We start from the raw sequence: 57671 nt of genomic DNA on the forward strand, positions 1-57671 counted from the left end.
TTGTCACCGGCATTCCATGATTTTGTTCTGTAAAAATTGATATTTGAACCAATTGTCAACCAATCATTGACTTTGCTATCAACATTTAACCTGACAGAATAACGGTCAAATTTAGCCGGTGTGACCATCCCTTTATCAAGAAGATATCCTAAAGACAAATAATATCTGGACTTCTCAGTTCCACCGGAAAAAGCCAATTGGAAATTCTGATTAACACCTGTTCCAAAGGTTTTATCCTGCCAATCAGTATTCGCATTTTCTTCACTGATGGCTTCGCCACGATCCTGCATATATTGAATATATTGAGCGCCATTTAACACATCGATTTTATTCGCAAGTTGCGAGAATCCCATGTATGTATTAAACGAAGTGGAAGTTTTACCTGCCTTTCCTTTTTTAGTTGTGATCAATACCACACCATTTGACGCTCTTGCACCATAGATAGAAGCTGATGCAGCATCTTTGAGGATCTGCATACTTTCGATATCATTTGGATTGAGTCCTTTTGTGTCTGTGGTTGGAATACCATCGATGACATAAAGCGGATCATTGTTGGCATTGATAGAGTTCGTACCTCTTATACGAATAGAAAATTCTGTACCCGGTTTACCTGAAGGTTGGGTCACCTGAACACCGGCAGCCTTTCCCTGGAGTGCCTGAGCTGTAGAGAAAACAGGGCGATTCTCAAAATCTTTACCTTCCACAGTTGATATGGCTCCTGTAATATTCTTCTTGCTTTGACTACCATAACCGACTACGATGACATCATCAAGCAACTTTGGATCGGGATCAAGATTGATCTCAAGGAACTTGCCATCTATAATTATTTCTTTCGTAAGAAATCCTACGTATGAGATGACTAGAACGCTATTCTCAGGAGCATTTATAGAGAATTTGCCATCGACATCTGTTATTGTTCCGACATCACTACCTTTCAATAGTATTGTGGCACCAATTAAAGGCTGGCCGTCATTATCTTTTATCACACCTATTGTGTTCACATTTTGCTGATCCCAACTTACTTTTTCTGCAGCAAATGCAAAACTTTGATTGTAAGGATTCATATAAAGAAGCCCAATAGCCAAAAGCCATTTACCCCCACCAAATAACTTTGTAAATTTTACTTTCATAATATTTTTAAATTAATAAAATTAATACGCACACCAGTAATAATAATAATGTTACCAACTGTGTCATTCAATAAATAGAAATATAAAAATCAGTTAATTATGTATTTAACTAAAAAAATTTGTTTTAGCTCTTTTGAAATACTCTGATATAATCCACAATAAATAGTTGAGGAAAGACTGTGGTCGCATCGGGATATCCCGGCCAATTTCCACCAACTGCAAGATTCATAAGAAAAAACTGCGGTTTGTTGAATGGGTATGGTTGACCTTCCATCTCTGCCGCGGTTATCTCATAAAATTTCTTATCGTCTACTCTCCATTCTATCTTGTCTTTCTCCCACAGAATACTAAAAACATGAAAGTTCTCATTAAAATCTCCTGCATTAGTTGCTAATGTACTTGATCCTTTATACTTATGAGTAGAGGTATTTGTTCCCCAATGTGCTGTACCATGCACTCTATCCGGCTCGTGGCCAAGATATTCCATTATGTCAATCTCCCCACATGCAGGCCAGCTATTAGTTCCTATATCTGCACCCAAAGTCCATAATGCAGGCCATATTCCTTGTCCTATCGGCATAACAGCTCGAATATCAACCCTTCCAAAAGTGAATTCTTTTTTTCCTTTACTTATCAATCTACTTGATGTATATTGAAATTCTCCTGTTTGCTCTGGCTTGGCTGTTATAATAAGATATTCATTCTCATGAATTGTAGAATTTTCTTTTTTGTAGTATTCCAATTCATTATTTCCCCAACCATTATTATTTCCGATTTCAAAAGACCAGTTGTTCTCATTCACAGCGGTTCCTGTAAATTCATCCGCCCATACCAAATTATAGCCGACATATTCAGATGGTGAAGTGGCTCCGGCTGAAGGTATTATTATGCTCGATCCACCTCCCGTGTCATCATTCTTAATAGTTATAAGTGCTTTGGCTTTGATCAGATCCGAGTTTAAGGCAGAAGTAATAACCAATTCAAAAGTTTCGTCAGGTTCCGTAAATTTATCTCCCATAATGATAATTGGTACATCAATAGATGTTAGACCTGCAGTAATAATTACCGAAGCATTAGCTATACCAACATAATCGGAACCGGCTATTGCTGAGCCATTTTTAGTGCTATAACTGATCACCACATTACTAGCCGCAGGGGCAGAAAGTTGAAGTTTTATATTGATTGTTTGTTCCCCATTACTCTCGGTAATCGATTGATCCAATGCGCTTAATTCGGGTTTACTGCTGCCGCCTGGACCTTTCTCTTTGTCATCACAAGCAGACAAGCATATCAAGGCAGATGCCATTATTCCATAACCAAGTTTCTTTGCTAAATTCATTTAAATTATTTTTTATTGATAAACCCGGACGTAATCGATTTCCATCCTTTGTGGCCAAATATTCTCAACTTCTACTCCTCTTGCTCCCCCAAAATTGCCTCCTACGGAAATATTTAAAATTAAATAAAATGGTTGATCAAAAGGCCAACTTGATGATCCTTTTCCATCATTTGCAAAAGTATAATAAACTTTGTCATCAAGTAAAAAGTCTATTTTTTTTTCATTCCATATAATACTATAGGTGTGAAAGCGGAGACCCATTTCGTACTGAAAAAACTTTCTTCCTTTTTGTGTTCCATTCATGTGGTTATAAGCATCCGTATGCACCGTTCCATATAACGTGTCCTTGGTCCAGCCGACATGCTCCATGATGTCTATCTCTCCACTGAATGGCCAACCACCGTACTTCCAATCCGCAGGCAACATCCAGATAGCAGGACATGTTCCTAACCCTTGAGGTATTCTGGCCCTGACATCTATTCTTCCGAATTTCCAAGAACCGGATTTTTTACTATTCAGTTTAGCAGAGGTATATTGCATGCCACCCATTATTTCTTTGTGCGCTTCTATGACAAGCAACCCATTTTCCACATGAGCATTTTTCAAAGCATCTGTATAATACTGGATCTCATGGTTGCCCCAACCACAATTGTTGGGGCATCCATCACCGTACTCGTACGACCAAAGTTCAGGATTTGGAGCGCCACTTTCACCGTCAAACTCATCACTCCAAACTAATCTGCCTTGTTGGGCAAATGTCGGAAATGACAATACTATAAATATTAATAATCTCCAAAGCATATTATTCCGCTACGAATTTAAATTCGAACCAACCATCAGCCTTGTCGCCATTTGCCTTAGCAAAGGGAGCTCTAATTATTAATTCAGTTTCGGTTAGTTTCACGATATCAAGTTCAAAGTAAGAATCTCTCGTGCCCATGAACTGTCCTTTATTCAGAATGATCTGATCTGCTCCATTCTGACCTGTTCCTGCGCTGAAAGTATATGGTCCTGTCACAGGGGTAAATGGCTCATCTACATATCCGTTGAAAGGATTGACAGTCATACCCTGGTTTTTGTAATCAAAATTAGCTCCATCGAAGGTAAAACAGTATCTGTCATCATACTGAGATGGCACAAGTCCGCCTGCCGGAGACTTGAACCATTCGCCGGATCCATATGTCGGACCGACAGTAATCGCACCCCCTACTTGGGAGAACTTCCAACACTTACCTGACGGACCACATTCACCCGTAAGCAGACCTACTGCCCCTGTGCAAGGTGCCTGAGCGTCTTTAGTAATGATTACTTTTTTTGTATTGGATGCAGTTCCATTACCTCCAGTCTGTGAGATGTTCAGTGTAATGCTATATTCTCCTTTTTTAGGAAAGTAAATAGTATCTGACTGCAATTTTGAAGTAGTTGGATTACCGCCTGTGATCCAAAGTCTGCTGAAATTGTCACTTGAGACATCTGTCACTACCACTCTGTTTGAATCATTTGGCACGAATACTACTGTAAAATCAGGACTTCCAGGTAAAGGTCCAAGAGTTACATCTTTTTCGGACTGAGGATCACATGAAAGTATAGTGATCATCATTAAAAGAAAGACAATTATTTTATTCATCATTTCTGTTGATTTTTATTGAATTAAAGGTTGTTTTTAATAACCACTATTTTGTTTTAATACTCCGTTTGAAAGTGTGATCTGTGAATTTGGAATCGGGAATACATTATTTACTCCTTCTTTAAATCCAAGTGGTCCAAGTTCTGCAGCCGCTCTACCGGTTCTCACCAAATCAAAGAATCTATGTCCTTCCAGACCCAGTTCAACTCTTCTCTCATGGAAAATCGCATCATCTAATGCAGTTCCCGAAGCAGTTACTACCGGCATATTCACTCTTGCCCTCACTATGTTGAGAGATGCTTTTGCACCTGTTTCGTCGCCGGTTTTTGCCGCAGCTTCAGCATCCATAAGCAATACATCCGAATATCTAATAACTCTGTCATTGGATCCTCCATTCGGATTTGGATCGCCAATAGGTGCATCTTCGCTAAGGTTAGAGAAGTATTTTCTTGGATGGTATTTATATGGAGGATCTCCAGCAGCTTCCAAGGTAAAAATTCCTCGGTCACCCATGGCGTCACCAACTCTGAATACTGTATATTTTAACCTTGGGTCTTCTTTACCTTCTTTCATAAATTCATCTACAAAGTCTTGTGTTGGAATATTAAATCCATATCCTGCAAACGAACCCCTCGCTCTGGTAAATACATTGGTAAAGGTCCCTTCATTGGCATTATTCTTACCCCAGTTTCCTCCTGATGCATTCATATACTGAATTTCAAATACTGATTCAGCGTTATTTTCACCTGCGGTAGTGAAGATGGTGCCGTAATCAGCTACAAGGGTGTATTCTCCAGAGTTGATAATAGCCTGTGTCTGAGTCCGCGCATCTGCAAATTTTTGTTGATACAAATAGGTTTTAGCAAGCAAACCTTGAGCAGCACCTTTCGTGATTCTCCCTAAGTCGGCAGCTCCATACCCTGATCTTACAGGAAGATCTGCTATTGCTTCATTAAGATCTTTTTCTATAAATGCCCAAATAGTGGCAGCATCGGCTCTTTCCTTATTGTATTCTGAAGGTGCCAATACTTTATCAACTAAGGGCACACCTCCGAATAACGTATTTAAATTATAATAAAACCATGCTCTGATGAATTTTGCTTCAGCCAATATTCTGGCTTTCAGCGTAGCATCCATTTCTATTGCAGGAACTTTTTCCAGGACTACATTGGCACGGTAAATACCTTCATAGTCTGCATTCCATTCAGAATCCAAAAGATCTGTATTTGTAGGACCCTGGAAGGTTTCAAGTCTAAGCACTTCGATTGCATCATTGTCACCTGAGCCGCCTTTCTCACTGTCATCAGACATAATATCACCCCAGAACCATCTGAAATGTCCGGCGGGACTCATTTCAAACTGGAGTGGAGCATAAGCTGCATTAATAGCCGCAATAGCATCGGCTTCTGTTTTGTAAAAATTGTCAGCAGTGACTCCAACTATCGGTTTCTTGTCGAGGAAATCCTTACTGCAAGATGTGATCAGGACAAGACCCAGAGCCATCATTGATAAAAATATATTTTTTGCTTTCATGACGAAATTCATTTATTTATTTAAAATTTAAGACTAACACCACCAAGAAGAATTCTTGCTTGTGGATAAAAACCTTTGTCTATTCCCAATTCCAGCGCACCACCAATAGTACCGATCTCAGGATCTAATCCATTGTATTTAGTGAAGGTCAATAAGTTCTGAGCTGAAACATATACTCTAAATTCCTTTATCTTTGCTTTGTTCATCCAAAGCTTAGGGAATGTATATCCTAGTTGAAGATTTTTAAGTCTGATGTAGGAACCATCTTCCACAAAACGGTCAGAAACTCTTGCATTTTGATTCGGATCATTCAGATTGACTCTTGGTTCGAAATTAGAAGTACCAGGACCAGTCCATCTTTCTAAAGAAGAATTAGGTCTATTTACATAGGAGAAGTCATATCGGACACTACCATTATATATATCGTTGCCTTGAGAACCTTGCCAAAACATACTTAGGTCGAATCCCATAAAGCTGATATCACCAGTCAATCCATAAGTGGCCTTCGGAATTGGATTTCCGATGTAAGTCTGATCTTTGACATCAATCACATTGTCACCATTCAAATCCCTAAACCTGATGTCACCCGGAGCAGTATTTTCATTCTGAAATGCAGCGCTGGTTACCTCTTCCTGAGTTTGAAACAAACCATCTGTCACATATCCATAGAATGAGGCTAAAGGATGGCCAACATCAGTTCTCGCCACTGTAGAATTGGCAGATTGTATCCTTCCTGAATTGATAGGCTCTCCACCAGTACCAAGGTTGGTGATCTCATTGTTTATAAATGTGATATTTCCCCCAATATTGTAGCGAATAGCACTTCCTGCTCCACCGGCATAATTCACACCGAACTCAAAACCTTTGTTGACTGCTGTCGCAACATTCTGAGTTGGAGGTGCTGTTCCGGCAGTCGAAAGTACCGGGATTGCATAAAGCATATCTGAAGTCTTTTTAATATAATAATCCGTGATAACTTGCAGTCTGCTATTAAAGAATTCCATGTCCAAACCAATATTGGTCTGCGTACTTGTTTCCCATTTAAGATCCGGATTGGATGCACCGAGCGCTACACTTCCGTTAGTGATGATCTGACCAGGGCCAAAAGTATAATTCTGACCTGTACTTACTACAGAAGTATAACCATAATTTCCGATGTTATCATTACCGTTCTGTCCCCAGCTGGCACGAACTTTTCCGAAGTCCATTACATTTTCTAATATATTATCTTCTGTGAAAGTCCAACCTGCCGAAAATGAAGGAAAATAACCCCAGCGATTATTAGCACCAAACTTAGAACTACCGTCTGCCCTTAATGTAGCCGTAGCAAAATACTTACCTCGGAAATCATAATTTAATCTACCGAAATAAGAATTCAAAGTAGATTCAGAAGCTCCTTCATAAGCACTTTGTGAAGCGATAGGATCAATTGTATTGGCAAGGAAAGCGTCTTCAACTCTATTTGAAGGTAGGTTGGTATTGCCTCCTCCATTATAGTTTTGTCTATTGTACAATGCTGAAGTTCCGATGATGGCATTGATGCCATGATGCGCTCCAATGGTTGTCACATAATTCAATGTATTTTCCCACTGCCAGTTTCTCCATGTATTATTATTTATGGAAACGGAATTGATCAGATTCTTCTCAGGTGCGGGAGCATCACTTAGAATAGGATCAACACTAAGATCAAATCTCGGTCTGAAGACTTTTTGATTAGCATAGGTATTATCCATACTGTAAGCAGTTCGTGCTTTCAAACCTTTAAATATTTCTGCTTCTGCGAACACTGATGCCACAATTCTATTGCTAACCCAAGTATCGAAAGTCTGGTCGATAGCATTCAATGGATTTGCCAGGTCAGTGTCGGTATATGGTGAATAAGCATATGTGCCATCGGCCTTTCTAATAGGTGTTACCGGATCAATGTTGATCGCTCTCACCAATGGCGAATTGAACTCGCTATTTTCAGTAAGGGCATTTCTTTCGAGCCAGGTGTAACTCAATGTGTTTCCTACTGTCAACCAGGATTTCACTTCGTGGGTAGAATTTAATCTTGCAGTAAGTCTATCGAATGAAGCTTTATTGCCGCCAATGATACCTTCCTGGCTAAACAAATTGCCGGATAATGCATATGTTGACTTATCAGATCCACCGGTTACACTGAGTTGATGATCGAAGATAGGAGCACTTTGCAATAGCGCATCTACCCAATCAGTCCCTTCACCCAAGGCATCAGGATTAGAAAACTCTGGTCTAGGTGCTACTCCGGCTGCGATAGATGCCTCATTAGTGATGATGGCGTATTCCCTGGCGTTGAGTAAGTTTGGTCTTTTCCAGGCTTTTTGCATACCATAATATGTGCTGTAATTGACGATACCTTCCTGATTTTTTGAACCGGAAAAAGTCTTGATGAGCACCACACCATTCGATCCTCTTGCACCATAAATTGCTGCAGATGCTGCATCTTTAAGAATATTGATTGACTCAATATCAGCAGGATTAAGGAAGTCAAGGCCTCCTACAGGAATTCCATCCACTATATAAAGCGGATCACTATTGTTAATAGTACCTGTACCTCTTACCCGCACTGTGAGTGTGGATCCAGGAGATCCGGAGTTTTGAGCTACCTGAACACCTGCTGTCCTGCCCTGAAGCGATTGTTCTACTCTCAATACCGGAGTAGAATTGATCTCATCAGATTTTATCAGAGATACAGCGCCACTGATGGTGCTTCTTTTTTGAGTACCATAGCCAACAACAACCATTTCATCCAATAGATTGGCATCAGGAGCTAATGAAACATCGATAGTAGATTGTCCTGAGTAAGCAATTTCTTGTTCCTTTGTACCTATATATCTGAATATCAGTATAGTTCCTTTTTGAATATTGCTCAAAGAATAGGTCCCATCAACGGACGTAACTGTTCCGCTTGAAGTTCCTTTCAGGAGAACTGAGACACCGATAAGTGCCTCTTTGGTATCAGATGACGTCACAGTTCCACTCACATTTTGTGCGAATGATGTGATCTGAAGGCATAAGATGATAGATACGACGATTAACGCCGTTGCAACTTTTTTCAACCTGTACATACTATTTGTTTTGTTTTTTAATGCGGTATAGTACCGCTAATCCTTAGATTAGATCTTTATTCAGAGTGATTTTGCCAAGGTAAAATTAGAAATCAAATTTAAAAAATCCGGCACAATGGTTTGTGCCGGATTAAATTCAATTCCTTAATTTTTAATAAAAAGTTTTGTTCCAATTTTTCCATCTTTCGTATATGTAACAATATATACACCTGGAGCAAATGAATCAATATCTATATTAATCTGGTTGGTTCCTGCAGGATAAGCCTGAAGTAATACCTGATTACCTACAATGTTTGAGACAGTTATCGCACCTTTTTTCTGAAGGTAAGCATCAAAGTCTAGTGTAATTCTGCTATTTGCCGGATTCGGAGAAATACTGAATCCTGCATCTTTCAACGTTTTAGTTGCAAGGATACATGATTGGCCACTGCAATCACCAAAACAAACATTTACTACTGTATCCTGAGTAACCGGCTGCATTCTTCTATCGTTGAAGTTATTAGCATCACCACAAGACTGACCGGCAAGATCCTCTTTACAACTGTAATCGGGGCAAGGTCCATTGGCCATAGCAAAGTGCGAACTGAATCCAATTTCTCTGTTGATCGTGATAGAATAAATACCGTCGCCATCCGAATCGGTCATTTTGTATTTTCCACCCGGAGCTTCGAATCTTGAACCACCTGCGATATATACGCCATCAGGTGAAGGAGGGTTGGCAGCAGGAAAGCCCATGTTTATAGTAATATTTGCGTTTTCTCCACAATTGTAGCATTTGTTCCAGCAAGTAATTGGAAGCGTTGTTTCTCCACTGATACTTGCTTTACGATTGATGAATCCGCCATTATTAACGATACAGTCATCAGTAGCATTAAGGCCTTCTTCCCAATTGGAGCCATTCACAACGAATTTATATTCAATCACACCCGGTAAGATATCTACTGTAGTGGTATAAAGACCTGTTCCGGCAGATACTTCTGTCATTGGATTTGCATTTGCATCCCACCCGTTAAAAGTTCCAGCTACACTTGCTGAAGTCACTCCACTTCCAAATCCTGCTGAATTAAATACAAAAGTTACTGCTTGTGGGACAGCTGCAGAACCAACTCCTGTGCTGAAATCATCTAAATAAAGGTAAGTCCTTTCTGTGGTTGGTTGAAGGAAGTCAGCAAATATTACATAGTTTTTATATATCTTACCTGCAGCCGGAACTTTTAGTCCTGCATCTCCTGGTAGTGTTACATCAAATTCCAATTCTACCCATTGATTGATAACATTGATTGGTACGACTCTCTCCCAGTTGTCATCTCCTCCGGCAGGTCCCCCTTCCAATTTTAATTGAAGATTACCGGTTTTTTCTGCCCAAACCTTTACCTTCATTCTATTATCTGTTGTAAAATCAATCGGTCTAGAAGGGCCGGGATTGCCATATGCCCCTGCATATGTTTGCCCACCGATACCCCTTACAAAATACAATACGCTATCACTTGTATTAATTCCACTTTTGTCAGGATTCCCAACAATGGAAGTTTGAGGATCCGGCCAGTCTCCGTTTTCAAAGTAACTGAATGCAGCTTTAGTTTCTGGTGTTTCAAAGTCAAGGATGATGTTCTGGGCTTTTGAGATCAAAGCTCCCATCATCATAAAAATAGTTAAGAATAAAATTTTTTTCATAGTGAATGTCTATTTTAATTATTTCAAAAAGGTTTAAAATGTTAAAAAAGTATCTACGACATGGTATTATTATGACAAGATAGTAAAAAACAAACTTATACCAAAATATATATTGTATAAAGCGTTTTCTGTGGAACAAATCTAAACTAAAACATTCTAATTTCAATATATTTCACTACTTCAATACTACGACACGGATAATATATTTTTATTTATAAACTGCTCAAATGTCCTATATTGCTACTTTATTACTACGACATGATAATTTTGGAAATACAACAGAAAGTTTTTTTAAAAAATTTAATACTTTTTTGGGCACTTTGTTTTGCAGCTTTTGTGCAAGGCCAACAATCAAATTTGGGTAGTCCTCCGATCCGTAATTTTTCAAAAAAGACGTATTCGGCTTCCCCTCAAAATTGGAAAATCTCTCAAAGGAATGACGGTCTCATGCTTTTTGCCAATAACCTTGGATTATTGTCATTCGATGGAAAGACATGGCAGATCAGACCTATGGTCAACCATACAATCATGCGCTCACTCAAAGTAGATGAAGGCGGTAAGATCTTCGTCGGAGGTCAGGGTGAATTTGGCTATTTCGATCAAAGATCCGGCACCTCACTGGAATACCATGATCTGACATACCTTGTTCCTGAACCATTTAGAAAATTTGCAGATGTTTGGTCTATCCAGATCCATAGTGGTTTGATCTTCTTTCAAACATTCAGGCAAGTAATGATCTACGATGGTAAAAAGATCACTGCATTTCCATTCGATGAAAGCATTGAAAAGATGTTTATTTTCGAAAACAGAATATCTCTCCAATTCAAAAGTGCTCATTTCTCGGTATACACAGACAATACATTCACTCCACAAGTATTGCTGCAAGGTATGAAAGGTGATGTCGTGGATATTTGTAAGTTAAACGATGGCAGGACATTTATTGCCACCTACAAGGATGGCATATATCAATATGATGGGAACACTTGCAGACCTATAGACGTAACTGCATCACCAAATATGTCAAACATTTGGATATCCTCCATGAAGGTACTATCGGACGGCAATCTCATGATCGGCACTTCCAACAAAGGCGTATTACTCATCACTCCACAATTGAATTCTTTGCTTAATCTGAGAAAAGAAAATGGATTACAGAACAGCACTGTCCTTACCACAGTGCAGGATATGAATGGAGATCTTTGGGTAGCAACTGAATCCGGTCTTGATTTCATTGAATATAAATCACCTTATCGCATCGTGTATCCCGACGGCCCATTCAATGGAACTGGTTATTCTTCGGCGATTCACAAAGGATGGCTTTATTTAGGTACCAACAATGGCTTATTTTATATGCCACTATCCGTCAATTCCGGCTCCGCATATTTCAAGGCTGTCGATGGTAGTAGAGATGTATGTTGGAATCTGGATGTGATAAATGACCAACTTCTACTTGGGCAAAATGAAGGAGCATCTGTGATCGTGAAAGATAAAGCGTTTCCATTTTTCAGGGGACAAGGTGTTTGGAAATTTATTCCGCAAAGTGATAAGAGCATAGTTTTTGGAGCATATGAAGGCGTCGGTCAGATAATGGATTCAAAAAATTTAAAATCAACAAGGATGTTGAAAGGATTTGCTGAATCGAGCCGAATCATGGTGCGTGATGGAAATGATCTGCTTTGGATGTCCCACCCTTATCGCGGAATTTTCAAACTAAAAGTGGATAAAGAAGGAATTGCGGTCAACTCAAAATTGTATACAAAAGCTGAAGGACTTGAAACAGAACTTGAAAATTACATAATCCTGGTTGATCAAAAAGTCTATTCTTCCAATACAAATGGTATATTTAGTTACAACTTTGCAACCGATAAATTCCAACATGATACTACACTTGAAAAAATAATTGGTTTTGAGAAAGGAACGAAACTACTATTAGAAGATACCTACAAAAACATCTGGTTTAGAAAAGGTAACAAGATGGGATTTCTGGAGTTGAAAGATAGTAATTGGAAAAAGGTATATGAATGTAATTTACTACCATCATTACCTGAAAGCCTGGCAGGTGGATTTGAAAAGGTCTTCCCCTTATCGGCAAATGAATTCCTTTTCAACTGCGAGTCCGGCTTTTTACTATTCGATAAAAGGAAGTTGACCAAAGGAAATAAATTTCCTACCACAATCAATAAATTAACATTGATCGGGGAGGTTGATTCTGTTCTTATGAATGGAATAGAATCAGGTTTTCTGAAGTATTCTAAGAAAAAACCATTGGTCCTTGGTTATGACCAAAACAATCTGCGTTTCGAAGTAGCATCTAATCTGTTTAGCGATGAGCCTTTAGAATATCTTTACGTCCTGGATGGACTCAATGAGGGAAAGACTGGATGGACTTCTGAACCATTTGTAACCTACAACAACCTATCTTCCGGCAAGTACATCTTAAAAGTTAAGACTAAGATAGGAGGTATAGAACAAACCGATTCGACGTTGTTTTATTTTGAAATCGTTCCTGCATGGTACAATTCTAATTTGTTCAGGATGTCAATGCTTATGATCTTTGCCTTCGGAATCATTGCATTATTCCAGATGCAGAACAAAAAGTTTGAGACAGAAAAACGCGAATTACACAGCGACATCAGGAAGTCGTAGACGAGCAAGCAGTCCTGGTCGCTCAATCAGAAAAAGAAATCATAGAACTGAAAAACGACCAGCTACAGAAGGACATTAGTTTTAAAAACACAGAGCTTGCATCTATCGCCATGCACCTTGCACACAAGAAGGACTTTATCACAACACTCGAGCAGGAATTAAAAAATATACACAAGAACAAACTTGGTCCGACGGAAGTAGCCTCTAACTTAAAGAGTATCATTCACAGACTTCAGCAGGAAAGCGTTTTGGACGATGATTGGGAAAGGTTTACCTATTATTTTGATGAGCTACACATGTCGTTTATTAACAGATTAAAGGAAAAATATCCTGATCTCACTACTAATGATCATAGACTATGTGCATATCTACGAATGAATCTTTCCACTAAAGAGATTGCTGCACTTTCAAATATTTCTCCTCGTGGTGTCGAAGGAAGCAGGTATCGGCTCCGTAAGAAAATGGATCTGCCAAATGAGTTGAATTTGAATGAGTTTATGAATGAGATTTGAATATCAGATACTAGACGCTAGATACTAGACACTAGAAATGTAAATAAAGTTGGTCAGATTTCCTGCTTTTGAGAGGCCAAGGGGGAGTCTTGCGATTCCAAAGATCAAAATTGGAGGCTAAAAGGTTTTTAAACATCAAAGGCAATTGATTTCATTTCAGGCAGTCTCTATAGATGATAAAGCATTTGCTCACAGATTTTGGAATAGATTTGAGATATATGGAGTTAGATTTTCAAATGGATTTAAGTTAGACACAGTGCTGTGAGTATCTCAAGTATTTAAGAAAGTTCACAAAGGGATTTTAGTCGATGACTAAAATTTGTACACAGATCTAGCAGTAAAGCAAATTCGGAAGGACTATTCCATATGTGTATATCAAGCTTTTAATTTGAACCGGGAGGTCACTGGAAGAACGAATTTTCCCCTTTTGATTCGACCAAGGCCAGTCACTTCTATTTAATTGATTTGTATACTGCCTTGTATATCAAAACGTTCAATGAATGAAGAAATAATGTCGCAACTTCCCCTCTGGCAGAGGGGTGGCGGTAGCCGGGGTGTTGTTTGGCTCCATATCACAGTGATTCAAAAGAATTAAAAAAGGTTTTTTTTAACACAAAGGCACTTTAGTACTATTCAATCAGTAGATAGATTATTTAGCCGATCCTCACAGATTTTTGAATAGCTTTGAGATATATGGAGGTAGATTTTTAAATGGATTTTAGCTAGACACAGTGCTGTGAGTATCTCAAGTATTTAAGGAAGTTCACAAAGGGATTTTAGTCGATGACTAAAATTTGTGCACAGATCTGGCAGTAAAGCAAATGTGGAAGGACTATTCCATATGTGTATATCAAGCTTTTAATTTGAATCGGGAAGTCACAAGAAGAGCGAATTTCCCCCTTTTGATTCGACCAGGGGGGAGTATTATCATTCTAAAGAATTAATTTGAAGGCTTTTTTTAACACAAATACACTTTAGTACTATTCTATCAGTCGAAAGTTGATTTCATAGTTTTGAAATATTTGGATTGAGATTTCCTATTGTTTTTTTATTCCGTGATTCAAGCACATATTATCGAAATCAGCGTTCCTAATTATTTTGCTTTCATTTTTTAATTGAGTTTCTACTTATTTATTTTTAAAATGTGTGGCAACATCAAACTAACAATTACGGCGATCAATAAAAAATTATATTCCATTCCATTTCTGCCACCACCCACTACAAACCATCCTTCCGGGTAATGAACCATCACAATTCCTGCGATCAAAATAATAATTGTAATCGTACCTGCAGCGACAATATATTTATTTAATAAAAGCAATACTGCGCATACAACGTGTGAGATCTTTATCGCCCATGCAATCGCGACTCCAAATGGCGCAAAACCAACCTGATTTAAATATAAATTTCCAAAATCATTGATTCCATTGTCAAACATACCCGGGATGCCATGAGATAATAATATTATTGCGATTGCAATTCTGAGAACAATTAAGTTATTCATAAATTTGATTAATCTTAAATCTAAGTTAAATGTAAATTAAGTAATAATTATTTAATTATCAAACCGCTAAGATTCAATTCTATTGCACATGTAAGTCGATTTTAAAGGTCAGACCCATTTTCATTTTTTAAATTTTGTTTACTTGAAAAAAAATGCCCCAAAGAAATTCATCTTTGAAGCATTTACTTTTCTATGTATAGATCATCAGAAAGTCATACCAAGGGATAAGGTATATGTCGAACCATTAATATAATTAAACATTCTGCGATCTGTCTCTGCATTGAATTTCTTGTTGTCATCCACATCCTGATAGAAGACCTGATCTTGTCTAAGGAAATCTCCCAATGTGAATTTAAGATTCATCATGCCGAAAGTTTTGCTGATCTGAGCATCTACGATAGATCTTGGTGCTTCGTAGATATCCTGACGGGTAGCACCATAGAATGGGTCGACTCCTACAAAAGCAATTCTTCTTCCTACCTGGTTGAAGACAACACTTCCTGACCATCCATTATCTTCATTTTCATATTGAATACCTGAATTGATCACATAAGGCGACTGACCTTGAAGTGGCCGATTTAACTTTGCTTGTGAACCTTCATCGAAAGATAATTCAGATTTTACAACTGCAAGATTTGAAAAAACGACAATGTCTTTCCAAAAAGGCGCTGTACCGATGAAGTCTAGATTTTTTCTGAACTCAAATTCAAATCCATAGATCTTTGCATTTTTCTCGTTGTTGTATGTAAATGTCGTAGAAGCTTGTGTAATATCAATACTGAATTCAACTGGATTTGTAATCGTCTTGTAGAAACCACCCAACGAGATCACCTGATTCGCTGATGGATACCATTCATACCTAAGGTCGTAGTTGTTCAAGTGCGCTATTTTCAAACCGCTATTGCCTTTTATTTCGGCATTTTTATCAAATACGTAGAAAGCAAATGGTGCCAATTCTCTAAATTCAGGACGGTTGACTGATGCAAAATAAGAGGCTCTTAAATTCATCTTATCATTCAAACTATATGATAGGTTAGCACTTGGAAGGAAGATCTTCTCATTGATATCAGCTATTTCAAGATCCACTTTATCGTTCGTCACCTTGATGTTGGCATCTTCGTAACGAACTCCATAAACTGCTCTTAAACTACTAAAAAATTTCTGGTCAGCAATAGCATAAAACGCAGTTACGTTTTGTTTTCCATTGTAGTAAGCGATATCATCAGAAGTTTTTTCTGCAAGGAATAAACCTGTAGGAGATATATTTCCCACTCCAAGATCCTTACTCAGATCACCAGTATTGGATCTTGCTATTCCGCCATAGACAAAGCTTCTGCTTGAGAAATCTCTTTCTCTTTTTTGGTAAAATGCCCCTGCTTTTAATTCGGTCTTGATATTTTCACCACCTAGTTTCTTCGCAAATTCAAGATTTCCACCATATAGATTTTCTGTCAATGATGAGTTAAAACGTCCAGTACTTGAATTAAAGAAATCACCCAATTGTAGCTTGAAATCCTCATCATCAGGCGTCTTAGTATAAGAAACGATGCGGTAGTCAGGCAGCTGACGATTGATATTGGAATAATTTACATTCGCTGCGATGTTGAAAAGATTGTCACCGACGATCTGTTTTACACTAAGAATGCTATTGTATAACCTATTGTAGCTGTACATATTGGAAGTATTTCTTACTTCTACAGCATCAGTGATGTTACCTGTTCCAGTTCTTAGAATGGTATTATCATCAGTATTAATGTTTATAAGATTTTTAAGGCTGATTTGAGTTTTTTTACCTACATAATTGAGGTTAAACAAGCCTCCTGTATTGATGTTTTGTAAAAATCCTTCATCCTTGAATCTTGCTGTCTGGCCCTGACCATCGAAATTGGTGATGGCTGCCAGTGTATATTTTTGAGTAGATGCATAATTAAGTGCCAAAATAAGGCCGATTTTATTTCCATTATTCAATTTGATTGGCAATCCAAGGGAGTATGATGCTCTGGTATTCGGCATAGCGTTGGAGTTTTTTACATTCCAATCATGGTTAAATCCAAGTGATGTCTGTGCAAATTTGGCTTTTTCATCAGTTGTTGGAAATTGATTTGGAGATTTCAAAGCGCCATCTTCCATCTTGGGAAGGGCTCTTTTTGAACTTAGGAAGTTTAGAGATTCCCCCGGATATTTTTTAAAAGAAGTAAATGCATTAAAGGTGGTCAGACTTTGAGTTTGGCCCGCAATACTTATAGATTGTGTAAATTTTTCCGGAACAGATTTAGTATTTATCTTGATAACACCACCACCAAAATCGCCGACTAGGTCTGGTGTTCCTGCTTTGATGACTTGCAGATTGTCCACAAGATTGGCAGGAACAAGGTCAAAAGCAAAGGCTTTCCTATCGGTTTCAGTAGAAGGTAGCAATGATCCGTCAAGATAACCCGCATTATATCTATCATTCATACCTCGAATGACTGCAAACTTTCCTTCTTGAATACTTGCACCAGTAACTCTTTTGATGACATCGGAAGTCGTTCTGTCAGGTGTTCTTCTGATGAGGTCGGCAGAAATACCATCAGAAACTTGAGCTGCATTCTTTCTTTCGAGTAGCACTGCAGCATCATTTGATTTTTTCATCGTCGTAGTGATTATGACTGTCTCAAGTGTTTGTATACTTTCTTCCATTACAAGATTCAGGTATTCTATTTTGCCAGGCTTGACCTCGACAGTGATGATCTGGCTGGCATATGAGATATAGCTGATGTTCAGTTTATAATTGCCTGGGGTAAGATCTAGCACAAACTTTCCTTCAATATCGGTTACTGTGCCAGTTTGGCTCCCTTCCACCATTATTGATACGCCAATTAATTCTTCAGCATTTGTTTTGTCAAGGATCTTTCCGGAAATATGCCCTTTTTCCTGAGCTGAGACAAAATTGGTAAGAAATAAAGTGATTATTAAAAAAGTAAATATTCTCATAAGGCATCTTTTTTGCAATAAATAATAAATAGGATTAAAAAATAAAATGCTCTATAATTTCGATTCATTTCATGGTGCAAAAATACAAAGCATTATACCGCTGGCAGGTTAAGTTTGGGTTAAGTTTAAGTAAAGAAATGTTTACGTTGATGAAGAATTTGGGGTGAGAATACTACGGAGCGCCGTCTAATGTGTCTCAGTCATCTGACGTTTACGTTTATATGGATAGGGTAAAACGAAAACATCCGTCAACGCAATTATGAGCTTTAATTGGATTTTTGAAAAGGCAAATATGATGGAACTGATACGTCGGATGGCTTGACGATAGATATTTCTGAATTTAAATGAAGTGCTTGCTACGGAGTGTCGTCTGATGGCTTCAAGACATCTGATGGCTATGTTAATTTAGGTTGATAAAAATTAGGAAAATCGTTGTTCTTATTGGCTTCATCGTAATATTGCAATATTACTATATAGCCTTCTGAAGCTATTTGAGTTTTATATTAAAAAGTGTTACTAATGCCAGGCAAAACATCCTCCGACCCAAGAATTTACAGCAACTTAATTTTTGAGATCTGAAGCATGCATGAACTGATATGTCGGATGGCGTGACGATGGATATTTCTGAATTTAAATGAAGTGCTTGCTACGGTGTGTCGTCTGATGGCTTCAAGACATCTGACTACTTTGTTAAATTTGGTTGTTAAAAATTAGGAAATTCATTGGTGTCATTGGCTTCATCGTAATATTGCAATATTACATTTGTGCCGCCTGCTAGGTTGAGTTCATTTGTCCATCATATTATTTAAGATACAGATGCATGGGAAAACATCTGATGTCGATAAAATTGACTTTATTGCTATTTTTCGCATGAGAAATATTATGGTATTGATGCACCGGATGATTTAAACGACAGATGCTTAGGAGTGCCGTCTGATGGCTTCTAGTTATTGGACGATTTGGTGATTTCATTTGCCTAAAATTTGGTAACGCGTTGGTATCATTGGCTTCATCGTAATATTGCAATATTACATTTGAGCCGCCTACTTGGTTGAGTTCATTTGTCCATTATATTATTTGAGATACAGATGCATGGGAAAACATCTGATGTCGATAAAATTGACTTTATTGCTATTTTTCGCAGGAGAAATATTGCGGTATTGATACACCGGATGCTGTAAACGACAGATGCTTAGGAGCGCCGTCTGATGGCTTCTAGTTATTGGACGATTTGGTGATTTCATTTGCCTAAAATTTGGTAACGCGTTGGTATCATTGGCTTCATCGTAATATTGCAATATTACATTTGTGCCGCCTGGTTTCTTAATGTCATCTGACGTTATCGTTAATCACATCCCAAGGGCATGAAAGAATCTGACGACCAATAATTATTTTTAAGACTAATTCAGCCCCTTTCAATTATTATCCTCTACATGGAGGATGTGTAATAACCTGTGTACGATTGGAGCAAAGAAAACCGCAGTAATACTTAAAAATGCCACTCCACTGTATAGTGCAAATAAAGAAGAGAAAATCTTAGCTCCTCCAGTCTTCATTTCAGCAACAGGGCCCATACCTGTTAAGATCATACATGCCATATGAAAACTATCTACCCAATTCAGACTGTCTAATTGGTGATATCCAAATGTGCCGGCAGAGATAGAAATTGAAAGCAGTAAAATAGAAAATGCAACATACCTGCTCATTCTCAACATGAACCGCTGAAGTGGGAGCACCTGCTGATTTTTACTTTCCAGTTTCATATCTTTTATTCAAATTTAGCTAAAATTTAAAAAGAATGTATTTAAAAATAAAATCTGAAGCAGTAATATTAAATATATAAGAAATAATTATATGTTTATATTATTATATTAATTCGTAACTTTTAAACAGAAATTCGTTTTATATAAATAGATTTAATGAATAAAAATAAAATGATGTACATAAATACAAGTTCCAAACAAGATGTCTTTGATTCAGTTGAAGAATACCTCAAATCGATCGATTTCCCCATAAGAAGTATTGACAATACGAGGCCTTGGGGTGGATTCTTCACCTTCTATGAAGAAGCAGCGCCAAGATTTATATCTCAATTTTATGACAAGTCTCAAGTAAAACCTGAAGATTTTCCGGAAGGTGCTGCACTTAGTCCAAAATTGTTGATCGTGGCTCCTGATCAGCGCCTTAGTTGGCAATACCATTTCAGAAGAGCTGAAGTTTGGAAATGCATTTTTGGAAATGTAACTGTTAGAACGAGTGATACAGATGAAGAAAAAGACTCAAGAATATTGCAAACCGGTGATATGATAAAACTAGCTCAAGGCGAACGTCACAGAATCATTGGTAATGATAATTTTGGAATTATTGCAGAGATCTGGCAGCATACGGATCCTAATAATCCAAGCAATGAAGATGACATCGTTAGGTTGCAGGATGACTTTGGGAGAAAGTAGATGTAATGAATAATGAACAGTCTTGTCGACATGCAATTATCGGGTGATCGGGTGATAGGGTGATCAGGTGATCAGGTGATCAGGTGATTTAGTAGAGTCTAATATTGTAGAGAAAGTTCACTCAACTTATGGTATTCTGTAAAATATCCGTAATTCAATATCCAGGCCCTGAACGCTTGCCTGACTGAATAGGCTAGGGTTTATACACAAGTATTTTTCCAAAAAGGGCCATTTCTAAAAAAATAATATAAATATTTGATTGTTAGTAGATTAAGAGCAAAATGAATTTTGCACGCACCAGAACGTAGGTTAACCTACGCTCAGCACTTCATAGCGAATGATGTACAATATTTAAAGATAAAGCTTAGATCGTAAGGCTCGGCGTAGGTTAACCTACGTCGTTGTGTCACCAAAGTTTACTTTGAAATATAAAAAAAAGATGGGTATAAACCCTAGCTCTACAAGAGGGGAAGTAAAATTTTTAACGCTCACTAACTCCGAAAATGTTCAGAAAATTACGCAAAATCCTACAAGGTTTCGTTCCTTCGCTGTGTAGGACTTTGCTATTTTTGGCATTTTCTCCATTTTTTCATTAAATTTTATAAGGCCGGAGCTACACCGTTCAGTCATTATTATAATGCCAACTGTTTTCTTAATTGTAAATTCTCCAGTTTTAAAGCCTTTTGAAAAGATGTGTATAAACCCTAGCTGAATTGTGGTGGCGAAATATAACAGCGAATCGCAGAGGGATTCGTTGTTTATCAATTTTATCTAATTAACAACATTTATCAAAATTCTTCCCATTCAACAACTTTCAATCCAAATTTATCCAAAAAATCCTCCACTAAATAATCCCGAACCACAATGATATAAGTGGTTTGGTTAGGTTTTTCTAATAGATTGGATATTAAAGAATTGATAGCTGGGCCAAATCCTTCATCCATTAATTCTAATTTACCGAATTCATCTATGATGAAATACTCTAAATTCTGACCTATTGAATCAACAATGATTTGACAACCGCGCAGGAAGGTGGAATTAAGGAAAAAAAATCGACCAATTGAGGTTACATCTTCTGAAAACCCATTTGTTTCAAAGGGTAAAAAGGAAGTTTTGAGAATGTCATAGAACATTCGAAAATTGTTCAAATCAGGTGTCAAAAAGCCACCTACATTTTTGTCCTTTAACCAGTTAGCCAAAAGGGTCGTTTTCCCACTTCTTATTTTGTCAGAAACGATAATAAGCTGGCTATTAAGTACCTTCCCCTTCCTCACACGCCAATAATATTAGTATAATGATGAAATACCTGATCCTTTCTATTCCGTTATAATTAGCAGTGGTATAGCCCGCAACTTGTTGGGTTATCTTGCGGAGATGCGGTATTTGTTCTTTAATTGTATCTACAACTGTCAGGATACCGCTGCTCTGATTATTAATGAATCTTCGGATAATGAAAATGATAAGTGGATTAAATATAAAATACCATGCAGTGATAATAATAAAGGGTCTAACTATGGTCCAGAAAATATCATTTTTTGTACCGCCGAGTGCTGCCACATATATCGTGGTGACAAGCAATAACACAATGGTTAATATACCAAATATTCTACCTTTTTTTTCACCATAACTGATGTTAGAATTAGCATATAGGTCCACTGCATTTCTGTCAAGCTTTTTGATTCTATAAGGCAGCTTGTATGCCCAAGAGCCAACAATTCCTCCCCAAACCACATATATCAAGCTATAGACGATCAATAATAAAAGAGCATATTGAAATTCTTCTGTTCCACCAAGATTTTTTGCAAGTTGATTCGCTGTAGTATCAATAGAATTCCAAAGCGCATTGCCGAATATGATCGTTAATGTGAATACTTTTTGGATGGCGGATTCAAACAATGCAATGCTTCCAAATAGGATATAGTATAACTTATTATGTTTCTGAAATTTAAAAAACAATGCTCCAAGGACTCCTTGAAATCCAACTGCGATGTAAGCTGTGACCGGACTATGTGGACTCAGTGCAAGTTTGACCGCGATCGCCACCAAAGTTCCATACATGATGTCCTGAGATGGCTTGTCACTTGTATACCCAATCGTACAAATGATGGTCACCGCAAAACCAGCCAACAAAAGACCAGAAAAAGGAAACTGAAATGCATGCAAGATACCGCCCAGTGCACATTCTGAAAATGCCCACAATGCGATAAGTTTTGAAATGCTCAACTTTATTTTTCCTTCTTGCACAATACTTCATTATATATGTTTGAAAGATAGGATTTATTTTAAATTGGAGTAGAGTAATATTTTCGTATTTAATAGAGAGTTAGATTTTAATAATTTTCTTTCTTTATCTTTGCCAAATGAACAACAATGACGTTTTCAAGAAACTTAGAGTAGCACTAATGCTGCGAGATGACCAAATAGTAGATATTTTGAAACTGGTTGATTTCCGAATGTCAAAGGCTGAAGTTAATGCATTTTTTAGAGCAGAGGATAGCTCTGGTTATATGATGTGCAAAGATCAGGTGTTGCGAAATTTTCTCAATGGTCTGGTAATATATCTGCGTGGTACGAAGGAAAATCCAAAGGATCCTTATGATCAAATTGCCTTAAATAAAAAGCAAGCTCAGGAATTCAACGCTCAAAATGAATCAGTAAAGCCGAAAGTCGTTACTATCAAAAAACCTAGAATCAATGTGAAAAAGGATGAGTCAAAGTAGAAACTTGAGATACGGTGGTTAATTGAGGATGTTGATTTATAATCATTTTACCGCAACCACGTAAGTTGCTTCACAGGTATTGGGGCGAATTATATTAAATCTCTTATTCGAAAATATTATTTTGAAGTAGTTTTATCACGAAGTTTCACAGAGGTTTTAATATCTACCTCGATTCAACAGCAGCTCTGAATTTTGGGACTTCTTTGCTATTGTATAGTTTTTGAGATTCACAAAGTAATTTGACTAAAGTCAAATGATGCTCCGATCAGGCTGTATCTACTACTCTATCAGTTTATCTCTGTGAAACTCTGTTTCTGCTCTGTGCATCTCTGTGATACATTTCATTCGTCTTTGTGATATAGGCTCCACTTCCCGAAATGCAGAGATATCACCAAGTGGCTCAGAGGAAAAAAAGTTGCACAATAGAGTGTTGGTATCACAGAGTTCCGCAGAAAGTTATTGAATATTGATTTGTGGACATATTGTACTTGATTTCTGAATTTACGTTACCAATTAATGGGTCTGGAGGACGCGGAGGCATTTATCTTTCGATAAATTTTGCACCAATTGAGCATTTCTTATAAAAATTTAGCTTGGTTTCTTCTTTTCATATTGTTTACCATACTTCTTCTTCATCTCAGCTTCATGATTATATCTCACATTGACCTTAGAATTGAGAATTGATTTTTGATGAAAAGCCGGTCTTTCAGGATCGAGTTTCGGTGCCTGTGTGATGAATGGCATGATGATTTTTACTTCTTCTTCAGGCAATAACTTTTCGTCAGCCACAAAATCTTCAGGTAACTCTACTTCAGGAATCGTATAATTCATCAATTCCTGGATTTTTTCCAACTGCTCTTCTTCGCTTTCTACTACAAAAGCGATAGATGTTCCTTCTTTTTCATAACGTCCGGTGCGGCCTATTCTGTGAATATAATTCTCCACCACTTCAGGTAAATCGAAGTTGAAAACATGTGTTACTTCGCGAATATCAAGTCCTCTTGAAAGTAAATCAGTTGCAATTAATATTCTGGATCGCCCTTCTTCAAAGCCTTGAACAGTTTCGAATCTTGCATTTTGATTTTTATTCGAATGTATAAAATCGATGTCTCTGATGCCGCGTTCCAACAATGCGTCGTAGAGCACTTCTGCCTTTTTTTTGGTAGAAACAAATATCAGAATCTTTGTCATTGCTTCATTCCTGAGTAAGTTCACCAACCATTTTACTTTTGAATAAAAATTTGGTAATCGGTACATAGTTTGGCTGATATTGTCTAATGGAGTACCAGCAGGAACAGCTTCAATTTTCTCGGGATTATTGAAGTATTCGTCCATCAACTCGATGACTTCGGGAATCAATGTAGCTGAAAAAAGCAAATTTTGTCTTCTTTCAGGAAGTTTGTCAAAGATCACTTTAAGCTGAGCTCTGAAACCCAGATTCAACATTTCATCGAATTCGTCAATGATGAGATGTTTGACATTTTTAAGATTTAAAACACCGGTATTGACAAAGTCGACCATTCTCCCGGGTGTGCCAACCAAAATATCAAGTCCTTCGAAGATTTTGTCTGCCTGTGGCTTCGTATTAGTGCCACCATATATTCCAAAACTCCTTACAGACATATATGCCGTAATTTTTTTGATCTCGTCTTCTACCTGCACCACAAGTTCTCTGGTAGGAACGAGAATGACGATGGTAGGGTTATTGGTTTTGCTGTATGAATATAGACTAAGGATTGGCAATAAATAAGCAAATGTCTTTCCCGTACCTGTTTGAGCAATTGCGCATATATCTTTTCCGGATTTTACCACTGAAAAGACTTTCTCCTGAATAGGAGAGGGTTCGGTGATGCCAATGTCATCCAGTGCACGGAGAAGTGATTTATTTATTTTTAGATCGCTGAATGTCATTACTATATTTTGGGACAAAGGTAGTTAAAAATTAGTGGTCAGTGGTCAGTGGTCAGTGGTCAGTCGTCATTAGTCAGTGATCAGTAGTCAAAAATTCTAAATTTAGCTATTATTAATAATCACCAATGTTAAAATTAGAAATTATACGAAATGGATTTATTTATTAGACCAATATTTTGCCGTATAATATCGATCTCAAAGTCGTTTGGCCAAATTTATTTAGACTATTAGGAATTTCCATTCGGTATTAGAAGTCTGAAATTATTTCACCTGCAATGCTTTGCTTCCAAAATCAAAAATATAACTTGGTGAGGTAAATGTAAAATGTTAAAAGTAAAATGCAATTGGGGAGATTTCCCCCTTTTGAGGGCTAGGGTTTATACATAAGTATTTTTTCAATAAAGGCTCTTCCATGAATAGCAAGATAATTTATTGATTTTAAGTTTATTATAAGCAAAATGAATTTTGCAGACACACGAACTTAGGTTAACCTAAGCTCAACGTTCCACAGCGAATGATGTACATTAATTTATAGTCAAAACAATGATTGCGAGGTTCGGCGTAGTTTTAACTACGTCGGGGTGTCACCAAAGTTTACTTTGAAAGAAAAAAAAAGATGTGTATAAACCCTAGCTTTTGAGGGGGGTAGGGGGAGTCTTCGATTTAATTCTAATTGCAACTAGCTGATTAACACCGAATTAAAATTAGTTATATAGAAGAATGATCTTCTAAGATTAGCTGCAATTAACGATTACCGATTACTGATTACCGATTTCTATAATCTAGCATCTAGCGTCTGCCTCACATCTTCCCCACCCCGAATATCTCATTAGCCAATTTCTTATCATGACCATAGATGTCATTTCTGAAGTTAAGTTTACCTTCTGAATCAACCCATGAAGTGAAATAAACTATATAAACAGGGACTGTAGGAGAGACTTTAATCCAGGTTTCATCAATTGTATTTAGAATTTTGTCAATTCTTTTTAGCCAATTTGGCTGATCTCTAAGCAGATATTTCGCGAGTTTTCTTGGTTCTTCCACTCTGATGCACCCATGGCTGAAGTCCCTTTTACTTTCACTGAAAAGACTTTTTGAAGGTGTATCATGAAGATATATACTAAAGTTATTAGGAAATAAAAATTTGATCTTTCCCAATGCATTATTCCCACCTGGTTTCTGTCTGACCATCAGTGGTTTTTTATTCGTGATCTCCATATTATTCCGCTCAATATAATTTGCGTTGCGTTTCATGGCAGGGATGATCTCGTTTTTTATTATGCTGTTTGGTACGTTCCAGTATGGATTTAGAACAATATTGGCGATATTACCTTTGAAGATACTTGTTTTTGTTGCAGCTTTTCCAACTACTACATTCATTTCCCATGCTAGTTTGTTTTTCTCAAAGATATGCAGACGGAATTCAGGAATGTTGACCATTAAATAATCCGATTCGAGATCTACAGGCACCCATCTTAGCCTTTCAAGATTGATGACCATTTGTTTGATCCTGTCCGATATGCTTACATTTAGCTCCTTTCTGGTCGATTCGGTGAGTTTACCACTTTTAAATAACCCCATTCTTCCCTGAAATAGTAAAAGTGCACTTTTCAAAGTGTCCGTAAAGATGGCTGATGTATCTTTGTCCATTAGATCACCTACAATGATCAGGTTCTTTTTTACATTGATGATGCATACATCTGTATCGCCCACTATCAGTACTTTTTTATCTGTAATTACTGGATAGGAAACATTCGATTTCTCGATTTCCCGATACTTCCTTAATTGTGCTTTTAGCCTTGTATAATATATATTTTCTGGTTCATGAACTTCAGAGTCTGGTTTTCTGGCGACTAATGAATCAAGTAATATTTGATAATCTTTCTTTTTTCTAGGAATAAACCACTCAAGATCCACCGGGTTCTTATCTCTGCCGTCGTAGACTTTTCGTGCATATTTGAAATAGGTCGAAGTCAGGAGTAATTCGAGGTTGAGGACATTGGCAGGATTAGACATAAATTTAGACTCATCTGATCTCAAAGATTTAACAAGGCTATCAATTTTTGGATTATCCAAGCTTTGGTCATTAAAGTCAAAACTGTAGTTTTTTAACTGATCATAAAACATAGCCATGACATTGGCAGGTCCGTTTTTATTAAACCATGCAAACTGATAATTTCTTCTTTTATAAAATTGACTAACCTGTGATTTAACAGTTGCGGAATCAACCATTTTTACAAAGAAAGTATCTACAAACATGCTATCTAACAAAAGATCGTTGAAGTTGACAGTGGTGTAAACAGTGGTATCTACAGAAGGTATGGGATTGGGTTTGGCTACATCTTTGGCACAACCGGGCAATAATAGAATGCAAATGGCAAATAGCAAGAGAAAGACTCCTGAGAGAAATGAAAGTTTGAAACGAGACATAACAAGTGTTTAAGCACCGTGAATGTACAACAAAGTACCGTTAGCTAGTACTGGAATTATCTGTGGAATAAGTTCTTGAGGTAAGGCTGGACAGCCATAACTTCTTCCAAGGCGGCCGTATTTTTCTATAAAAGTTTCACTTACATAATCAGCTCCATGTATGATGATCTCTCTTCGTCGGGCATTGTCGTTTATTCCTTTTTCCAGCCCATTCAATAACAATGATGCACCGTGTTTTGGACTAAATATTTTGCTGCCGACCATGTAGAAACCAAGGCTACTTTGGTGAGATTCGCATTTATTTGAAAATGATTTCGCCATTAACTCACCTGACTTTTGACCATGTGCAACCAGAGATGAGAATAATAATTTTTTCTGATCTAGATCTATAACAAAAAAACGTTTCTTGTCAGAAGGTAAGGCAAAATCAACAATTGTTATGATTGATTTTATAGGTTGGTAGACATTATAGCCCTTCAGAGCTTCTCTAAATGCATCATAATTGATTTGCCCTTCCAGTTTACAATTTGTATATAATTCCTCAAATTTGTCTTTTTTTTCTGCTATTACGGGTATTAAAGTGCTTTTGGGAGCATAAGTATTAGGCAAACATAAGCCAAGAAAAATCGAAACAATCTGAAAATATATCGCCATGAAAGTTGCTTAATTATAAGATATAATCCTTAACACTTTTAAACGCAAATGTTTAAAATGGATTTTGTCCAAAATTATATAATAATATGGGTTTTTAAATTAAATATTTTAAAGATGAAGATAGTACTTTATAAACAGCATATTATTAGATATATATGAATTAATAAAAAATATATGTAATAAATAAATTATTTTATCCCATTGAAGTCTTTAACTTTTCATTGGCGATTGAAAATTTGGAGGGAGGAGGTGAGAAGTTGAGGATTGCACTTTTTAGGGTTGAAAAATAGAATTTAGAAATAGAAAAAACCGAAATGAACATTCTCATTCCGGTTTCCTCTATAAATTATATTTCTAAAATCAAATCTTCCTATTGTATAATAATGACCTTTGCTTTGGCTCCATTTTCAAAGTGCAGAAAATAACATCCTGCAGCATAATTAGACAGATCCAAATGTTGCTTATTTGAAGATATAATAAACTCCTGAAGTGGTTTTCCTTCTATACTGATAAGAGCTACCTTACTGCCTAATTTTATCTTGCTGCCTGATTCAACGATTATTCGGCCATTCGGAGAAGGATTTGGATATACAGAAGGGGCAGTAAGGTCAAGTGGATCAGTCGCAAGACCGTCTTCCACTATGACTTGTACCTCATCACTTGCAGTAGCACCATCGTCATCCGTCACAGTCAATTTGAATGTGTAAGTACCAATGATCAAACTTGCTACAGTTGGATTGGGAGTAGATATACCAATGATCGTTGCATTATTTGGCGTGCTGCCTACCTGTTCCCAGGCATAAGAAACGATAGTTCCATCAGCATCGGTGCCACTTCCATTTAACACTGCAGAATTTGTAGGTAACAAGATTGAAATATCCGTTCCGGCATTGGCTGTCGGTGCTACATTGACAGCAGGATTGACAATGACAAGTACCGTATCAGAGTCAAATAGATCATCATTGTCAACTACTGTAAGAACGAATGTGTAAGTTCCTTCTTTAAGATCACTTATGACTGGAGTGAAACTTGCCGTATCTGATATGTTCGCCATAGAAGGTGTATTACCTATTTGTGCCCAATGAATCCCAATGATAGTCCCATCTTCATCTGTACCATTACCATCTAAGGCTACATTGGAAACAGGCAAGGTGATATTGATATCCTCTCCTGCATCAGCTAAAGGAGCCAATAATTGCAGTGAGTCAAGTTTAATTAAAAGTGTATCCTTGTCAGTCAGGCCATCATTGTCTGTGACAGTAAGAATAAATGTATAGGTGCCGAATATTAGATCACTGATAATTGGATTGGCAATAGTTGTATCTGATATTGTTGCAACAGATGGCGTAATACCTGATTGCTCCCAATGGTAAGAGACTATTGTGCCATCAGCGTCAGTAGCACTTCCGTTTACCTCAACACTATCTGTTGGGAATATTAGATTAATGTCCTCACCTGCATTTGCTATTGGTGCATAAAGTATGATTGGATTAACGATTACAAGCACAGTATCAGTATCAATAGCTCCATCATCATCTGTCACTGTCAACACAAATGTATATATGCCTTCTATGAGGCCACTGATCAATGGATCGACAACCGTTGAATCGGAAATATTCGCAATGGATGGTGTGTCGCCTAACTGATCCCAGGAATAACTTATGATCGTACCATCTACATCTGTTCCAATCCCTGAGAGAAAAGTGCTGTCTTGCGGTAAAGTTAGTTCAATATCCAACCCTGCATCAGCTATTGGTGCATGATTGTTAGTGTCAACTACAAATATGCTCACTTCATCAAAAGAGCTATCACCATTATCATCTATGGCAGATAAGCGGAAAGTATAGGTTCCCTCTATCATCCCCGTGATCAAAGGATTGAGAATGGTTGGATCTGAAATGATAGCGATTGATGGGTCATTTCCTACCTGACTCCACTCATAGCCAATTATAATGCCATCTTCGTCGGTAGCACTACCATTTAGTTGGGTGCTGTCTGTGGGAAGAATCAGTGTTGTATCTAATCCAGCATAAACTATTGGAAATATATTACCAATACTATCTACGAGTACATCGACATCATCAGTGGCAGTCAGGCCTTTATCGTCTGTTACTGTTAATCGGAAAGAATACGTACCGACCAACAAATCACTCACAATAGGATTCGCAATAAATGCATCAGAAATTGTGGCGTTTGATGGCTCATTTCCAATTTGTTGCCATTCAAATGTTAAGGGATTGCCTTCCGGATCGGTTCCACTGCCATTGAGTTGTGCAGCATTAACAGGCAATATAATATTTATGTCAGAACCCGCATCAGCCATTGGTGCTTCATTTACAATCAATTTGACTGTGACCATTACCTTATCGGATGCAGTAAGTCCATCATCATCTGTAACTGTCAATATGAAAGTATATACTCCTTCAAGTAGATCACTAACCACCGGATTCATTATACCAGGGTCAGAAATGGTAGCCGAAGAAGGATTGTTTCCATCCTGAGTCCATGCATATTCAACGATAATGCCATCAGCATCAGTACCGCTGCCATCCAGGGTTGCACTGTTTAAAGGAAGTTCCACAGTAATATCAGCACCGGCATTAGCTATCGGAGCTTGACTTTGAGCAGCATTTACAGTGACGAGGACCTCATCTGTAGCTATATCTCCGTCATCATCAGTCACGGTCAATAAAAAAGTGTATGTCCCTTGTATAAGATCACTAACTGTCGGCGTGGCAGTCATGGAGTTTAATATAGTTGCTATCGAAGGCGTAATTCCTACTTGACTCCAGGTATAGTTAACAATAATGCCGTCCGGATCTGATCCTGAGCCATTCAGCAGCGTCGAATTGACAGGCAAATCAAGTGTTACATCAGGTCCGGCATTAGATACCGGCGCTTGATTTGTAGTCGAGGGAGTATATTGCCATAGATCATTTAATTCTAGATCAAAATTGTATCCTCCACATATATAACCTTTACTACCTATACTGAATGCAGCTGCTACTTGTCTTTCGAGTCCAACCATACTTGCTTTTTGGGTCCAGGCATTGTCCGCGGGGGAATACTGCCACATATCTTTAAGCAGCAAATCATTTTCGTAATTATATCCGCAAGTTATAAAGCCATTGCTTCCGATAGCGAAACCACTTGCAAACTCCCTAGTTGATCCTCCAAATTCTGACTTTTGAAACCATGAATTGGATGCAGGATTGTATTCCCAAAAATCTTTAAGATCTACATCATTATCATAATCATATCCTGTGCCAATGTATCCTTTGCCCTCTACTGCAAAACTGGCAGCACCTTGACGTGCATGTCCACCAAAATTTGTCTTTTGCGTCCAGGTATTGTTGGTAGGATTATATTCCCAAAAATCTTTCAGGTCTTTATCTGTTTCAAAGTTATAACCCAGTCCTATATAGCCTTTTTCGTCAATACTAAATGCACTTCCTGACAATCTGGATGGGCCGCCCATATCGGCTTTTTGCGTCCAGGTATTATTGGTGGGATTGTATTCCCAAAAATCATTGACAGGATCAAGTCCATCAAAACCACCACCCACATATCCTTTGCTGTTTAAGCTGAAACTAAGAGCATATCCTCTTGGACTCCCGCCCATATCCGCCTTTTGCGACCAAGTATCGGAAATTGGATTATATTCCCAGAAACTGCTCAATGCTTCACCGCTAAAAGAGTCGAATCCTGTGCCTAAGTATGCTTTACCATTAATTGTAAAGGCTGTGGATGCGGAGGTAAAACCTCCCCCATAATCTGCTTTTTGAACCCATGTATTTTGGGCTTGAGACAATGGTAGAATAATAAAAAAGGCAAATATTGTAAAAATATTTTTTTTCATAATTTTCATTTAAGATTTATTAAAAGCTTTTCAATTTCTTTTTGAGAGATAGTAGGCGGCATTTGACCGCTTATAATTTTATTGACTGCCAATTCAGCCACCTTTTTTGCGTCTGTTTCAGTTTTAAATCCATTTACTCCAGCCCTACCGGGTATGGTGGTTTGATGGATCTTAAGTTTGTTATCGATGAATATGTCATATCCATAAGTGGTGCCATTCGATGGAATGATTTGATATGTAACGAATTTATTTTTCCCTGTTTTATTCTTTTCAGCTTCACTGCCTTTGATAGGATGGTTGGGAGTTGAAGATGAGGAGATTACCTTTTGAGCTGATATTTCGTTGGGCATGGTCATGGCCCAAAATAAAATGAATATGACGAAAAGCAGAAATGATTTCATTGATATATTTGTAAGGATGCAAGATATTATCTGGACGAAAATAAGGGAAATAAACGACTGCAGTTATAAGTTAAGAGGAATTAACAAAAGTTATGCATAAATACCTCCTTCTATTATAAAACTTTGACCTGTAAATAATAGATATCTATACACCGATAAAAAAAATATCAAATAATTACGAAGAACTATTTGATATTAATTGAAAGAAAACTCGATTAAACGGGATTTAATTTATCAAATTTTGATAATTATCAAGCTTTTGACTTACCTGAACCTTTAGCATCAGATTTAGAGCTGGAAGCACCAAAACTATTGCCACTTTCTGCCTTATAATCTGAGACTTTTTTGATTTTGTCAACAGCTTTTTCTTTCTTTACATTCTTGGTTCTGATGTCCTTACTCATAAGTATTTTTTTTAATGTTTGACAATATTGGGTGCATTCCCGTGGTAAAAGTATATAATAAATACTTTTAGGGCAAAAAAGGTTCAATAATTTATTGTTTTATGACTTTTACTGTGGTTGATCCTAATTCGGTTTTTATCCTTATCAAATAAATTCCTGGTGTTAGCCCTTCCATTGATATTGATTCCTGATTACTACCTGAAGATTTAACATCCTGATTTACAAAAGTTTTTATCAAATTGCCATTTACATTTAAGAGATCAATAGAAACTTTCGTCTCTTTTAGTAAGTCATATTTTATAGTGCATTCATTGACAAAAGGATGGGGGTACGTTAGAACACTTGAATTAATATTATTTAGTTCAAATTTCCCTAAGGATAGATCCGGTATGTATATTGCTACGAATCCTTTAGATGGGCCAACAAAATTTATGCTCTCACCACAAACAATGATTCGACCTTGCGCATCAAATTTCATTCTGTACAAATTGTCAAAAAGTCCTCCAAAGTCTTCGATATAAATTCCATCATTTCCTAAGGAATTATCTACTTTTCCGTTCTTATTCATTCTTATGAAAAAAATGTCTGCTTCCAGTTCATCTGAATCTTCTAAATCATATACAGACCCGGCCAACATTATATTGCCATCCGGAGCCTCTATTATCTGAAACCCGTTTGGGTTCAAAGACTGAAATGAATCAAAATTTGCAAAGCCATTTTCCCCAAAACTTTCATCAGCAGATCCATTTGAATTTAATCTTCCTGCGATTAAATTATTTTTAAACTCACCTGAACTATCATCTATTGATCCTCCTGTAAATAAAATCTTACCGTCAGACTGAAGTGATAAATTATCAATGGCATCATATCCTCCACCATCAAAAATAAAATAACCGTTTTGTCCAAAAGAACTATCTAAACTGCCATCTTCCATAAATCTCATCATGAGCATGTCTTGGCCATTAAAACCTTCAATGTGACCGGCTATAATTATTTTACCATCCGGTTGAGGTATGGCGTAATAATTCTTGATTGAATAATTAATATCAGGATATTCAAAGACTTTTACGCCATCATCACCAAAATCCTCATCGATCGTTCCATCATTATTTAGACGAATTAAACTAAAGGCATCTCTGCCATTTTCGAGCCATTTTGTAGCAGATATTATTATTTTACCGGATGGCAATTCGAAGACATTTGTTGAAAGGTAGGGCTCCTCACTTGAAAGTGTAAATGTACCAAGATTTCCAAATGTTAAATCCTGTTTTCCGTCTATACCATATCTCTGAGCTACGGTTAATAATTCTCCGGTATACATATCAAATGTGTGACCAGCTAATAGAATCTTACCGTCACTTTGAGTATAACTTCCATCCATATATAATTGACTGGAATAATGTTCTGTATGTACAATTCCATTATTTCCGAATTGTGAATCAAAATTGCCATCAGATTTCAATTTCCCTAATGCCAGATAAATAAATAGTGAATCAGCGGTTAAACGTTCACCGCTTCCGAGCATGTAAATATTTCCATCTCCATCAAATTCTATATCAAATATTCCTGAAAGCTCCTCTTCGTTGGATGTAATGTATTTACCCACTTCAGCAAAGCTACTGTCGGGTCTTAAAGTTTGGGCATTTAAAGAATTCAAGAATAAAAGTCCTAAGACGAAGGAAAGAGTTTTCATAAGTTTAAGTTTCAAAGTTTCAAATGCAATATCTCGTATAGGAACGAATTCATATTACACAAAGTTACTTTTCCAAACTTATAAAACTAAGAAATATAAAACTTTAACTTTTGATAATTCAATAATCTCTAAGTACTCAAGATCTTAATTTCTACTCTTTGATTCTTTTTCCTACCTTCCATCGTTTTGTCAGATGCTAAAGGATTGCGCTTGCCATACCCTTTATAAGTAACCCGAGTTTTATTTATTCCTTTCTTTGTTAGGTAACTTGCCACTTCCTTGGCACGTTCCGTGGACAACTTATCGCAGTACTCTACTGAAGGAACTCCATTTGTATGACCTCCGATCTCAATTTTTACTGATTGGTTTTTTGCCAGAAAAGCATATAATTCATCCAATATCTTAAAACTATTTTTGTTCAAAGTAGCATTATCAGCTTGAAAATATAGTTCATCCAGCCTTATTACCTGTCCGGGAACTATCTTTTTTGTCAAAGCCTTGATGGCAATTGGCTCTTTTGCTTTAGGAATGATCTCTGTGATAGGGGATGCATTGTCTACAAGAAGATTTCCGTTGTAAGGCTCAAGCACCGGTGTACGATAAAATGCTTCAAGTGTGATGTAACTTACATTGCGAGTAGGCTTGAAAGTGAAATTGTATTTTTGCCATGAATTGTTTGAGATCAGTGGGCTTTCACCAAGTAGGATTGCTTTATCACATAAGGAATTGCCCCCCCATATCATTAATTTGGCAGGCGTAACATAATTGTATTTTGCTCCCCCTTCCAAAGCACTGGCTCTTGTGGCGCTCAAATATTTTTCAGAGGTACATAAGCCAATTTCAAAACTATATGATTTCCCTTTTTTTAATGGGCCGGACATCGCTTGAGAAACTGATTCATATGTTTCATTTTCACGAACCACCATACCCAGATAAGTATCACCATCCATGGCAGGCTTGTATACTTCCCATGATCCACTTGGCTGCACATCAGGTGGGGTCTCTCCTACAAACTGCCCACCACAATCCCTCCATCCAACAGGAGGCCTGTTAGGTCCAGGGCGATCCTCAAAAGAAGGGTTTGTAAGATATACCGTTTGCCCAATAGTTTGAAAGGCTAAAAAAGTACAACAAACGAAAGTCAAATATTTATGAAATGATTTCAAAAACATACATTTAGATTATTCAAATGTTGAAAATGTCGATAACTGTTAATTTCAAATCAGAACGTAATAGTTATTGATCTTGTGCTTAATTCTTAGGTTTTAACAAATAATTTAACATTAATGTACGAATTGTGTTTAAAACAATTGACTAAAATTGGATTAATATGATTGTATTTCAGACAAAGCACGCTTATTTTCCCTTTACAGAATTTTTTGTGGCTTCAGATTTTTTCAATGGAACGAATGCCGACGCATTATCTATCAGTATATTTCCATTGTATGGTTCAATTTCGTCGTTAATATAATATGCTTCTAAAGTTATGCATGTTACATCTTCGACCGGCTTTAATATAAAGCTGTGCTTTTCCCATCTATTGCTTTTAATTACTCCACTTTCAGCAAGAATTTCTCTTCTGTCACATAATTTATCTCCTCCCCAAATGACTAATTTGGCAGGTGTCGTGTAATTATATTTTTTGCCATCCCAAGCACTTTCTCTTGTCGCACTTAAATATTGATCTGATGTACAGATCATAATTTCAAACTGATAGGAAGAATCTTTAAGTAAAACACCTTTAAGTTTTTGAGAAATAGCCTCCCATGTATTATTTTCTCTCACGACCATTCCTACGTAAGTTTCTCCATCCTGGGCTACACGAGTTACATTCCAACTTCCACTTGGCTGCACATCGACAGGAGTTTCTCCCGGAAATTGGTAGGAACAATCATACCAGCCCTGAGGCGCCCTGTTGGGACCTGGCCTATCTTCGAATGATGGGTTATCTAATAATACATTCTGAGACGTTCCCAGCCTTTCAAGAAAGAAAAGAAAAAATATTATCAGGTGATGTCTCATGTTCTAAAATTTATCCAAACGCATTCAATCCTGTCACATCCATACCTGTGATCAATAAATGTATGTCGTGCGTACCTTCATAAGTTAATACCGTCTCAAGATTCATCATGTGTCTCATGATTGGATATTCATTGGTGATGCCCATACCACCATGGATTTGACGTGCTTCACGAGCCACCTCAAGAGCCATCATGACATTATTTCTTTTGGCCATTGAGACCTGTGCCGGAGTCGCTTTACCTGCATTGGCAAGTGTGCCTAACCTCCAGGCAAGTAATTGTGCCTTGGTAATCTCAGTGATCATCTCAGCTAATTTCTTTTGGGTCAACTGGAATTGTCCAATTGGTTTACCGAATTGAATTCTTTCCTGAGAATATCTCAGCGCACTGTCATAACAATCAAGTGCAGCGCCAAGTACACCCCAAGCGATACCATATCTTGCTTTAGAAAGACACGAAAGTGGACCTTTCATTCCTTGTACATTTGGAAGGACGTTTGCTTTAGGAACTCTGACATCCTGAAATACAAGTTCACCTGTTATCGAAGCTCTCAATGACCATTTACCATGGATCTCAGGTGCGGTAAAGCCCGGCATGCCTTTTTCCACGATCAAACCTCTTATGATTCCATCCTGATCGCGCGCCCATACGACTGCTATGTCTGCAAGTGGTGAATTGGTGATCCACATTTTGGCACCATTCAATATATAGTGGTCGCCATCATCGACAATATTAGTTTCCATACCGGCAGGATTGGATCCATGATCAGGTTCGGTAAGTCCAAAACATCCGATAAATTCACCGGTGGCTAGTTTTGGAAGATATTTTCTTTTTTGTTCTTCGCTTCCGAATTTGTAGATCGGAAACATAACAAGACTACCTTGTACAGATGCCATGGATCTAAGTCCTGAGTCGCCTCTTTCGAGTTCAGCCATGATAATTCCATAAGCGATTTCATCCATTCCTCCGCCACCATATTCAGCTGGAATACTTGGGCCGAAAGCTCCGATCTCGCCAAGGCCTTTAAATAGATGCACTGGACATTCTGCCCTGTTGGCATAGTCTTCAATTATAGGAGACACTTCTTGCTTAACCCAAGCTCTGACTGCATCTCTCGCCAATATATGATCTTCATTTAGAAGTTCATCTATCGCGTAGTAATCATGTGATTGGAATAAATCCGTCTTAGCTTGTTTGGTATGTGAAGCAGTTTGCTGATCCATTTTAGGTCTTTTTTGATTTTAGGTCGCAAAAATACGAAAAATTGACATTCAAAAAATAAAAGTATCTCAGTTTGTGAAGTAAGTCTTAATGTAACTGATGAAATACATTTTATTTTAAATTTGTCAGGTTTCGATACTTAAATGCATTCCTTATTTAGATTAAATTTAGGTTTTATATAAAAATAGGATAGTAGAAATACTAACAATCGTTAGGAATCCAATAGGATTTAGATGGGAACAACTAAATTAAAATAAATGTTTTGCTAAGAAATTGATTATTAAAAATAGCCCAATTTAAGCAAGACATAAATTCTTATGCTCACTTACAGCAAGATTTCAACATTTATTTATCAAAGAAAAAACTGGTCTGAAAGACAAGGGTCAGACATTTACTTTCTGCGTAATAGGCTTCTTGGTAACTTTCTTAGACTTTTTCGCTGGGGTTTTAGGCAATATTCCCGTTGCTGTCGTCTTAAATTTCAAGATTTCTTCCTCAGAAACGTTGTCGAACAGTGCGTCTAGATTTAATGCATCATTAAATGAAAGGATTGCCTCAGCATTTTGATTCAACTGCATATGGGCTTTGCCAAGACTAAAGGTGACAGCCCTTTTCCAATAATGGTTGGAGTTGCCTTTTTCAAAAGCTTTGGCTGCAAAAAGTTTCCACTCGAAAACTGCTTTGTCATAGATACCCATATGGAAATAACACTTTCCTTTTAGTCTTCGACCTATCCAATGGATGTTCTGATGGGCAATAGCGTATTTAGTCAACCTTTCAAGCACAGGAAGGGCTTTTTCGTAATTTTCTTCCTTAATATATAATTTACCTTTCCAAAGGTAGGCTTCGCTTAGATATTTATCAAGACTGATAGCTCTGTCAAATCGTTCAAGCGCCAACTTATCATTGCCTTGTTTTGAAGCAACTCTTCCTATAAGAGCATGGGCCATAGCATGTTGAGGATATTTCTCGACAATACCATTAAGTATCGCCATAGCTTTATCCAAATCATCCGCTGCATTGACCATATCATTAGCCTTATTGAATGCAGCCACAATACTTTTGTCGCTGGAAGGCTTGATAAGTTCGTGTTTAATTACTTTTCCGTCTATCATCATCCACATCTCAACACGGCCTGTGAGAGAATATTCAGCAAGATTTTTAAGTAAATGAACAGTATTTCTCCAATATTTATCAGATACAAGGTTATTAAAACGCTTGACGAAGAAAATCATTTTTTCATCATCAAAACATTCTTCAGTTTTATTGAAAACAACTTCATTTTTGTAATATACGTCTTTACGTTGCACATACAACTTAAAGGCTTTTTCATACGTATTTGCGTTTCCAAAGTCCAACCGACCTTGAACAATAACTTTTGAGAACATATAAATTGATTAATTATAGTAGCATTTGCCCCGAGAAAAGAAACTTAATGTATAAAGTGCTAATGGACTACTCATGAGTTACAAAGATATTGCAACCAAACGTCGAAACCAAGCAATTATAAACATATTATTTATTCATATATTAAATAATTGATATGTATTTGATAAATAAACAGAAGAATTTATCTTTACTTTGATGTTAAGACGATTTAGCGCTGACTTTTAAATTTTTTATCGTTTTTAGAAATATAATATTCAATTCAAGTAGTAATCCAAGATGAGATTCATTTAGTTTTTTCAGCTGGTAACATTTGGATGTGATATTTATTGCATCTTTAAGCTAACATTAATCTAGCATGATACTTAATAATCTTATGATGAAACAAATTATCTTGTCTTTTTGTTTTTTGTCGCTGTGGAATTTTGATCTTTTCTCACAACCATCTTTTCAACCAGAGACTATACAAAATAAAGATGGCAAAACGATTGTCTTTAGAAAGCTTGATCCTTCGAAATTGAAGAAAAAGAAAAAATATCCACTGGTCATTTTCCTTCATGGATCTGGAGAACGTGGAAGCGATAACATAAAGCAACTTGTACACGGTTCAACAATGTTTTTAACAAAAAAAAACCGTAAAGATTATCCTGCTTTTGTCGTTTTTCCTCAATGTCCGGAAGAATCGTATTGGGCAACCAGGAATAAATCAAAAGAAAGTAGTCAGATTAAATATGTTTTTGACTATTCGCTTCAGCCTTCCTTTGCACTAAATTCTGTTTTTGATATCATAACATATTATAAAAAGATGTCTAATATAGATAGCAATAGAATCTATATAATGGGGCTGAGCATGGGAGGCATGGGCACCTTAGAGGCTATTAGCAGGCACCCTGAAATGTTCGCGGCTGCAATTCCCATATGCGGCGGTGGTGACCTTGGTTATGTAAGTAACTTTGCAACCAAAGTTCCGGTTTGGTTATTTCATGGAGCACAAGACGATGAAGTCTTCCCTAAATTTTCAAGGGATATGGTGGATAAGATTATTGCGAATGGTGGATTTCCTAAATATACAGAATTTCCTTATGCCAATCACAACTCCTGGGACGCGACCTTTCAGACAAAAGATTTATTTAAATGGCTTTTTGAACAAAAAAGGGTGCAGCAAACAAATTATTAATACATTTGTATTGGTGCTTTTAATTTTAAATGGCCTATCTAACATCGTTTCATGAGTTCTTTTGATGACCATGCTATCCTAATCAGCAGCTTGAAATCCAAGCAGGAAGCTGCCTTTGAATATCTGTACGACAGGTATTCAGCAGCACTATATGGTATAGTACTTAAGATTGTAACTGATGCAGATGAAGCAAGTGACGTGTTGCAGGATGCATTTATTAATATCAGCCTCAAGATAGATACATATGATGCAACTAAGGGATCCTTATTTACTTGGATATTAAATATAGCCAGAAATAAAGCTCTGGATGCTTTAAGAAAAAAGGAAAGGAAATATAAAATCCAACTTGACGATCAAATCGTAGGTACAATAGAATCGAAAGGGGCGACAAATAGTAATAGTCAAACGGATACCATAGGGTTGAGGGAGATCGTTAGTAAATTGAAACCTGATCTGAGAGAAATGATTGAATTGCATTACTTTAATGGCTATACTCAACAGGAAATAACGGATATGAAAGGAATACCTCTCGGCACTGTTAAGACCAAGATTCGAACAGCGATGCAATCTTTAAAAAAAGTATTTGACATTAAATAATGAACATTCAAGAATACATAAACTCCGGAATAATTGAGCAGTACGTGCTCGGAGATGTCTCTGCTCAGGAGCGGCAAGAGGTGGAGTGTATGAGCCACATATATCCTGAGATACAACAAGAACTATTCAGTCAGCAACAAGTAATTGAGAGATTGGCTATGGCTTTCCAGGTGGAACCGCCTGTTGACTTAAGGGCTAAGATTTTAGGCCGGTTAAAAGAGCAGAATAATTCAATTGAAACTGAAGCGCAGATAGTGGAGGTAATTCCTGATCCTATTGAAGATCAAGTAAAAGTAGTTGAACCCCGCAAAGACAATATCATTAAAATGTCTGAAGCGCCACCTAAGAGTAACTTCATTAAATACATGGCAGCAGCCTCTGTGGTTTTTTGTATAGCCTTGGCTGGTCTTAATTTAAAAAATAGTAGTGATTATAAAGAAGAGCTGAATAAAATGAGCGTTTCTAATTCCGGCCTTGAAGATCAAATGCATACTATGACTCAGAAGATGACTATCATGCAAGATCCAAGTTTCCAAAAGATAGCAATGCCGGGGATCAAAGAGAAAAGCCCAGAATCTGTGGCAACTGTATATTGGAACAAAAAGGAATCTATAGTTTATCTGAATCCTAACAGCTTACCTAAACCTCAGGATGGCAAACAGTTCCAACTTTGGGCTATAAAGGATGGTGTTCCTATGGATATGGGAATGTTACCGAATAACTTTGACAGCAACTCGTTCGTCAAAATGACCAATATTGATAATGCTCAAGCTTTTGCTATAACTATGGAAAAGGAAGGTGGAGTGCCTAGCCCCACAATGTCAGAAATGTACGTAATGGCAGCACTGTAGTCTTGATCTTATTTCATCTTTAGTAACGATGCCAATGAAATCATCTAGTAGATTTGAACAATCTACTACAAATTAACTTATGTTTGCAGCATGGTTAATTATGAAAGATTTATCCTAGACAACGGTATGACAGTAATCCTGCACAAGGATTTATCCTCACCAATGGTGGTAGTCAATATATTGTATAAGGTAGGATCCAAAAACGAAGACCAAAAACTTACAGGACTCGCACACCTATTCGAGCATCTTATGTTTACAGGAACAGAAACTGTTTCGGATTTTGATATTCCAATCCAACAAGCAGGTGGTGATAATAACGCCTTCACTTCCAATGATGTAACCAATTATTACAGCTATGCTCCTGCCAACAATCTTGCATTGCTTCTGTGGCTTGAAGCCGATAGAATGACAAAGCTTAGTCTAGAAGCGGAAGAGTTTAAAGTTCAGAAAAAAGTTGTTATCGAAGAATTTTATGAAACTTGCATTGATGAACCATATGGGGACATCTGGCATCATATTTGTAAGTTGGCATACAAAAAGCATCCATACAAATGGCCTGTTATAGGCTACAGACCTGCCGATATCAAAAGAGTTACACAACCAGATGCAAAGGATTTTTATTTAAGAAACTATCAACCATCCAATGCAATTCTCACAGTCACAGGCAACTTTTCAGAGGCTAAGGTCAGAAAAATGATCATTAACCAGTTTAATGAAATTCCCAATCAACCAATTGACCAGAAAATCATACCAAAAGAGCCAAAACAAAGGCAGCAAAGAAGGAAAATAATTTATGCTAAAGTAAGTGTCCCGGCTATTTATATAGCATTTCATATTCCTGCAAGAATAGACGAAGAGTTTTATGTATGTGATCTGCTTTCAGATATCTTAGCAAGTGGTAGATCTGCTAGATTGCATGAATCACTGGTTAAAAAGAAGAAATTATTCTCCTCTATTGATGCTTACACGAATGGAACAAGTGAAGAAGGCCTTCTAGTTATAGATGGCAAAATATCAGAAGGTGTAAGTCCTGAGGAGGCAGAAGCTGCTATCTGGACTGAAGTAGATGATCTGATGAACCATATTGTCGATCAGAGAGAACTGGATAAGATCATTAATAAAAGCATTTCTACTCTTACATTCTCAGAGTACTCTCTAACCAATAAAGCGATGAACCTTGCATATTTTGAAAGTATCGGTGATATTTCACTTATAAATACAGAGTATGATATTTACCAAAATATTTCAGCGTCCTCATTGCAAAGAGTGGCTAAGAAGATCTTTGATGTGAGGAATAGCTGCGTAATTTATTATTTAAAAAAGGAAGCTTCTCCTGAAAAACTAGTTGCTCTTGTCTAGAATAGTTGGAATAGATTATGGTACAAAACGAAGTGGTATAGCCGCGACTGATATATTGCAAATAGCAGTTCATGGCGTAGATACTGTGCCTACAGGAACTTTGTGGGACTGGTTGGAAGCATATATTAAGAAAGAAGAGGTGGAGAAGATTGTGATCGGTCACCCAACACATGCTGATGGAAATGCAGTTTCATTTATGAATCAGATCATTGGCCTGGAACGAAAAATAAAAAAAACTTATCCACACATTGTTGTTGTATTGCATGATGAAGCCTTTAGTTCTGTGCGAGCTAAGCAAGTCATTTTGGCTTCCGGAGTTGGCCAGAAAAAAAGAAAAGACAAATCTTTAGTGGATAAAGTCGCAGCTATATTAATTTTGCAGGATTATCTGAGATACTAGATACTAGATACTATAGGTGAGAAGGTGAAGAGGTGAAGAGGCGAGAATGAAATCTATTGAAAGGAAATTGGCAGAAAGGCAATGCATTGCCCTGTAATTTTCAAATTTATAACAGGAATTAATTTTGATTAAAATATGATTTTACCAATATACGCATATGGTCAGCCGGTGTTAAAGAAGGAAGGAGTAGAAATTGATGCAGATTATCCGGAGTTGAACAAGTTGATAGACAATATGTATGAGACTATGTACAATGCCAATGGAGTTGGTTTGGCAGCTCAACAGATCGGTTTGAACATTAAGTTGTTTATCATCGATACGGTTCAAGTAGAAAAAGAGGAAAGCAAGGGTAAGGGAATTAAGGAAGTGTTCATCAATGCGGAGATTATCGAGGAGGTTGGGGATATTTGGGCTTATGAGGAAGGCTGTCTATCCATTCCAGATATCCGGGGTGATGTGGAAAGATTACCTACTGTTAAGATAAGGTATCAGGATCAGTCTTTTAAGGAGTACGAAAAAACATTCGAGGGGATCAATGCGCGCGTCATCCAACATGAGTATGACCACAATATGGGCGTTTTATTTACAGAGAAACTTGGTCCGGTCAAGAAACAGATGATCAAAAGAAGGCTGGAAGCAATTAAGAAAGGTAAGGTAAGTGCTGATTATAGGCTGAAGTTTGCAAAGTTTTGACAACAGACACTAGATGTTAGACACTAGACACTAGACACTAACTTCTAGACTCTCACATCCGCCTCACTTCCTCCCAAAATCCGCCGGTATCTCTCCCCAGGACCTTGTCTCCCACTTGGCGATCGGGTTTTTAAATGAATTGGACTGTAACCATTTTTCTGCACGGTCGATGAGGTCGAAGATGATCTCGTTTCTGCCGGTAGGCTCCAGCTTTGTATTTGATTTACCTTTTTTGACCCAACCAATAGCGATTTTAGAATCAGAATAAATCAGCACATCTTCTTTTCCTTGTTTCTTCAATGCTGCCAATGCGTGCACCAGCGCCAGAAACTCACCAATATTATTTGTTCCATCTTTGTAAGGTCCCTGATGAAAAATCTCTTGCTTATTGTGCGTATAGACACCCCTGTATTCCATCAAACCCGGATTGCCACTGCATGCCGCATCTACAGAAATGCTGTTTTTAACAATATTACTTTTTGAGACAATTGCGCCAGAACCCGATGAAGCTTTAGTCTTTGTGCCTTTGGTCGCATTGTACCCGGCATTGAAGGCCATAGTGGCTTCGGCTCTTGACGGAAAACTTTTATAAGAAGCATCTTCAAACATTAAGACCTGCGCTTTGCATTCATCCCAGGTGTCGAAAATGCCGGTTTTACGACCTTTCCACACCACATAAAATTTAGGTTTCTTCTTTGCCAAGATCAAATTTTTTTTCAAAGTTAAGAATTTGATTTCAAATGATGCTGCCCTTAATTAATACGGGTTATTTAGAAATTGGCATAATGTATTAAATTATTAATATTCTTTTTTAATTAAGTCTTTCAAAAATTTTATTTATTAATAAATATATTTACCTTTATTTTGTTATTAGTTGAATCACCTATTCCACTACATGATTTTAATTTTATATAAATATAACTTGGAGGGTGATCTATCTTCTTTGTTAATTTAATTCAATAACTATAAAATTTTTAAAACATGAAAAACAAAATTAAATTTCTTCTATTCTTATTCATTGCTACCGGGCTTATGACTTCGTGTAAGAAAGATGAAGAAAAAACTGTAACTGAAAAGATTACAGGTCCTAGTTGCTGGAAGATAGCAAAATATGAAGAAAAAGATGATTCCGGCAATTACAAAGATTATACTAATGATACTTATGATGCGTGTGAATTGGACGACTGTACAAAATTTAATAGCAATGGTTCTTATATCACGAATGATAATGGAGAGAAATGTGAAGGAACAACTGATCCTGTGGAAGAGGGAACATGGACACTTTCAAACTCTGACAAGACCCTTACTCTTCTGTCCGGTGGATTTGGGTTTGCTACAAACATTGAATCGATTACTGAAAATCAACTAGTTGTTACAGCAACAATTTTTGAAACAGAACTTAGGATTACCTATAAAAATTAATAATAAACTTAGGTTTTAATAGCCCCCGAATTGGGGGCTTTTTTATTTCTTTTTTCCGACCTTTACAACTCTATATCTTACTCATTGTTATAAGCCAAAAATCAGCTGATATTCATGTTCATAGATACACACGCGCATTTATACTCCAAATCTTTTGATAATGACCGCTCAGAAATGTTGAAAAGGGCTAAAGATGCAGGTATTGAAAAGGTCTTTTTGCCAAATATCGATCAGACTTCGGTAGATGTTATGCATGATCTTGAAGACAATTCTAACGGTTATTGCGTATCAATGATGGGCTTGCATCCATGCTCGGTCAAAGAAGACTATAAAGATGTCTTGGCAGGATTGAAAGGATGGCTTGATAAACGAAGGTATGCAGCCATCGGTGAGATCGGAATCGACCTTTATTGGGACAAGACAACCTTGGATATACAAGTGGATGCTTTCAAAATTCAGCTCGGATGGGCAAATGAATACAATCTTCCTATTAGCATCCATTCGCGTGACAGCACTCGGGAGATTCTGGATGTGCTTTCAGAAAATCGAGAGATCTTGACGGGCGGCGTCATGCATTGCTTTACAGGAAGTTCAGAAGAAGCTGAAGAGGCAATTAGTCTTGGGTTTGTACTGGGATTTGGAGGTTCGAGTACTTATAAAAATACGACTTTAATTCCTGTCATCGAATCGATTCCTTTAGATAAGATCGTTCTCGAGACGGATGCTCCATATTTGACACCTGTACCTCATCGTGGCAAGAGAAATGAAAGTGCTTATATTCCATTAATTGCGCAGCGTCTGGCTGATATCAGGAATATTTCATTAGAAGAATTGGCAGCAGCAACGACTTCAAATGCAAATCATTTATTCAGAAAACGTGAGAAACTCGCCCTGTCATGAAAATGTACCTGGCAGATACCATGCACTTCCTTTCGAAGGTGCGAATCCGTAAGGTGGTGAATGCCGCTCAGGTATATTTATCTTACCAATACACCAAACTTACCGGTAAGCCGACTCAATGGGGCAAGCCATTTACCATCAGCTTCGAACCTACCACTGCCTGTAACCTTAGATGTCCTGAATGTCCAAGTGGATTGCGTTCTTTTTCGCGCCCTACCGGCAATTTGAAAGCAGATTTTTTTAGGACGACGATTGATGAAATGGGGGCTAATTTGTTTTACCTGATATTTTATTTTCAGGGAGAACCTTACATCAATCCCAATTTTCTGGAAATGGTGCGATATGCAGCCGACAAAAAAATATACACCATTACCTCAACAAATGGGCATTTCATGTCAGAAGCCAATGCTAAGAAGACCGTTGAGTCTGGCTTAAGTAGAATCATTATCTCAGTAGACGGTACTACCCAGGACACGTATGAAAGCTATCGCAAAGAAGGGAATTTGGAAAATGTCTTACAAGGTGCCCGCAATCTTGTGAAGTGGAAAAAGGAACTAAAATCTGCTACACCTCACATTATATTTCAGTTTTTAGTGGTAAAGCCCAATGAGCATCAGATTCCTGAGATTTATAAACTCGCTGAAGAAATCGGCGTAGATGAAGTAAAACTAAAGACTGCGCAAGTCTATGATTATAAAGACGGCAATGAACTGATCCCGACCATTGAAAAATACAGCAGGTATAAAAAGCAAAAAGATGGAAGTTTTTCAATCAAAAATCAACTGCTGAATCACTGCTGGAAGCTTTGGCACAGCTGCGTCATCACCTGGGATGGAAAAGTAGTGCCATGTTGTTTTGACAAAGATGCCACCTATAGACTCGGTGATCTTAAGCAAAATAGTTTTAAGAAAATATGGGCGGATAAGCCATATCAATCATTCAGAAAGGAACTATTGAATGGGCGCGATAAGATCGATATTTGTACTAATTGCACAGAAGGTTGCAAGGTGTGGGAAAATGCCTGATAAGAAAATGAATAATGAGCAATGAATAACTTTTGTATCTATATGATTATTGAAATATGCTCTGATAAATTGCAGTTGGTTTTAACCAACTGATCAAATATAATTCTTCTTCGACTTTAGTCGCATTAAAAAGATTTCGAACTAATTGCTTTAGCTATTCAAAAATCCTCCTTCATTTCATCGGATATTTCAAACCATTCATCAAAAGAAATATAACAAGACAAAGGTATTTTTTACCTTTATCAAATTAAAGTCTAAAAGATCAATTTTCGTTGAATCCATTTGAAAATGTAAGGCTGGCCATTGCGAATGTGCGCTCCAATCTGTTGAGATCACTGCTTACCATGATGATCATTGCATTTGGCATCATGGCATTGGTGGGCATTCTTACAGCTATTGATTCTATCCTTTTGTCTATGACAAATAATTTTTCGGGTTTGGGTGCTAATTCATTTGGAATCGTCAGAAAGGGAGACACTTTTAGGAATAATAGAGGAGGCCGACAAGCCAAACAAGGAGCTCCTATCACGTTCGAAGATGCAATGGCTCTTTCAGAGAAAAACAAGCTTCCCACAAAAATTGGTATTTCAGGATGGGCCTCTGGTAATGCGTCAGTTACCTACAGTGATAAGAAGACAGATCCCAACATCGGTGTCATAGGAATCAATGAGAATTACCTGGATATTAATGCATATGAATTAAGCGCTGGTCGTCCTTTTTCTGCAAATGAATTTTTGTACGGTACTAATGTCTGTCTTGTAGGAAGTGAAATTGTCAAAAAACTATTCAGTGGCAGAGAATTGGCTGCTCTAGATCAAAACATCTCTATCAGTGGCAATAGGTTTCGTATTGTGGGAGTGTTGACTACTCAAGGCTCTAGTATGAATAACAATGTGGACAAGCAAATCGAAATACCTTTGCTAACACAGAAGAAGATCTATGGCTATACCGATCAAAATTATGACATTACAGTTGGAGTGCCTGCTGGATCTATTCTGCAAGAAAGTATAGATTATACCACAGGTTTATTTCGGACAATCAGAAGACTGAAGGTAGTGGAAGAGGATGATTTTCAAATAGAAAAGTCTGATGCCATCATGAGTATTTTGGAAGAAAATACCGCCACATTGCGACTTGCTACTGTTGGAATTGGACTCATTACACTTCTTGGTGCTGCTATCGGCCTTATGAATATTATGCTGGTTTCCGTGACAGAAAGAACAAGAGAAATAGGCATTCGAAAAGCTCTTGGCGCTACAAAAAACAATATATTATTTCAATTTCTGATCGAAGCCATTGTCATTTGTCAAATCGGTGGATTGATTGGGATATTCCTCGGTATCTTGGCTGGCAACTCCATCAGTATATTTATGAAAGGAGCTTTCATCATTCCTTGGGCATGGATTATCATGGGCATCATTACTTGTGCTCTTGTTGGCCTTATTTCGGGAATCTATCCGGCTATCAAAGCAGCAAGACTTGATCCGGTAGAGTCGTTGAGATATGAGTAAGTAGTGGTCAGTGGTCAGTAGTCAGTGGTCAGTAGTCAGAGGTCAGTAATCAGAGGTCAGTAATCAGTACAAAACATCCTCACATCCTCTCCTCCTAACTTTCTCACTTTCTCACTTTCTCACCTTTTCACCTTCTCACCTTCTCACCTTCTCAAGATTTTCAGCGTATTCCCTCCATTGACCTTAACAAAGTAAGCGCCAGAGAAAAGATGGTTGAGATCAATATTATTGTCATTATTTAAGCTAAATTTCTCAACTAACATACCGCTTGTGTTATACAAGAATATATCGCCTGTATAATTTTTACTTAACTTCAGCAATTGGCTTGTCTGGTCATAATACATATCAATGTTGGGTATTGAATTTGTAGAAGAAGGTGTGCATTCTACACCGGAATTGCCATATTCACAAACAGTCTCCCAGGCAAGTTCCTGAAGCCTCAGAGCTATATCCGGACTAATTGCCGGATAAGGCGAACCCCATTCATCATGAAGTTGATTCGTCAGTCCAATCGGACTTCGCTCATATATGCATGCAAACATGATGCATGCGATAAAATAATTTCCATCGTTATTGGGGTGAATGTCATCAGAATAAAATTGACTGATGTCATTTCTTCCGATTATAGTGCCAGCCTCAATGGCATCATATAAACGCGCCATTCCTTGCCCTCCGGGTATTAATTTTACATTGAATCCCGGATTTCCAGATAAGACATAATTTGCTATGTTTTCCCATAATGAAAGATCATCGTCCAATCTTTGTCTCCAGCCAATATTGTTTCCAGGATCCCATTCGCAACCTTCATTTGTACCACTTTTCAGACAATGCCATGTTTCATAAACATACATGGCAATATCAGGATTAAAAGAATGTGCATATTCACAAAATTTATTCGCGTATCCGTAAGTGTCAGACCAATCTATATGTCCTTGCAATGCTATTGCTTCAGTAAATATTAGATTGTCGTATGTACCGGTAGGTAATGCTTGCTGATAAGGCGTTCCTTGTTCATTGCCAATCAAAGTATCCCATTGATACCAAAGATTTGCGCCATTGCCTATCTGATATTTATAATCGTCGTTAGATATTCCAGCATCCACTGATAACGAATGAGTCATGGCAGGAATATTGAGATTTATTAGGCTATGGCCTATGTAGAAAGTGTTTTCAGCTTCCTGAGCGAAAACTTTATTCAGAGAAATTAATAACAAAAAGAAAATTAACTTATTCATTCAAAAATGCTTTATCTGAAATATAAAATCGAATCAAATTTATAATATTTATGTCAGACACTAGAAACCATAGTCTAGAATCTAGCGTCTAGAATCTCTTACATACAGCGGATGGTACCTCATTAATGTCTCCCTCAAGTATCCCATGTCGAGATGAGTGTAGATCTCAGTAGTGGTAATACTTTCATGGCCCAGCATGTCTTGCACAGCTTTAAGGTCAGCTCCTCCTTCCACAAGATGTGTAGCGAAAGAATGTCTGAAGGTATGCGGACTGATATTCTTTTCTATACCTGCTTTTATGGCATAATCCTTGACCAGCATAAAAATCATATTGCGTGTGAGGCCGGCGCCACGACGATTCAGAAATACATAGTTTTCAAATCCGGGTTTTGGAGTGACTTGACGTCGTTCGCCTTCCAGATAGAAATTAATTTGTTGAATTGCCGTCTCTCCGATCGGCACGATTCGCTCTTTGTTGTTTTTGCCGATGACCCTCACGAAACCAATATCAGGAAAGTAACCTGCTAACTTGAGGGTTATCATCTCGCTGACCCTGAGTCCGCATGCATATAAGGTCTCAAACATGGCGCGATTTCTGTGACCATGGGGATCACTGAGATCTATTACTGAGAGAAATTTTTCCACTTCCTCCACGGATAGGACTTCAGGATATGTAATTGGCAATTTTGGTCCCTGGATCAGTTCAGTAGGTTCGACTTTGATCAGGTCTTCTATCAATAAATATTTAAAAAATGCACGAATACTGCTTAACATCCTTGCCTGGCTGCGTTCACCGATTCCAAGGCTATTGAGATATATAATAAAATCAATAACATTCTGAGGCTTTAAATCGATGGGTGACAACTTTAATTCCTGCTCATTAAAATACCATTCTAGTTTTCTCAGATCACTCACGTAGGCGAGACGCGTGTGGTTGCTTAGTCCTTTTTCTAGACTGATGTATTGTCTGAATCCGTTAATGAGGCTGTTCCAATCCATATTTTATGAGTAATGGGTAATTAGTAATCAGTAATCGGTAATCCGTAATCTATTCAAGTATCATTATTATAGTTCAACCATTTTTTGTTATTTATTTTGCAATATTGAACTATTGATTCTATTCGAATTTGAACCTTATCACCTTATATCTCACCCTACAAATCCTTCTTTCCTATGGCTACCATCACAATATGGTTTATTAGTGGAATGGCCACATCGGCAGAAAGCAGTTACATTTTCCTTTATTGATTCATTTCCTTGATTGTCTATTACAATACAGTTGCCATGGAATAAAAGAGGACCGTTTGGTTTGACTTCAACCCGAGCTATATCTTTAGAAGGCTCTGCTTCGATTGCTGCTTCCACTTCATCATTCAAGAAATATGTCAAAGCACCAGATGGGCAAAGTTTGACTTGATTGATGATGGCTTGAGTTGATGCACCTTCTGGTTTGATCCATGGCCTTTCTGCTGGATTGAATACGGAAGAAAGGCCATTAATTCCTTTCCAGCAGATGGTAGAATGTATGCAAGTAGCTGGTTTCCATACAACTGTTACTTCTCCATTAGAGTATTTTTTAGTTTTATCTTTCATATCATATGTTTCAATTACACAAAAATACTTCAATTATACTTAATGCCACATTTCTTATTCTATTCGTAACCGATCTAAAGATTAAATAGGTTTTGGTAAATATTAGATTAATATTTTATTGAACTTGAGTATTCTTCGTAATTAATTGATATGCAGTTAAATAATAAGCGAATTGGGATTTATGAGTTAATTATTTACAATTATTTTCATACTTTTTAAATCCAAATTTTAATCCCCTCCGTAGGTAAAGCATTAACGAAATAAAATAAAATAATTAAAAATGAAATCATTAATCTTAACATATGCAATCGTAATTGCACTTTTCACAACAAACACTTTTGCACAAAATGTAATGGTCGGTAGCGCTGACATGTATCCTACGAAAGATATAGTGGACAATGCAGTCAATTCTAAAGATCACACTACATTAGTAGCAGCAGTAAAGGCAGCAGGTCTTGTTGAAACATTGAAAAGCAAAGGTCCTTTCACCGTTTTCGCACCGACTAACGATGCATTTGAGAATCTTCCGGCAGGTACAGTGGAAACTGTTTTGAAGCCAGAAAATAAGAAAATGCTTACAGGTATCCTTACTTACCATGTTATTTCAGGAAAATATACCTTCAATGATGTTGCAGCAGCAATTAAAAAAGGTAAAGGTAAAGTATCAATGAAGACAGTAGCAGGTGGTGAGTTGACATTCAAAATGAATGGTGCTCATAACATTACTGTAACAGACGAGAAAGGTGGAACGGCGAATATCATTGTATATGATATCAATCAGAAAAATGGTGTTATCCATTCAATTGACAAAGTTTTAATGCCTAAGTAACAGAAATAGTACGATCATAAATGGTTGGTCATAGGATTTTCTATGACCAGCCTTTTATGGTTTAATTCAAATACAATACATAGGCAATTACACACTATTTAATCATATGGATTAGCAACCATGAGCGTTAAGAATTGAGAAAAGCTACTGTTAATGCTTAGTTTAATTTAGAGATGCATTCCAGATTAATTAATTTATTGTAAGACATTTTATAAAATTTATATGTCGCTTTAATCAAACTTATGATCAATAAATTTAACATTCATTGGTCCGGGTTGCGTCCTTTTATTAATTTTTTTTAAAATATAAATAAATGAAAAAGAGAAATAAGGTTATAAAAATAAGTGTAATTACCATCATGGTTTTATTACTTGTGACCGCGATCCATGTGATATTAATAGTAGATACAACACCTGTGGATAATGGAAATATAGAATTGACCAGAGTTGATTTTAATTCAAAATTAGAACCTGCGGTAGCTAATCCTATGCAAACTTCTATTAGAAATTTACCTGGAGTAACTCAGACTTTACTAAATGTTCAAGATGGAAATATTGTAGTTGGATATGATAATACTAAGACTAGCGTCGAGGATATTCGAAGTGCAGTGGAGTCAAATTTCCCTGATATGTCATCCATGTTTATTCCTACAGAAGAAGATCTTGCAAGCAGCTGTCCAGTTATGAATCGAAATTCAGTAACGTTTAAAGTAATCTCAACAATCAAAAATATTTTTTAACTATTAAAACTTTTGAAAATGAATGCATTTAAAAAATTAATTCTGCCAATGGTGGCAGTAGTTATGTTCTTCTCATCTTGTAAAGATGATGATCCTGTAGCTCCTGCAGCTACTTTGTATGACGAATTAGGCGGTACGGCAATGGTTGCAGATCCAAACAATGCCGGTTCTCAAATAGAAAAAGGAAGATTGGGTATCCGTTCAGTAGTAGATAGTACCATCTTTATTATCGCCGGAGATTCCAGATTAACTAAATTCTTTCCTGTACTACTTTCTGAAGTAGGTGCGGGTAATTTGTCTGGTTTTTCTGCATTATCTAAAAACTTAACAGACTTTATTTCTATCGGAGCAGGTGCTAAAAATTACACTTATTCCGGAAAAAACATGAAGGATACTCATGATCCTGCAAAAAATTCAAGAATGGCCGAAAAAGCAGCAAATGCTGATATGGATGCCTTCATCGACGATGTCGTGAAAGGTGCTAAAAAGGTAGGTGTTCCTGATGCTCAAATCACTAAAGTAGGAGTAGTTCTCGAAAGTTTGAGAGCTGACATAGTTCAGAAGTAAGAATTTTGTGAATTTATATTTGCCCTCAATCCGGTTTAGGCCGGGTTGGGGTTTTTTATTTTCAGTTTTCCGTTGACTGAAGTCAACGGCAATTGAAGGCGAAGAGCAAAGACATCTTTTATTCCAAATATTCGTTCTAATTTAAATAGTACTTTTATACCCAATAAATTAAATTACCATGATCTCTTATAACGTCTCTTTGACTGTCGACACCGACACCGAAATGGAATGGATAGAATGGATGAAGCTCCACCACATCCCTCGCGTCATTGCTACCGGATGCTTTGTAGCATACGATTTCTACAAGTTGATCAAGCCGGAAGATGAGGAGGGAGAAACATTTATCCTTCAATATAAAGCTATAAATATGGAGCAATATGACACATATGTAGAGCAATATGCCTACGATCTACAGCAAGAAGGATTGAATAAATTTCCAGATAAATTCGTAGCTTTCCGAACATTGATGGTAGAAGTATAGTCAACCTGAATCTTAAAGAATTGTTATCGTAGCAATAAAAATTAGATATTATCAGACTATTTGTATTTTTGCAGCATAATTCAACCATTTCGTGAAAGAAAAACTCAGAAAGTTTGGTCTTATTTCCATGATTGCATTGCTATACCTTAGCAATACAGGATTGCTATATTCTGTCCATACCTGCCTTCATACGGGAGCTTCTGTGATTGAATTCTCATATATGGTTTCTGAAGACGATCATTGTCCGCCCAATGATAATGAGCTACAATGCAATGACGTGAAAGACGATTGTTGCGCGCCAAAGGCGAAAGAAAAAAGCGACTGCCACACACATACCACCGAGTACAAAAAGGCAGACATCGTGTCAGTTAAGCCGGAGATCAAGGTTAATTCAATTCTTGACTATTCGGTTTTAAGCACTTTAATTTCATTTACTCCATTTATAACTCCAACCCAATCTGTTGATCAAAATCCATTTTGGGATTTTCTTAAACGCACCAAAACCTCCCGTGCCAGGACCGGACTGCAGCAGCGGATCGATCTCAATTCCTTCATTTGTTAGAATAATTTGGTTTTTGATTATTGGCTATTACAAGTCAATCTGAAATCTGAATGGATCCCCGTGATCTGTTTCAGGATTATTTACCAATATTATTAAGCAATGAAAATAAAACATATATTATTATTTTATATACTTATACTTTCCGGAAGTATTTTTGGTCAGAATGAACAGACCGGCATAAAGTCTCAACTCATAGATCAATCAGGCACCCCAATCATAGGCGCATGGATCTCCGTCAATCACGCCGGACCGAAAGTGCAGACTGATGAGAATGGATATTTTATCTTGAATAGTGTTACCTGGCCTGCACATCTGGACGTAGATCTTGGAGACGAAAACATCGTTCATGTCGATGTCGTTGACGCCACAGCAGCATTAAAGATCACTGCAAATAAAGTCGTAGAACTCAAAGAGGTAGTTATCAAGGAAAAAGTCAACAGGGAATTAAATACGCTTGAAACCCGTAACGTTGAGACGATTGGCAAAAGAGAATTTCAAAAAGCTGCTTGCTGCAGATTGAGCGAAAGTTTTGACAACAGTGGTTCGGTAAGTGTCAGTGAAACTGATGCCGTGACAGGCGCTAAAGAAATGGAGATACTCGGATTAAGGGGTATTTATAGTTTGATGACATTGGATAACATGCCGGATTTCTCTGGTATTAATTATCCATTTGCACTTGATATGATTCCCGGCACCTGGTTAAATCAAGTGGCGATTTCAAAAGGCATTTCCAATGCTATTAACGGTAGCAATGGATTTTCGGGTCAGGTAAATATTGGTCTAAAGAATCCATTCGAAGAGCCCCCGCTTTTTGTAAATGTATATGGTAATACCATGGGCAGATTCGAGGCAAATGTGCATTTGAACAAAGTCCTAAAGAACCCTGCATTTGCAACTGGACTTTTCGTTCACGGAAGTAAAAACTTTGTCAAAACAGACTACAACAATGACAATTATCTGGACATGCCGCTTTCATCCCAGTTCAATGTCTTGTATAAAATTGCAATGAACGGTCTCGGTCCCTGGGAAAGTGGCCTAAGCGTTCACTTCGTAAAAGATCAAAGGGAAGCAGGTCAGGCAAATGTCGATCCTGAACATCCATATGTGGCAAAAAGTGATGCTCAGCGTTTTGCCATCAGCGGTAATACCGGTTATGTCGGTTTTGATAAGGAAGGTAGAACGATGGGTTTTAAATATCAATATTCAAATAATTTATTGGATGCTAATTATGGCGCACTTAATTACGCAGGAAAACAAAGCAAGGGTTATTTCCAGGCGTTGTATGAAGATAGATTCGATGAAGGAAATCACATCATTTATGCAGGCGGAAGTTTGCTTGCAGAAAAGTTGGAACAAGTGATTTCAAATGGGGATTATGATCGAAAAGAGTTTGTTCCCGGAGTTTATGCAGAGTATTCATACAATCCGGAGATCACGGCTGACGCGAGATTCGTAAAGAGATTTGGCTTAGTAGCGACCATAAGAGCGGATTTTCACAATTTGTACGGGACACAAGTAGCTCCTACACTTACTGCCAAGTATAACTTAACTCAGGATCAAGTCGTCAGAGCTAATATCGGTAAGGGCTACAGAACGCCCTATTTCTTTACAGACAATATTTCTTCCTTCGTGAATGGCAGACAATTCAGAATTGCAAATGAGCTAGAGGCAGAAGAAGCAATTAACTATGGTATTTCATATGTATTGAAATCGAAAATATCAGATCGAAACTTTACAGTTAATGGAGATTTATATCAAACTCGGTTTCAAAATCAAATCATCGTTGATCAGGAAAGTGATCTTAATAGTGTAAGAGTCAGTAATTTGGATGGCAATTCGGAGACAACCTCTGGGCTTATTAGTTCAAGTTATGATGTCATCGATGGCTTCAATGTCAAGGTGGCTTACAAATGGAATCACATTGTTTTCGATCAGCAGGGTGTTGAAGTGCACAAGATGTTGGTGCCTAAACACAGAGTATTGCTAGCCTTGCATTATACGACATGGGATCAGAATTGGGAATTCAGCAATACGACAACCTGGTTAGGTAATCAGGAATATCTTGTCCGCACACTGGAAAATGGGAATGCTATTCAGCAGAGACATGAAGCGAAACCATATTTGACTACAAATGCGCAGGTAACTCGTAAGTTTAAGGCATTCGACATCTATGTTGGTGGTGAAAACCTTACAAATGAAAGGCAAAAACTACCGATCCAGGGCATGGATAATCCACAAGGATCACTATTCGATGTATCACAGGTGTATGCACCGTTGATGGGCATCAGGGGATATGTGGGATTGCGATGGACGCTTTTTTAAGGAGTATTTGAAAAAAAGCAAAGCCGGGTCGATGTATATTGATTCGGCTTTTTTTATTATTGGCAATCTTGTTGCCTTTTATAGAATAATTTTATAATATTGTATTTACAAATTATTCACTTTATTCAAATTCCAAACTATGAAACTTATACTACTCTTTACTTTCCAAGCAATCTTATCAATTTCTTGTTTTTCGCAGGATGAGCCATGGTTTTTTTATAACCAAGA

Annotated in this window: 48 protein-coding genes (2 of these 48 only partly in view); 21 read left to right on the forward strand and 27 right to left on the reverse strand. The window is 37.3% G+C overall.

Annotation, left to right across the window (positions count from 1 at the left end):
• The 7 genes from IPI15_RS16080 to IPI15_RS16110 form a co-directional block, all read right to left on the reverse strand.
• Nucleotides 1-1130 carry the 5' portion of a SusC/RagA family TonB-linked outer membrane protein gene (locus IPI15_RS16080; protein ID WP_287405550.1) on the reverse strand. Its footprint begins 1882 nt before the window's first position, so 1130 of the gene's 3012 nt are visible here — the first part of the coding sequence; it begins with the start codon at nucleotides 1128-1130; its stop codon lies beyond the left edge, outside the window.
• Between the two features lie 124 nt (nucleotides 1131-1254).
• On the reverse strand, nucleotides 1255-2469 hold the full coding sequence (locus tag IPI15_RS16085; protein ID WP_287421217.1) for a family 16 glycosylhydrolase: 1215 nt from the start codon (nucleotides 2467-2469) through the stop codon (nucleotides 1255-1257).
• Between the two features lie 12 nt (nucleotides 2470-2481).
• The gene (locus tag IPI15_RS16090; protein WP_287421219.1) at nucleotides 2482-3240 is read right to left on the reverse strand and encodes a glycoside hydrolase family 16 protein; all 759 of its coding nucleotides are present in this window, start codon (nucleotides 3238-3240) and stop codon (nucleotides 2482-2484) included.
• 31 nt (nucleotides 3241-3271) lie between these two features.
• Nucleotides 3272-4099: a hypothetical protein gene (locus tag IPI15_RS16095; RefSeq protein WP_287405553.1), complete on the reverse strand. Its 828-nt coding sequence runs from the start codon at nucleotides 4097-4099 to the stop codon at nucleotides 3272-3274.
• Between the two features lie 33 nt (nucleotides 4100-4132).
• A complete protein-coding gene (locus IPI15_RS16100) occupies nucleotides 4133-5629 on the reverse strand; it encodes a RagB/SusD family nutrient uptake outer membrane protein (protein WP_287405554.1) in 1497 nt (498 codons plus the stop codon).
• 20 nt (nucleotides 5630-5649) lie between these two features.
• The gene (locus IPI15_RS16105) at nucleotides 5650-8718 is read right to left on the reverse strand and encodes a SusC/RagA family TonB-linked outer membrane protein (protein WP_287405555.1); all 3069 of its coding nucleotides are present in this window, start codon (nucleotides 8716-8718) and stop codon (nucleotides 5650-5652) included.
• Nucleotides 8719-8862: 144 nt separating this feature from the next.
• Nucleotides 8863-10392: a T9SS type A sorting domain-containing protein gene (locus IPI15_RS16110; protein WP_287405556.1), complete on the reverse strand. Its 1530-nt coding sequence runs from the start codon at nucleotides 10390-10392 to the stop codon at nucleotides 8863-8865.
• 237 nt (nucleotides 10393-10629) lie between these two features.
• On the opposite strand from IPI15_RS16110, the gene IPI15_RS16115 reads away from it, so the two are divergent.
• Nucleotides 10630-13038, forward strand: a complete 2409-nt coding sequence (locus IPI15_RS16115) for a ligand-binding sensor domain-containing protein (protein ID WP_287421221.1) — start codon at nucleotides 10630-10632, stop codon at nucleotides 13036-13038.
• 110 nt (nucleotides 13039-13148) lie between these two features.
• Complete coding sequence (locus tag IPI15_RS16120) at nucleotides 13149-13550, forward strand: helix-turn-helix transcriptional regulator (protein ID WP_287421223.1); 402 nt, start codon at nucleotides 13149-13151, stop codon at nucleotides 13548-13550.
• A gap of 1123 nt (nucleotides 13551-14673) precedes the next feature.
• Here the strand turns inward: IPI15_RS16120 and IPI15_RS16125 are convergent.
• The 3 genes from IPI15_RS16125 to IPI15_RS16135 form a co-directional block, all read right to left on the reverse strand.
• Nucleotides 14674-15054 (reverse strand): DoxX family protein, encoded by a 381-nt coding sequence (locus IPI15_RS16125; RefSeq protein ID WP_287405558.1) that lies wholly within the window; start codon nucleotides 15052-15054, stop codon nucleotides 14674-14676.
• Between the two features lie 204 nt (nucleotides 15055-15258).
• On the reverse strand, nucleotides 15259-18027 hold the full coding sequence (locus tag IPI15_RS16130) for a TonB-dependent receptor (protein WP_287405559.1): 2769 nt from the start codon (nucleotides 18025-18027) through the stop codon (nucleotides 15259-15261).
• 1415 nt (nucleotides 18028-19442) lie between these two features.
• Nucleotides 19443-19790, reverse strand: a complete 348-nt coding sequence (locus tag IPI15_RS16135; RefSeq protein WP_287405561.1) for a hypothetical protein — start codon at nucleotides 19788-19790, stop codon at nucleotides 19443-19445.
• A 156-nt stretch (nucleotides 19791-19946) separates the two neighbouring features.
• On the opposite strand from IPI15_RS16135, the gene IPI15_RS16140 reads away from it, so the two are divergent.
• Complete coding sequence (locus IPI15_RS16140; protein ID WP_287405562.1) at nucleotides 19947-20480, forward strand: cupin domain-containing protein; 534 nt, start codon at nucleotides 19947-19949, stop codon at nucleotides 20478-20480.
• Nucleotides 20481-21268: 788 nt separating this feature from the next.
• Here IPI15_RS16140 and IPI15_RS16145 read toward each other — a convergent pair.
• Both IPI15_RS16145 and IPI15_RS16150 read right to left on the reverse strand, forming a co-directional pair.
• Nucleotides 21269-21754 carry a nucleoside-triphosphatase gene (locus IPI15_RS16145; RefSeq protein WP_287421224.1) on the reverse strand — a complete coding sequence of 162 codons (486 nt, stop codon included), beginning with the start codon at nucleotides 21752-21754 and terminating at the stop codon, nucleotides 21269-21271.
• Complete coding sequence (locus IPI15_RS16150) at nucleotides 21732-22724, reverse strand: hypothetical protein (protein ID WP_287421226.1); 993 nt, start codon at nucleotides 22722-22724, stop codon at nucleotides 21732-21734. Before IPI15_RS16150 ends, IPI15_RS16145 begins: the two co-directional genes overlap by 23 nt.
• Nucleotides 22725-22840: 116 nt before the next feature.
• On the opposite strand from IPI15_RS16150, the gene IPI15_RS16155 reads away from it, so the two are divergent.
• Complete coding sequence (locus IPI15_RS16155; protein WP_287421228.1) at nucleotides 22841-23200, forward strand: DUF1456 family protein; 360 nt, start codon at nucleotides 22841-22843, stop codon at nucleotides 23198-23200.
• 588 nt (nucleotides 23201-23788) lie between these two features.
• Here IPI15_RS16155 and IPI15_RS16160 read toward each other — a convergent pair.
• The 11 genes from IPI15_RS16160 to IPI15_RS16210 form a co-directional block, all read right to left on the reverse strand.
• Entirely contained in the window at nucleotides 23789-25111 is a 1323-nt protein-coding gene (locus IPI15_RS16160; RefSeq protein WP_287405566.1) for a DEAD/DEAH box helicase, read from the reverse strand.
• A gap of 801 nt (nucleotides 25112-25912) precedes the next feature.
• On the reverse strand, nucleotides 25913-27541 hold the full coding sequence (locus IPI15_RS16165; protein WP_287405567.1) for a L,D-transpeptidase family protein: 1629 nt from the start codon (nucleotides 27539-27541) through the stop codon (nucleotides 25913-25915).
• A 9-nt stretch (nucleotides 27542-27550) separates the two neighbouring features.
• Entirely contained in the window at nucleotides 27551-28195 is a 645-nt protein-coding gene (locus tag IPI15_RS16170) for a murein L,D-transpeptidase catalytic domain family protein (RefSeq protein WP_287405568.1), read from the reverse strand.
• A gap of 370 nt (nucleotides 28196-28565) precedes the next feature.
• A complete protein-coding gene (locus IPI15_RS16175; protein ID WP_287421230.1) occupies nucleotides 28566-32054 on the reverse strand; it encodes a PKD domain-containing protein in 3489 nt (1162 codons plus the stop codon).
• 5 nt (nucleotides 32055-32059) lie between these two features.
• Nucleotides 32060-32455, reverse strand: coding sequence for a DUF4907 domain-containing protein (locus IPI15_RS16180; RefSeq protein ID WP_287405570.1), 396 nt, complete (start codon nucleotides 32453-32455; stop codon nucleotides 32060-32062).
• A 251-nt stretch (nucleotides 32456-32706) separates the two neighbouring features.
• Nucleotides 32707-32859 carry a hypothetical protein gene (locus IPI15_RS16185; protein WP_287405571.1) on the reverse strand — a complete coding sequence of 51 codons (153 nt, stop codon included), beginning with the start codon at nucleotides 32857-32859 and terminating at the stop codon, nucleotides 32707-32709.
• Between the two features lie 91 nt (nucleotides 32860-32950).
• Nucleotides 32951-34552 carry a T9SS type A sorting domain-containing protein gene (locus IPI15_RS16190; RefSeq protein WP_287405572.1) on the reverse strand — a complete coding sequence of 534 codons (1602 nt, stop codon included), beginning with the start codon at nucleotides 34550-34552 and terminating at the stop codon, nucleotides 32951-32953.
• 128 nt (nucleotides 34553-34680) lie between these two features.
• Complete coding sequence (locus IPI15_RS16195) at nucleotides 34681-35718, reverse strand: OmpA family protein (RefSeq protein ID WP_287405573.1); 1038 nt, start codon at nucleotides 35716-35718, stop codon at nucleotides 34681-34683.
• 190 nt (nucleotides 35719-35908) lie between these two features.
• On the reverse strand, nucleotides 35909-36574 hold the full coding sequence (locus tag IPI15_RS16200) for a hypothetical protein (RefSeq protein WP_287405574.1): 666 nt from the start codon (nucleotides 36572-36574) through the stop codon (nucleotides 35909-35911).
• 10 nt (nucleotides 36575-36584) lie between these two features.
• Entirely contained in the window at nucleotides 36585-37796 is a 1212-nt protein-coding gene (locus IPI15_RS16205) for an acyl-CoA dehydrogenase family protein (protein WP_287405575.1), read from the reverse strand.
• 381 nt (nucleotides 37797-38177) lie between these two features.
• On the reverse strand, nucleotides 38178-39182 hold the full coding sequence (locus IPI15_RS16210; protein ID WP_287405576.1) for a tetratricopeptide repeat protein: 1005 nt from the start codon (nucleotides 39180-39182) through the stop codon (nucleotides 38178-38180).
• Nucleotides 39183-39559: 377 nt separating this feature from the next.
• Between IPI15_RS16210 and IPI15_RS16215 the strand changes: the two genes are divergently transcribed.
• The 6 genes from IPI15_RS16215 to def all read left to right on the forward strand — a co-directional run bounded on the left by IPI15_RS16215 (nucleotide 39560) and on the right by def (nucleotide 44257).
• Nucleotides 39560-40357 carry a carboxylesterase family protein gene (locus IPI15_RS16215; RefSeq protein ID WP_287405577.1) on the forward strand — a complete coding sequence of 266 codons (798 nt, stop codon included), beginning with the start codon at nucleotides 39560-39562 and terminating at the stop codon, nucleotides 40355-40357.
• 51 nt (nucleotides 40358-40408) lie between these two features.
• The gene (locus tag IPI15_RS16220) at nucleotides 40409-40954 is read left to right on the forward strand and encodes an RNA polymerase sigma factor (protein WP_287405578.1); all 546 of its coding nucleotides are present in this window, start codon (nucleotides 40409-40411) and stop codon (nucleotides 40952-40954) included.
• The gene (locus IPI15_RS16225; RefSeq protein ID WP_287405579.1) at nucleotides 40954-41805 is read left to right on the forward strand and encodes an anti-sigma factor; all 852 of its coding nucleotides are present in this window, start codon (nucleotides 40954-40956) and stop codon (nucleotides 41803-41805) included. Before IPI15_RS16220 ends, IPI15_RS16225 begins: the two co-directional genes overlap by 1 nt.
• Before the next feature lie 90 nt (nucleotides 41806-41895).
• Nucleotides 41896-43164 (forward strand): M16 family metallopeptidase, encoded by a 1269-nt coding sequence (locus tag IPI15_RS16230; protein ID WP_287421232.1) that lies wholly within the window; start codon nucleotides 41896-41898, stop codon nucleotides 43162-43164.
• Nucleotides 43157-43564, forward strand: a complete 408-nt coding sequence (ruvX, locus tag IPI15_RS16235) for a Holliday junction resolvase RuvX (RefSeq protein ID WP_287405581.1) — start codon at nucleotides 43157-43159, stop codon at nucleotides 43562-43564. Before IPI15_RS16230 ends, ruvX begins: the two co-directional genes overlap by 8 nt.
• A gap of 135 nt (nucleotides 43565-43699) precedes the next feature.
• Nucleotides 43700-44257: a peptide deformylase gene (def, locus tag IPI15_RS16240; protein WP_287405582.1), complete on the forward strand. Its 558-nt coding sequence runs from the start codon at nucleotides 43700-43702 to the stop codon at nucleotides 44255-44257.
• Between the two features lie 63 nt (nucleotides 44258-44320).
• Here def and IPI15_RS16245 read toward each other — a convergent pair whose 3' ends face one another.
• Nucleotides 44321-44959: a ribonuclease H1 domain-containing protein gene (locus IPI15_RS16245; protein ID WP_287421234.1), complete on the reverse strand. Its 639-nt coding sequence runs from the start codon at nucleotides 44957-44959 to the stop codon at nucleotides 44321-44323.
• 279 nt (nucleotides 44960-45238) lie between these two features.
• Here IPI15_RS16245 and IPI15_RS16250 point away from each other — a divergent pair, with 279 nt between their 5' ends.
• The 4 genes from IPI15_RS16250 to IPI15_RS16265 all read left to right on the forward strand — a co-directional run bounded on the left by IPI15_RS16250 (nucleotide 45239) and on the right by IPI15_RS16265 (nucleotide 49115).
• Nucleotides 45239-45679, forward strand: coding sequence for a lipocalin family protein (locus IPI15_RS16250; protein ID WP_287405584.1), 441 nt, complete (start codon nucleotides 45239-45241; stop codon nucleotides 45677-45679).
• 114 nt (nucleotides 45680-45793) lie between these two features.
• The gene (locus IPI15_RS16255; RefSeq protein ID WP_287405585.1) at nucleotides 45794-46579 is read left to right on the forward strand and encodes a TatD family hydrolase; all 786 of its coding nucleotides are present in this window, start codon (nucleotides 45794-45796) and stop codon (nucleotides 46577-46579) included.
• Nucleotides 46576-47604 (forward strand): SPASM domain-containing protein, encoded by a 1029-nt coding sequence (locus tag IPI15_RS16260; RefSeq protein ID WP_287405586.1) that lies wholly within the window; start codon nucleotides 46576-46578, stop codon nucleotides 47602-47604. Before IPI15_RS16255 ends, IPI15_RS16260 begins: the two co-directional genes overlap by 4 nt.
• Nucleotides 47605-47876: 272 nt before the next feature.
• Nucleotides 47877-49115 carry an ABC transporter permease gene (locus tag IPI15_RS16265; RefSeq protein WP_287405587.1) on the forward strand — a complete coding sequence of 413 codons (1239 nt, stop codon included), beginning with the start codon at nucleotides 47877-47879 and terminating at the stop codon, nucleotides 49113-49115.
• Nucleotides 49116-49258: 143 nt separating this feature from the next.
• On the opposite strand, the gene IPI15_RS16270 is transcribed toward IPI15_RS16265, so the two are convergent.
• From IPI15_RS16270 to IPI15_RS16280, 3 genes are all read right to left on the reverse strand, one after another.
• Complete coding sequence (locus IPI15_RS16270) at nucleotides 49259-50350, reverse strand: T9SS type A sorting domain-containing protein (protein ID WP_287405588.1); 1092 nt, start codon at nucleotides 50348-50350, stop codon at nucleotides 49259-49261.
• Between the two features lie 81 nt (nucleotides 50351-50431).
• On the reverse strand, nucleotides 50432-51349 hold the full coding sequence (locus tag IPI15_RS16275) for a site-specific tyrosine recombinase (protein ID WP_287421236.1): 918 nt from the start codon (nucleotides 51347-51349) through the stop codon (nucleotides 50432-50434).
• Nucleotides 51350-51499: 150 nt separating this feature from the next.
• Nucleotides 51500-51943 carry a (4Fe-4S)-binding protein gene (locus tag IPI15_RS16280; RefSeq protein WP_287421238.1) on the reverse strand — a complete coding sequence of 148 codons (444 nt, stop codon included), beginning with the start codon at nucleotides 51941-51943 and terminating at the stop codon, nucleotides 51500-51502.
• A gap of 280 nt (nucleotides 51944-52223) precedes the next feature.
• On the opposite strand from IPI15_RS16280, the gene IPI15_RS16285 reads away from it, so the two are divergent.
• The 7 genes from IPI15_RS16285 to IPI15_RS16315 all read left to right on the forward strand — a co-directional run.
• Nucleotides 52224-52772 carry a fasciclin domain-containing protein gene (locus tag IPI15_RS16285; RefSeq protein WP_287421240.1) on the forward strand — a complete coding sequence of 183 codons (549 nt, stop codon included), beginning with the start codon at nucleotides 52224-52226 and terminating at the stop codon, nucleotides 52770-52772.
• A gap of 313 nt (nucleotides 52773-53085) precedes the next feature.
• On the forward strand, nucleotides 53086-53511 hold the full coding sequence (locus IPI15_RS16290; protein WP_287421242.1) for a hypothetical protein: 426 nt from the start codon (nucleotides 53086-53088) through the stop codon (nucleotides 53509-53511).
• Between the two features lie 18 nt (nucleotides 53512-53529).
• Nucleotides 53530-54078: a globin family protein gene (locus IPI15_RS16295; protein ID WP_287421244.1), complete on the forward strand. Its 549-nt coding sequence runs from the start codon at nucleotides 53530-53532 to the stop codon at nucleotides 54076-54078.
• 178 nt (nucleotides 54079-54256) lie between these two features.
• On the forward strand, nucleotides 54257-54559 hold the full coding sequence (locus IPI15_RS16300) for a DUF4286 family protein (protein WP_287405594.1): 303 nt from the start codon (nucleotides 54257-54259) through the stop codon (nucleotides 54557-54559).
• 91 nt (nucleotides 54560-54650) lie between these two features.
• On the forward strand, nucleotides 54651-55121 hold the full coding sequence (locus tag IPI15_RS16305; protein ID WP_287405595.1) for a hypothetical protein: 471 nt from the start codon (nucleotides 54651-54653) through the stop codon (nucleotides 55119-55121).
• A gap of 99 nt (nucleotides 55122-55220) precedes the next feature.
• Nucleotides 55221-57443 carry a TonB-dependent receptor gene (locus IPI15_RS16310; protein WP_287421246.1) on the forward strand — a complete coding sequence of 741 codons (2223 nt, stop codon included), beginning with the start codon at nucleotides 55221-55223 and terminating at the stop codon, nucleotides 57441-57443.
• 139 nt (nucleotides 57444-57582) lie between these two features.
• Nucleotides 57583-57671, forward strand: the 5' end (the start) of a protein-coding gene (locus IPI15_RS16315; RefSeq protein WP_287421248.1) for a T9SS type A sorting domain-containing protein. Its footprint extends 1456 nt past the window's final position; only the first 89 of its 1545 coding nucleotides appear in the window; the start codon lies at nucleotides 57583-57585; the stop codon falls past the right edge of the window.

It is taken from the genome of Candidatus Brachybacter algidus, assembly GCF_016707225.1.
Taxonomy (GTDB): domain Bacteria; phylum Bacteroidota; class Bacteroidia; order Chitinophagales; family Saprospiraceae; genus Parvibacillus; species Parvibacillus algidus.

Excerpts from the sequence above, each read along its gene's own strand:
- IPI15_RS16085 (WP_287421217.1), bottom strand. The coding sequence starts at position 2,469 with ATGAATTTAGCAAAGAAACTTGGTTATGGAATAATGGCATCTGCCTTG.
- IPI15_RS16095 (WP_287405553.1), bottom strand. The coding sequence starts at position 4,099 with ATGATGAATAAAATAATTGTCTTTCTTTTAATGATGATCACTATACTT.
- IPI15_RS16100 (WP_287405554.1), bottom strand. The coding sequence starts at position 5,629 with ATGAAAGCAAAAAATATATTTTTATCAATGATGGCTCTGGGTCTTGTC.
- IPI15_RS16105 (WP_287405555.1), bottom strand. The coding sequence starts at position 8,718 with ATGTACAGGTTGAAAAAAGTTGCAACGGCGTTAATCGTCGTATCTATC.
- IPI15_RS16110 (WP_287405556.1), bottom strand. The coding sequence starts at position 10,392 with ATGAAAAAAATTTTATTCTTAACTATTTTTATGATGATGGGAGCTTTG.
- IPI15_RS16120 (WP_287421223.1), top strand. The coding sequence starts at position 13,149 with ATGCACCTTGCACACAAGAAGGACTTTATCACAACACTCGAGCAGGAA.
- IPI15_RS16125 (WP_287405558.1), bottom strand. The coding sequence starts at position 15,054 with ATGAATAACTTAATTGTTCTCAGAATTGCAATCGCAATAATATTATTA.
- IPI15_RS16130 (WP_287405559.1), bottom strand. The coding sequence starts at position 18,027 with ATGAGAATATTTACTTTTTTAATAATCACTTTATTTCTTACCAATTTT.
- IPI15_RS16135 (WP_287405561.1), bottom strand. The coding sequence starts at position 19,790 with ATGAAACTGGAAAGTAAAAATCAGCAGGTGCTCCCACTTCAGCGGTTC.
- IPI15_RS16140 (WP_287405562.1), top strand. The coding sequence starts at position 19,947 with ATGAATAAAAATAAAATGATGTACATAAATACAAGTTCCAAACAAGAT.
- IPI15_RS16155 (WP_287421228.1), top strand. The coding sequence starts at position 22,841 with ATGAACAACAATGACGTTTTCAAGAAACTTAGAGTAGCACTAATGCTG.
- IPI15_RS16160 (WP_287405566.1), bottom strand. The coding sequence starts at position 25,111 with ATGACATTCAGCGATCTAAAAATAAATAAATCACTTCTCCGTGCACTG.
- IPI15_RS16165 (WP_287405567.1), bottom strand. The coding sequence starts at position 27,541 with ATGTCTCGTTTCAAACTTTCATTTCTCTCAGGAGTCTTTCTCTTGCTA.
- IPI15_RS16170 (WP_287405568.1), bottom strand. The coding sequence starts at position 28,195 with ATGGCGATATATTTTCAGATTGTTTCGATTTTTCTTGGCTTATGTTTG.
- IPI15_RS16175 (WP_287421230.1), bottom strand. The coding sequence starts at position 32,054 with ATGAAAAAAAATATTTTTACAATATTTGCCTTTTTTATTATTCTACCA.
- IPI15_RS16180 (WP_287405570.1), bottom strand. The coding sequence starts at position 32,455 with ATGAAATCATTTCTGCTTTTCGTCATATTCATTTTATTTTGGGCCATG.
- IPI15_RS16185 (WP_287405571.1), bottom strand. The coding sequence starts at position 32,859 with ATGAGTAAGGACATCAGAACCAAGAATGTAAAGAAAGAAAAAGCTGTT.
- IPI15_RS16190 (WP_287405572.1), bottom strand. The coding sequence starts at position 34,552 with ATGAAAACTCTTTCCTTCGTCTTAGGACTTTTATTCTTGAATTCTTTA.
- IPI15_RS16200 (WP_287405574.1), bottom strand. The coding sequence starts at position 36,574 with ATGAGACATCACCTGATAATATTTTTTCTTTTCTTTCTTGAAAGGCTG.
- IPI15_RS16205 (WP_287405575.1), bottom strand. The coding sequence starts at position 37,796 with ATGGATCAGCAAACTGCTTCACATACCAAACAAGCTAAGACGGATTTA.
- IPI15_RS16210 (WP_287405576.1), bottom strand. The coding sequence starts at position 39,182 with ATGTTCTCAAAAGTTATTGTTCAAGGTCGGTTGGACTTTGGAAACGCA.
- IPI15_RS16215 (WP_287405577.1), top strand. The coding sequence starts at position 39,560 with ATGAAACAAATTATCTTGTCTTTTTGTTTTTTGTCGCTGTGGAATTTT.
- IPI15_RS16220 (WP_287405578.1), top strand. The coding sequence starts at position 40,409 with ATGAGTTCTTTTGATGACCATGCTATCCTAATCAGCAGCTTGAAATCC.
- IPI15_RS16225 (WP_287405579.1), top strand. The coding sequence starts at position 40,954 with ATGAACATTCAAGAATACATAAACTCCGGAATAATTGAGCAGTACGTG.
- IPI15_RS16230 (WP_287421232.1), top strand. The coding sequence starts at position 41,896 with ATGGTTAATTATGAAAGATTTATCCTAGACAACGGTATGACAGTAATC.
- def (WP_287405582.1), top strand. The coding sequence starts at position 43,700 with ATGATTTTACCAATATACGCATATGGTCAGCCGGTGTTAAAGAAGGAA.
- IPI15_RS16250 (WP_287405584.1), top strand. The coding sequence starts at position 45,239 with ATGAAAAACAAAATTAAATTTCTTCTATTCTTATTCATTGCTACCGGG.
- IPI15_RS16255 (WP_287405585.1), top strand. The coding sequence starts at position 45,794 with ATGTTCATAGATACACACGCGCATTTATACTCCAAATCTTTTGATAAT.
- IPI15_RS16260 (WP_287405586.1), top strand. The coding sequence starts at position 46,576 with ATGAAAATGTACCTGGCAGATACCATGCACTTCCTTTCGAAGGTGCGA.
- IPI15_RS16270 (WP_287405588.1), bottom strand. The coding sequence starts at position 50,350 with ATGAATAAGTTAATTTTCTTTTTGTTATTAATTTCTCTGAATAAAGTT.
- IPI15_RS16275 (WP_287421236.1), bottom strand. The coding sequence starts at position 51,349 with ATGGATTGGAACAGCCTCATTAACGGATTCAGACAATACATCAGTCTA.
- IPI15_RS16280 (WP_287421238.1), bottom strand. The coding sequence starts at position 51,943 with ATGAAAGATAAAACTAAAAAATACTCTAATGGAGAAGTAACAGTTGTA.
- IPI15_RS16285 (WP_287421240.1), top strand. The coding sequence starts at position 52,224 with ATGAAATCATTAATCTTAACATATGCAATCGTAATTGCACTTTTCACA.
- IPI15_RS16290 (WP_287421242.1), top strand. The coding sequence starts at position 53,086 with ATGAAAAAGAGAAATAAGGTTATAAAAATAAGTGTAATTACCATCATG.
- IPI15_RS16295 (WP_287421244.1), top strand. The coding sequence starts at position 53,530 with ATGAATGCATTTAAAAAATTAATTCTGCCAATGGTGGCAGTAGTTATG.
- IPI15_RS16300 (WP_287405594.1), top strand. The coding sequence starts at position 54,257 with ATGATCTCTTATAACGTCTCTTTGACTGTCGACACCGACACCGAAATG.
- IPI15_RS16310 (WP_287421246.1), top strand. The coding sequence starts at position 55,221 with ATGAAAATAAAACATATATTATTATTTTATATACTTATACTTTCCGGA.